General features: G+C 37.2%; 52 protein-coding genes, 2 tRNA genes and 1 rRNA gene (2 of these 55 cut by a window edge). 51 read left to right on the plus strand and 4 right to left on the minus strand.

Annotated elements, in window-relative coordinates; all coding sequences use genetic code 11:
- The 43 genes from EUBELI_RS04135 to EUBELI_RS04345 all read left to right on the plus strand — a co-directional run.
- Positions 1 to 2,541 (plus strand): 23S ribosomal RNA (locus EUBELI_RS04135); it begins 346 nt to the left of the window's first position.
- 240 nt (positions 2,542 to 2,781) lie between these two features.
- Positions 2,782 to 4,446: a hypothetical protein gene (locus tag EUBELI_RS04140; RefSeq protein WP_041688055.1), complete on the plus strand. Its 1,665-nt coding sequence runs from the start codon at positions 2,782 to 2,784 to the stop codon at positions 4,444 to 4,446.
- Positions 4,439 to 5,254: a TPM domain-containing protein gene (locus EUBELI_RS04145; protein WP_049777884.1), complete on the plus strand. Its 816-nt coding sequence runs from the start codon at positions 4,439 to 4,441 to the stop codon at positions 5,252 to 5,254. The genes EUBELI_RS04140 and EUBELI_RS04145 overlap by 8 nt, the downstream gene beginning before the upstream one ends.
- 127 nt (positions 5,255 to 5,381) lie before the next feature.
- Positions 5,382 to 6,047, plus strand: a complete 666-nt coding sequence (locus EUBELI_RS04150; RefSeq protein ID WP_041688056.1) for a response regulator transcription factor — start codon at positions 5,382 to 5,384, stop codon at positions 6,045 to 6,047.
- Entirely contained in the window at positions 6,044 to 7,102 is a 1,059-nt protein-coding gene (locus tag EUBELI_RS04155) for a sensor histidine kinase (RefSeq protein WP_012739105.1), read from the plus strand. Before EUBELI_RS04150 ends, EUBELI_RS04155 begins: the two co-directional genes overlap by 4 nt.
- Positions 7,083 to 7,793 carry a LytR/AlgR family response regulator transcription factor gene (locus tag EUBELI_RS04160; protein WP_012739106.1) on the plus strand — a complete coding sequence of 237 codons (711 nt, stop codon included), beginning with the start codon at positions 7,083 to 7,085 and terminating at the stop codon, positions 7,791 to 7,793. The genes EUBELI_RS04155 and EUBELI_RS04160 overlap by 20 nt, the downstream gene beginning before the upstream one ends.
- Before the next feature lie 9 nt (positions 7,794 to 7,802).
- Entirely contained in the window at positions 7,803 to 9,050 is a 1,248-nt protein-coding gene (locus tag EUBELI_RS04165; protein ID WP_012739107.1) for a sensor histidine kinase, read from the plus strand.
- 119 nt (positions 9,051 to 9,169) lie between these two features.
- Positions 9,170 to 9,922 carry a hypothetical protein gene (locus EUBELI_RS04170; protein ID WP_012739108.1) on the plus strand — a complete coding sequence of 251 codons (753 nt, stop codon included), beginning with the start codon at positions 9,170 to 9,172 and terminating at the stop codon, positions 9,920 to 9,922.
- 153 nt (positions 9,923 to 10,075) lie between these two features.
- The gene (locus tag EUBELI_RS04175) at positions 10,076 to 10,507 is read left to right on the plus strand and encodes a hypothetical protein (protein ID WP_012739109.1); all 432 of its coding nucleotides are present in this window, start codon (positions 10,076 to 10,078) and stop codon (positions 10,505 to 10,507) included.
- 79 nt (positions 10,508 to 10,586) lie between these two features.
- On the plus strand, positions 10,587 to 11,357 hold the full coding sequence (locus EUBELI_RS04180) for a hypothetical protein (protein WP_012739110.1): 771 nt from the start codon (positions 10,587 to 10,589) through the stop codon (positions 11,355 to 11,357).
- Positions 11,358 to 11,507: 150 nt separating this feature from the next.
- Positions 11,508 to 12,284 (plus strand): hypothetical protein, encoded by a 777-nt coding sequence (locus EUBELI_RS04185; RefSeq protein WP_012739111.1) that lies wholly within the window; start codon positions 11,508 to 11,510, stop codon positions 12,282 to 12,284.
- A 143-nt stretch (positions 12,285 to 12,427) separates the two neighbouring features.
- A complete protein-coding gene (locus EUBELI_RS04190) occupies positions 12,428 to 12,862 on the plus strand; it encodes a hypothetical protein (RefSeq protein ID WP_012739112.1) in 435 nt (144 codons plus the stop codon).
- 78 nt (positions 12,863 to 12,940) lie between these two features.
- Positions 12,941 to 13,711 (plus strand): hypothetical protein, encoded by a 771-nt coding sequence (locus EUBELI_RS04195; protein ID WP_012739113.1) that lies wholly within the window; start codon positions 12,941 to 12,943, stop codon positions 13,709 to 13,711.
- Complete coding sequence (locus EUBELI_RS04200; RefSeq protein ID WP_041688059.1) at positions 13,704 to 14,525, plus strand: ABC transporter permease; 822 nt, start codon at positions 13,704 to 13,706, stop codon at positions 14,523 to 14,525. The genes EUBELI_RS04195 and EUBELI_RS04200 overlap by 8 nt, the downstream gene beginning before the upstream one ends.
- 1 nt (position 14,526) lies before the next feature.
- Complete coding sequence (locus tag EUBELI_RS04205) at positions 14,527 to 15,075, plus strand: hypothetical protein (protein ID WP_147345942.1); 549 nt, start codon at positions 14,527 to 14,529, stop codon at positions 15,073 to 15,075.
- A gap of 1 nt (position 15,076) precedes the next feature.
- Complete coding sequence (locus EUBELI_RS04210; RefSeq protein ID WP_012739116.1) at positions 15,077 to 15,841, plus strand: hypothetical protein; 765 nt, start codon at positions 15,077 to 15,079, stop codon at positions 15,839 to 15,841.
- Entirely contained in the window at positions 15,816 to 16,649 is an 834-nt protein-coding gene (locus EUBELI_RS04215) for a hypothetical protein (RefSeq protein ID WP_012739117.1), read from the plus strand. Before EUBELI_RS04210 ends, EUBELI_RS04215 begins: the two co-directional genes overlap by 26 nt.
- Positions 16,650 to 16,652: 3 nt before the next feature.
- On the plus strand, positions 16,653 to 17,291 hold the full coding sequence (locus tag EUBELI_RS04220) for an ATP-binding cassette domain-containing protein (RefSeq protein WP_012739118.1): 639 nt from the start codon (positions 16,653 to 16,655) through the stop codon (positions 17,289 to 17,291).
- Positions 17,292 to 17,415: 124 nt separating this feature from the next.
- Positions 17,416 to 18,183: an ABC transporter ATP-binding protein gene (locus EUBELI_RS04225; RefSeq protein ID WP_012739119.1), complete on the plus strand. Its 768-nt coding sequence runs from the start codon at positions 17,416 to 17,418 to the stop codon at positions 18,181 to 18,183.
- On the plus strand, positions 18,173 to 20,236 hold the full coding sequence (locus EUBELI_RS04230; RefSeq protein ID WP_012739120.1) for an FtsX-like permease family protein: 2,064 nt from the start codon (positions 18,173 to 18,175) through the stop codon (positions 20,234 to 20,236). Before EUBELI_RS04225 ends, EUBELI_RS04230 begins: the two co-directional genes overlap by 11 nt.
- A gap of 88 nt (positions 20,237 to 20,324) precedes the next feature.
- Positions 20,325 to 21,221: a chemotaxis protein gene (locus EUBELI_RS04235; RefSeq protein WP_041688060.1), complete on the plus strand. Its 897-nt coding sequence runs from the start codon at positions 20,325 to 20,327 to the stop codon at positions 21,219 to 21,221.
- Between the two features lie 258 nt (positions 21,222 to 21,479).
- Positions 21,480 to 21,983 (plus strand): hypothetical protein, encoded by a 504-nt coding sequence (locus tag EUBELI_RS13560; RefSeq protein WP_049777885.1) that lies wholly within the window; start codon positions 21,480 to 21,482, stop codon positions 21,981 to 21,983.
- Positions 21,984 to 22,038: 55 nt separating this feature from the next.
- A complete protein-coding gene (locus EUBELI_RS04245) occupies positions 22,039 to 23,595 on the plus strand; it encodes a hypothetical protein (protein WP_041688062.1) in 1,557 nt (518 codons plus the stop codon).
- Positions 23,592 to 24,197: an imidazole glycerol phosphate synthase subunit HisH gene (hisH, locus tag EUBELI_RS04250; protein ID WP_012739124.1), complete on the plus strand. Its 606-nt coding sequence runs from the start codon at positions 23,592 to 23,594 to the stop codon at positions 24,195 to 24,197. The genes EUBELI_RS04245 and hisH overlap by 4 nt, the downstream gene beginning before the upstream one ends.
- Positions 24,198 to 24,216: 19 nt before the next feature.
- Complete coding sequence (gene hisF, locus EUBELI_RS04255) at positions 24,217 to 24,975, plus strand: imidazole glycerol phosphate synthase subunit HisF (RefSeq protein ID WP_012739125.1); 759 nt, start codon at positions 24,217 to 24,219, stop codon at positions 24,973 to 24,975.
- Positions 24,976 to 24,987: 12 nt separating this feature from the next.
- Positions 24,988 to 25,662, plus strand: a complete 675-nt coding sequence (locus tag EUBELI_RS04260) for a uracil-DNA glycosylase (protein ID WP_041688063.1) — start codon at positions 24,988 to 24,990, stop codon at positions 25,660 to 25,662.
- A 70-nt stretch (positions 25,663 to 25,732) separates the two neighbouring features.
- Entirely contained in the window at positions 25,733 to 26,209 is a 477-nt protein-coding gene (locus tag EUBELI_RS04265; protein WP_012739127.1) for a COG2426 family protein, read from the plus strand.
- A 167-nt stretch (positions 26,210 to 26,376) separates the two neighbouring features.
- A tRNA-Glu gene (locus EUBELI_RS04270) sits at positions 26,377 to 26,448 on the plus strand.
- 91 nt (positions 26,449 to 26,539) lie between these two features.
- Entirely contained in the window at positions 26,540 to 27,010 is a 471-nt protein-coding gene (gene rimP / locus EUBELI_RS04275) for a ribosome maturation factor RimP (RefSeq protein WP_012739128.1), read from the plus strand.
- 26 nt (positions 27,011 to 27,036) lie between these two features.
- Positions 27,037 to 28,182, plus strand: coding sequence for a transcription termination factor NusA (gene nusA / locus EUBELI_RS04280; protein ID WP_012739129.1), 1,146 nt, complete (start codon positions 27,037 to 27,039; stop codon positions 28,180 to 28,182).
- Between the two features lie 19 nt (positions 28,183 to 28,201).
- Positions 28,202 to 28,477, plus strand: a complete 276-nt coding sequence (gene rnpM, locus EUBELI_RS04285) for an RNase P modulator RnpM (RefSeq protein ID WP_012739130.1) — start codon at positions 28,202 to 28,204, stop codon at positions 28,475 to 28,477.
- A complete protein-coding gene (locus EUBELI_RS04290; protein ID WP_012739131.1) occupies positions 28,467 to 28,784 on the plus strand; it encodes a L7Ae/L30e/S12e/Gadd45 family ribosomal protein in 318 nt (105 codons plus the stop codon). The genes rnpM and EUBELI_RS04290 overlap by 11 nt, the downstream gene beginning before the upstream one ends.
- Positions 28,785 to 28,815: 31 nt before the next feature.
- Complete coding sequence (gene infB / locus EUBELI_RS04295; RefSeq protein WP_012739132.1) at positions 28,816 to 31,635, plus strand: translation initiation factor IF-2; 2,820 nt, start codon at positions 28,816 to 28,818, stop codon at positions 31,633 to 31,635.
- A 25-nt stretch (positions 31,636 to 31,660) separates the two neighbouring features.
- On the plus strand, positions 31,661 to 32,053 hold the full coding sequence (rbfA, locus tag EUBELI_RS04300; RefSeq protein WP_012739133.1) for a 30S ribosome-binding factor RbfA: 393 nt from the start codon (positions 31,661 to 31,663) through the stop codon (positions 32,051 to 32,053).
- 11 nt (positions 32,054 to 32,064) lie between these two features.
- Positions 32,065 to 33,021, plus strand: coding sequence for a DHH family phosphoesterase (locus EUBELI_RS04305; protein ID WP_012739134.1), 957 nt, complete (start codon positions 32,065 to 32,067; stop codon positions 33,019 to 33,021).
- Positions 33,018 to 33,929, plus strand: a complete 912-nt coding sequence (gene truB / locus EUBELI_RS04310) for a tRNA pseudouridine(55) synthase TruB (protein ID WP_012739135.1) — start codon at positions 33,018 to 33,020, stop codon at positions 33,927 to 33,929. Before EUBELI_RS04305 ends, truB begins: the two co-directional genes overlap by 4 nt.
- Before the next feature lie 16 nt (positions 33,930 to 33,945).
- A complete protein-coding gene (locus tag EUBELI_RS04315; RefSeq protein WP_012739136.1) occupies positions 33,946 to 34,872 on the plus strand; it encodes a bifunctional riboflavin kinase/FAD synthetase in 927 nt (308 codons plus the stop codon).
- Between the two features lie 121 nt (positions 34,873 to 34,993).
- The gene (rpsO, locus tag EUBELI_RS04320; RefSeq protein ID WP_012739137.1) at positions 34,994 to 35,260 is read left to right on the plus strand and encodes a 30S ribosomal protein S15; all 267 of its coding nucleotides are present in this window, start codon (positions 34,994 to 34,996) and stop codon (positions 35,258 to 35,260) included.
- A gap of 161 nt (positions 35,261 to 35,421) precedes the next feature.
- Positions 35,422 to 37,506 carry a polyribonucleotide nucleotidyltransferase gene (locus tag EUBELI_RS04325; protein ID WP_082425971.1) on the plus strand — a complete coding sequence of 695 codons (2,085 nt, stop codon included), beginning with the start codon at positions 35,422 to 35,424 and terminating at the stop codon, positions 37,504 to 37,506.
- Positions 37,507 to 37,547: 41 nt separating this feature from the next.
- Positions 37,548 to 37,967 (plus strand): HIT family protein, encoded by a 420-nt coding sequence (locus tag EUBELI_RS04330; RefSeq protein WP_012739139.1) that lies wholly within the window; start codon positions 37,548 to 37,550, stop codon positions 37,965 to 37,967.
- A gap of 165 nt (positions 37,968 to 38,132) precedes the next feature.
- Complete coding sequence (locus tag EUBELI_RS04335) at positions 38,133 to 38,876, plus strand: YebC/PmpR family DNA-binding transcriptional regulator (protein ID WP_012739140.1); 744 nt, start codon at positions 38,133 to 38,135, stop codon at positions 38,874 to 38,876.
- Positions 38,877 to 38,981: 105 nt separating this feature from the next.
- Positions 38,982 to 39,827 (plus strand): PilZ domain-containing protein, encoded by an 846-nt coding sequence (locus tag EUBELI_RS04340; protein WP_012739141.1) that lies wholly within the window; start codon positions 38,982 to 38,984, stop codon positions 39,825 to 39,827.
- A gap of 1 nt (position 39,828) precedes the next feature.
- Positions 39,829 to 40,344, plus strand: a complete 516-nt coding sequence (locus tag EUBELI_RS04345; protein WP_012739142.1) for a hypothetical protein — start codon at positions 39,829 to 39,831, stop codon at positions 40,342 to 40,344.
- A gap of 68 nt (positions 40,345 to 40,412) precedes the next feature.
- Here the strand turns inward: EUBELI_RS04345 and uxaC are convergent, their stop codons facing one another.
- On the minus strand, positions 40,413 to 41,819 hold the full coding sequence (uxaC, locus tag EUBELI_RS04350; protein WP_012739143.1) for a glucuronate isomerase: 1,407 nt from the start codon (positions 41,817 to 41,819) through the stop codon (positions 40,413 to 40,415).
- 21 nt (positions 41,820 to 41,840) lie between these two features.
- Positions 41,841 to 42,845 (minus strand): LacI family DNA-binding transcriptional regulator, encoded by a 1,005-nt coding sequence (locus EUBELI_RS04355; protein WP_041688559.1) that lies wholly within the window; start codon positions 42,843 to 42,845, stop codon positions 41,841 to 41,843.
- A 302-nt stretch (positions 42,846 to 43,147) separates the two neighbouring features.
- Between EUBELI_RS04355 and EUBELI_RS04360 the strand changes: the two genes are divergently transcribed.
- The 4 genes from EUBELI_RS04360 to EUBELI_RS04375 all read left to right on the plus strand — a co-directional run bounded on the left by EUBELI_RS04360 (position 43,148) and on the right by EUBELI_RS04375 (position 48,898).
- Entirely contained in the window at positions 43,148 to 44,650 is a 1,503-nt protein-coding gene (locus tag EUBELI_RS04360; protein WP_012739145.1) for a tagaturonate reductase, read from the plus strand.
- Between the two features lie 90 nt (positions 44,651 to 44,740).
- A complete protein-coding gene (locus tag EUBELI_RS04365; RefSeq protein ID WP_012739146.1) occupies positions 44,741 to 46,228 on the plus strand; it encodes a UxaA family hydrolase in 1,488 nt (495 codons plus the stop codon).
- Between the two features lie 236 nt (positions 46,229 to 46,464).
- On the plus strand, positions 46,465 to 47,868 hold the full coding sequence (locus tag EUBELI_RS04370; RefSeq protein ID WP_041688065.1) for a hypothetical protein: 1,404 nt from the start codon (positions 46,465 to 46,467) through the stop codon (positions 47,866 to 47,868).
- A complete protein-coding gene (locus EUBELI_RS04375; protein ID WP_012739149.1) occupies positions 47,861 to 48,898 on the plus strand; it encodes a hypothetical protein in 1,038 nt (345 codons plus the stop codon). The genes EUBELI_RS04370 and EUBELI_RS04375 overlap by 8 nt, the downstream gene beginning before the upstream one ends.
- A 166-nt stretch (positions 48,899 to 49,064) precedes the next feature.
- On the opposite strand, the gene EUBELI_RS04380 is transcribed toward EUBELI_RS04375, so the two are convergent.
- Positions 49,065 to 50,177, minus strand: a complete 1,113-nt coding sequence (locus tag EUBELI_RS04380; protein WP_012739150.1) for a sugar kinase — start codon at positions 50,175 to 50,177, stop codon at positions 49,065 to 49,067.
- Positions 50,178 to 50,432: 255 nt separating this feature from the next.
- Positions 50,433 to 50,504: transfer RNA gene (locus EUBELI_RS04385), tRNA-Gly, on the minus strand.
- Positions 50,505 to 50,817: 313 nt separating this feature from the next.
- Between EUBELI_RS04385 and EUBELI_RS13565 the strand changes: the two genes are divergently transcribed.
- The 4 genes from EUBELI_RS13565 to gltA form a co-directional block, all read left to right on the plus strand.
- The gene (locus tag EUBELI_RS13565; protein WP_012739151.1) at positions 50,818 to 54,720 is read left to right on the plus strand and encodes an Ig-like domain-containing protein; all 3,903 of its coding nucleotides are present in this window, start codon (positions 50,818 to 50,820) and stop codon (positions 54,718 to 54,720) included.
- A gap of 231 nt (positions 54,721 to 54,951) precedes the next feature.
- Positions 54,952 to 56,478, plus strand: coding sequence for a chitobiase/beta-hexosaminidase C-terminal domain-containing protein (locus EUBELI_RS13570; RefSeq protein ID WP_012739152.1), 1,527 nt, complete (start codon positions 54,952 to 54,954; stop codon positions 56,476 to 56,478).
- A 55-nt stretch (positions 56,479 to 56,533) separates the two neighbouring features.
- Complete coding sequence (locus tag EUBELI_RS04415) at positions 56,534 to 57,412, plus strand: sulfide/dihydroorotate dehydrogenase-like FAD/NAD-binding protein (protein WP_041688067.1); 879 nt, start codon at positions 56,534 to 56,536, stop codon at positions 57,410 to 57,412.
- 17 nt (positions 57,413 to 57,429) lie between these two features.
- Positions 57,430 to 57,671: the 5' end (the start) of an NADPH-dependent glutamate synthase gene (gene gltA, locus EUBELI_RS04420; protein ID WP_172675985.1), read on the plus strand. It continues 1,144 nt past the right edge of the window; 242 of the gene's 1,386 nt are visible here — the first part of the coding sequence; it begins with the start codon at positions 57,430 to 57,432; its stop codon lies beyond the right edge, outside the window.

The raw sequence follows: 57,671 nt of genomic DNA on the forward strand, positions 1-57,671 counted from the left end.
GGCGGGAAAGCGTGAAAGCCGCGTATCCGAAATCGAAAGCAGCAAGGCAGGATCCAGAGTACCACGAGACACGAGAAACCTTGTGGGAATGAGCGGAGACCACTCCGTAAGGCTAAATACTACTCAGTGACCGATAGCGCATAGTACTGTGAAGGAAAGGTGAAAAGGACCCCGGGAGGGGAGTGAAAGAGAACCTGAAACCCTGTGTTTACAAGCTGTCGAAGCACGCAAGTGCGACGGCGTACTTTTTGTAGAACGGTCCGGCGAGTTATGATGAGTGGTAAGGTTAAGGACTTAAGGTCCGGAGCCGAAGCGAAAGCGAGTGTTAAAAGCACGTGGAATCGCTTATCATAGACCCGAAACCGGGTGATCTATCCATGTCCAGGTTGAAGCTGCCGTAAGAGGTAGTGGAGGACCGAACACACATCCGTTGAAAAGGGTGGTGATGAGGTGTGGATAGGGGAGAAATTCCAATCGAACCCGGAGATAGCTGGTTCTCCTCGAAATAGCTTTAGGGCTAGCCTCTGGTTAGTCTGCCGCAGGTAGAGCACTGAATTTCCTAGGGGGCGTCAAAGCCTACCGAAGAATATCAAACTGCGAATGGCGGACAGATGATGCCAGGGAGTCAGACTGCACGAGATAAGTTGGGTGGTCAAAAGGGAAAGAGCCCAGACCTACAGCTAAGGTCCCAAAGTGTGTGTTAAGTGGAAAAGGATGTGGGATTTCGAAGACAACTAGGATGTTGGCTCAGAAGCAGCCACACATTAAAAGAGTGCGTAATAGCTCACTAGTCGAGAGGTCCTGCGCCGAAAATGTCCGGGGCTAAAACACAACACCGAAGCTTAGGAATTCACATGAATTGGTAGAGGAGCATTGAAGACGGAACGAAGCCATACCGAAAGGAATGGTGGACTGTCTTGAAGAGAGAATGCCGGAATGAGTAGCGAGATTGAAGTGAGAATCTTCAAGGCCGAATATCTAAGGTTTCCAGGGTAAAGCTGATCTGCCCTGGGTAAGTCGGGGCCTAAGGCAAGGTCGAAAGACGTAGTCGATGGATAACAGGTTGAAATTCCTGTACTGCATCAAATCAGAAATGTGGGGACACATGAGGGAAGCATGAGCCGGAAAAGGAAAGTCCGGTACAAGCGCAGCAGAGGACAGATAGGCAAATCCGTCTGTCAACTCGAGGGCGCGATGTGGAGCGAACCAAAGTAGCGAAGCATGTGGAGCTTGTGTCGAGAAAAGCCGCTATAGTGTTTGATGTACCCGTACCGTAAACCGACACAGGTGGATGAGGAGAGAATCCTAAGGCCGGCGGGAGAAGCATTGTTAAGGAACTCGGCAAAATGACCCCGTAACTTCGGGAGAAGGGGTGCTCCAGAGATGGAGCCGCAGAGAACTGGCCCAAGCAACTGTTTAGCAAAAACACAGGTCTATGCAAAACCGAAAGGTGAGGTATATGGGCTGACGCCTGCCCGGTGCTGGAAGGTTAAGAGGAGATGTTAATCGCAAGGTGAAGCATTGAATTTAAGCCCCAGTAAACGGCGGCCGTAACTATAACGGTCCTAAGGTAGCGAAATTCCTTGTCGGGTAAGTTCCGACCCGCACGAAAGGCGTAATGATTTGGGCACTGTCTCGACAATGCACCCGGTGAAATTGAAATACCAGTGAAGATGCTGGTTACCTGCGCCAGGACGGAAAGACCCCATGGAGCTTTACTCTAGCTTGATACTGGGGTTCGGTATTGCATGTACAGGATAGGTGGGAGACTGAGAAGATGTGTCGCCAGATGCATCAGAGTCGATGTTGGGATACCACCCCTGCAGTACTGGGCTTCTAACCTGCAGCCGTGACCCGGCTGGGGGACAATGTCTGGTGGGGAGTTTGACTGGGGCGGTCGCCTCCGAAAGAGTATCGGAGGCGCTCAAAGGTTCCCTCAGAATGGTTGGAAACCATTCGAAGAGCGCAAAGGCAGAAGGGAGCTTGACTGCGACACCGACGGGTGGAGCAGGTACGAAAGTAGGACTTAGTGATCCGGTGGTATGAAAGTGGGATTGCCATCGCTCAACGGATAAAAGCTACCCTGGGGATAACAGGCTTATCACTCCCAAGAGTTCACATCGACGGAGTGGTTTGGCACCTCGATGTCGGCTCATCGCATCCTGGGGCTGTAGTAGGTCCCAAGGGTTGGGCTGTTCGCCCATTAAAGCGGTACGCGAGCTGGGTTCAGAACGTCGTGAGACAGTTCGGTCCCTATCCGGCGTGGGCGTAGGATATCTGAGAGGAGCTGTCCTTAGTACGAGAGGACCGGGATGGACTGACCTCTGGTGCACCGGTTGCATTGCCAAATGCATAGCCGGGTAGCCAAGTCGGGACGGGATAAACGCTGAAGGCATCTAAGCGTGAAGCCCCCCTCAAGATGAGATATCCCATAGCATAAGCTAGTAAGACCCCTTGAAGACGACGAGGTAGATAGGCAGAAGGTGGAAGTGTGGTGACATATGGAGCTGATCTGTACTAATAGGTCGAGGGCTTAACCAAGAGAAAAGGTTAAGACGGTTTGGATAGAACAAAGAGAGTTATTCTTAAGAGTAATCGGATGAAAGAATTTTAATGTGCAGTTTTGAAAGAGCAATATGAAATATAATGTATACAGGCAGGTCGCATGACCTGCTTTTTTTGTGTGTTTTCATACTAAATGTGGGTTTGAAAAGAGTAATAATGGGTGCTACAATTAGCATAACTTTGAATTAAGTTATTACATATGAGGGGAGAGAATGAATGTATCAGTGTCCTAATTGTGGCGGACGGTTAATTTTCGATATATCGTCACAGTCGATGTTATGTGAGCATTGTAATACACATTATAATCCATATAATCTTGGAGAAGGAAATTCGGCTGAAGAAAGTAAAGAGTATGATGTTACGGTATTCAAGTGTCCGCAGTGTGGCGGTGAAATTATGAGTACAGATAACACGATTGCTGATTTCTGCAGCTTCTGTGGAGCAGCTACAGTGCTGGAAAGCAGAATTTCCAAAGAACTCCGTCCGGGATATATTATTCCGTTCAGCAAAACCAAGCAGGATTGTAAGAATCAATATAAGAAGATGATGAAGCGTGCATGGTTTGCACCTAAGGAATTAAAAGATGAAAAATATATTGATGGTTTCAGGGGAATCTATATGCCGTACTGGGCTTATCATGTATCGCAGAAAGGTCCTGTTGTATTAAGAGGAGAGAAAAGCAAAAGACGGGGAGATTACATTTATACGGACCATTTTGATATTAACGGTGATATGGACTGTCAGTATAAGGGAATATCGTTTGATGCGTCATCTTCATTTGATGATAATATAAGTGAGGCGATTGCACCGTATGATGTTAAGAATATGGCGGGATTTACGCCGGCATTTCTTAGCGGATTTTATGCTGATACGGCAGATGTAGGGTGTGATGTTTATATGAATGATGCAATTGATATGGCTGGTGAAGAGACATATGATTATGTATCCAATAATATCCCGCTCGGAGGGGTATCACTTCATGAAACAGAAAGTACTATTAAATCAAAATGTAATGCGGTAATCGAGTCTGTTGACAGGACATTGTATCCAGTATGGTTTCTGTCGTATAGGAACAGGGACAGAGTTGCATATGCAACGGTCAATGGTCAGACTGGAAAAGTATCGGCAGATTTACCGGTATCAGTTGGCAGATATTTTGCTGGGTCAGCACTTCTGGCTGTTCCGATATTCATATTACTTAATATGTTCTTTACATTAAGACCGAAGGTAACACTTAATGTTGCAGCTGTAATAGCACTGATTACAATTATATTGTATGTGTTTGAACTGGGAAAAATTAAGAGACGGGACCAGAAGCTTGATGACAGAGGCTCATGGGAAGAATCAAAGCTTTCCAGCCGCAGATATAAAGCCGGAACAGATAATGATAATCTGGCAAAACAGATGGCTGATGGCAGAAATAATGCAAGGATTAACAGAGTAAGTAAGAAAGAAAAAAATAAAATGACACCATTGTTAAAGGCTGTTGTTATATTTGCAATATGCATGGTTGGAATTCCTAATTTTATGTTTGCTTTTTCTTTATTTAGTGCAGTATTTTCAGTGGGGTCTTCTTTTTTTGTCAGTGCGGCATGCTTTGCTATAGGCGTTATTATTACGCTTAGTAATTGCAAGACATATAAAGAAGTATCAGGAGGAAAAAATGTGCCGGGGAGTGTAGGTGCACTTGTAGCATTGGCTGTTTCAACACTGATTCTGCTTATTAATCCGGTATCTGACCTTTTTTATTATGGTGCAGTTATATTTGTGCTTGCTTCGCTGATGTTTACACTTGTTGAGCTTATTAAGTACTACAATGTGCTTGCAACAAGAAGACTGCCACAGTTTGATAATTACAAGGGAGGTAATGATAATGCGTAGAAAAATAACATTTTTACTGACCTTTCTTGTAGCAGTTCTAAGTATCGCATTGGCAGGAGTCAGAGTGTATGCTGATACAGGCTATGAGGTTGAAGATTATGCTAATCAGGATTTCTGCTATGTTAATCCAGATACAGGCTATGAAGCAGTGATTGTTGATGATGCATTTATTTTATCAGTTGCTGAGAAGAGCATGCTCCTTGAGAAGATGAAATTAATTACCACTTATGGTAATGTTATGTTTAACTCTATAAGCTATAACAGCACTTCGACAGAGAGTTATATTAAGTCTCTGTACAGAGAAAAATATGGCTCTGAGAGTGGAACGATATTCGTTATTGATATGGATAACAGAAATATATGGATACATAGCAATGGTGCTATTAACAGGACAATTAATAAGGCATATGCAGAAACAATTACTGACAATGTGTATACTTATGCATCTGATGCAGACTATTATATATGTGCGATGAAGGTGTATGAGCAGGAATATACGCTGCTTCAGGGAAGAAAGATTGCACAGCCAATGAAATATATAAGTAATGCATTGCTTGCGGTTGTTATTGCAGTTGTCATTAATTATATAATTGTGCGTGTGTACTCCTCAAAGAGGAAGGCATCAACAAAGAGCCTTATGAATGGATTGTTTGAGTACAGGGCATTTAATAATTGTAATGTTGTATTTACACATCAGACAAAAACATATTCTCCACGAGAATCAAGTTCTGGCGGTTCGTCAGGCGGTGGCGGCGGAGGCGGCTCATCCGGCGGTGGTGGAGGAAGTGGCGGCGGCCACAGCTTCTAACAGGATGCGGACTCGAAACCAGCTTATATTTATAAAAAGACAGAGAAACCTTTTTGCGTTTTCTCTGTCTTTTTTTAGTAAAACAGTTTACAATACATTTATATCAAAATGTAGTGAGGAACTGATAATGAACAGAATTCTGATTGTTGAAGACGATAAAGATATAAGCAGGGAGCTTAAGGAACTGCTGGAAAATTCAGGGTATGAGGCAGAGGTTCTGTCTAATTTTAAAAATGCATGTGACAGTATTATTGCTGAAGAGCCGGATCTTGTTCTGCTTGATATCAATATTCCGTATATGAATGGGGAAATGCTTTTGCAGCAGTTAAGGAGTAAATCAGATGTGCCGGTTATTATGGTTACAAGCAGGGATTCAGAGGCTGACGAGGTGCTTTCCATGAGTTATGGGGCAGACGATTATATAACAAAGCCGTATAATCCGACAATACTTCTGTTAAGGATTAATGCGGTATTTAAGCGGCTTGGTGCGAAGTCAGATAATACAACAACTTACCGTGGAATGGAAATACTGCCACACAAGGGTGTAATTAAGTATAAGGATGACGAGATAACTCTTACTAAAAATGAAATGACAATATTCATGTATCTGTTATCACACAGGGAGCATATAGTTTCAAGAGATGAGCTTATGACTGAGCTGTGGAACAATGAGGAGTACCTTAATGACAATGCGCTTACTGTGAATATAAGCAGGTTAAGAGGCAGATTTAAAGATATTGGACTTGAAGATGTTATTGAGACAAGAAAGGGACAGGGATATATTCTTGTATGAGGTTAGGAAAATATATTAAAGACAGACTGTATTCAGTGTGCATATTTGTGGCAATGCTTATCATAAGCGTACTTATGATGGCGGCATTCAAGGTGTCTGTCCAGTTAATAATTGCAGAAATATTTATAATGATAATATGCTATATTGCAGTTGTGCTGGCAGATTATTACCACAGAAAGAAGTTCTATGACGAACTGGAGATTAACATAGCTGCACTTGAAGAAAAATATCTTATTACAGAGACACTTGTCAGGCCGGCTTTCTATGAAGGGCAGATTTTCTATGATTCTGTGAGTGACATAGACAGGTCGATGACGGAGAATGTTAAACGATACAGGCAGGGAATGGAGCAGTTCAAAGAGTATGTTGAAATGTGGATTCATGAGATAAAGCTTCCGATAGCCTCACTTACACTTATGCTTCATAATAACATGGATAAATGTGATAAAGAATTTGCGGACAGGATGAATACGCAGATTCGCAGAATCAATAACTATATTGAGCAGATTCTTTATTATGTGAGAAGCGAAAATGCAGAAAAAGACTATATAATTAACGATGCCAGACTGTCTAAGATTATAAGTAATGTAGCATTAAAGAATAAGTATGATCTGCTTGAAAATGATATCACATTTGAAGTGAGCAATGCAGACAGGATTGTTCTTACAGATGCAAAGTGGATGGAATTCATGCTTAACCAGATAGTGAATAACAGCATAAAGTACAAGGATAAGACAAAGGCAGAGTCGTATATAAAGATGTCGGCAGCAGAGGATAAAAAATGTGTTGTCCTTGAAATACTGGATAATGGAATTGGCATAAATGCGTCAGATTTGCCGAGAGTTTTTGACAAATCATTTACAGGGGAGAATGGAAGAGAGTTCTCCAAGGCAACAGGAATGGGACTTTATATTGTAAAGAAGCTTTGTGACAAGTTAGGACATGCCATAACCATTGAGTCGGTAAAGGGCGAATATACACGGGTGAAGATTACATTTTACAAGAATGATTTCTATAAGGAGATAACAGACAGCAATGAAAGTGGCAGTATGTGATGACAACAGAGAGTTCTGTGAGAAGGAACGGACGACTATAAAAGATGTATTTAAGCAGTATTTTCAGGGAGAAGATTGTCAGGTGGATATCTACAATGACGGTCAGACAATTATTAGTAATTATTCAGACAATGCTTATGATATGGTATTTCTTGATCTTGAACTGGGCGATGAGAATGGATTTGATATTGCGGAACAGATAGTATTAATGAATAATGACGCAATTATAATATTTGTTACATCTCATGAGAATCTGGTTTATGAAGCATTCAGATTCAGACCGCTTGGGTATATAGTTAAAGACAGATTTGACCGTGAATTTACAAGAATGATGGTAAAGATAGTTGATAAACTGATAAAGATGAGGCAGGTAATAGAACTGGGTGGAGAGAAATTCTATGTTGACAGGGTTGTTTCAATTGCAACGCAGAAAAGGAAGATATGTGTCAAAAGTCTTAAAGGAGAAATATTATTGGCAGATTCGTATAGTAAGCATGTTGCAGAGCTTGAAAAATATGGATTTGTGCAGTCAAGCAAGGGTGTGCTTATTAATATGAAATATATTAAGAGCATTGATGAAGATAACGATGTATTTGTGATGTATAATAATGAGCGCGTTCCTATAAGCAGGCGCAGGAAGAAAGATGTCATAGAAGAATACAGAAAATTCATGTTTGATAATAACAGGTAGGAAACAGGTATGATGGATATAATCAATATAGTGCTTACATGTGTATTCCTGTGTGTAATGAATACAGGTGTAATATTTATTATGGACAAGATAAGGAAGCTGACGGGAGATAATATAATACATGTGATTAAGATGGTTCTGTTAGTGGGTGCAGGGGCAGCAGTCTATATAATGACATATTATGGAATTAATCCATGGGTGATAATGGAACTAATGATTATCATTGCCATTCTGATTGTACAGTATATAGAACAGATAACAATTAAGGTAATACTGGAAATATCACTGATAAATTGTATCGGAATAGCCATATTATCTGCTAATCAGGCTGATATAATAGCAATATGTATAGTATATCTGGTTGTGGAATTATATATGTTTGTAGTCTATCTGTCTGCAGTAATTATAAAATACAGGGAATTGGATAATCTGGAAATGATGTTCATACAGATATGCGTAAGTTCAGTGCTGGCGGGATTATTCTTTGGAACAGGCATATATGACACATATAATTATGGGGTAGAGACCGCTGGAATATTAATTGTGACAGTTTTAACATTTGAAATAATCGGACATTGGATGCAGGACTTTTTTAACAGGACAGAGGAGATTAATAAAAGGATAGAATATGCTAACGAACAGTTTGAGGTTGAACGTGTCCAGAAAATGTATGAAGAAAGCAGAAAGTTAAGACACGACCTTAAGCAGTGCCTGACTTCTGCAATTGGTTATATGGATGACAACAATTATGATAAGGCAGAAGATTTCTTAAAGAATATTATGAGTGAGAAAATCAATTCATATGCTTATAGAAAATACTGTGATAATAGAACGCTCAACTATATTCTTAATGATAAGAATGATAAATGTGAAAAGCAGAATATAGCATTTACATGTATGGTACTTGGTCAGGTTGGACTGATTGATGATATAGATATGTGTATTCTTGCCGGAAATGTAATTGATAATGCCATTGAGGCAGCAGCAAAATGCAGTGATCCGTATGTCAATGTTGAGATAACAAGCAGAGGTGGAATATTTATGGATGTGGAAAATCCTGTTAAAGAAACATTTCTTAACAGAAAGAATCCGTTCCTGACTACTAAGCTTGATAAGAATAATCATGGAATTGGTACGAAGAGCATAAGGGATATTGTTGCCAAATATAATGGGGAAATCAGGTATGAGGAAAAGGAAGGAAAGGTAACATGTCATATATTCCTTTCGACCAAATATGTTAAGAAAGATAAAGAATAATTACCACTTGTGTCAAAAAACGACCGCTTGTGCATATGCTATTGAAAACAAGTGAATAGGGAATTACATTAAGACTGTACATTGATGGATGTACAGTCTTTTTAGTATAAGGAGAAGATATGAAGAAGAAAATAAAGAGTGCAGTAATAAGTATAGTTGTTATAGCAGTATTATTATTGGCAATTCTAATTGGTGTTAAGAATGGTACACTAGATAAGCTGACAAAAGAAATGCCGACACTTGCAACAAATCAGGCAGAGACAGAAAAGGCAACGGTAAATGCGAGAAATAATTCTACAGAAAGTAAACCTTATGATGGAATCGAGGTTGCTGAATATGGAGAAGAGTTTGTAATACGTAGAAAAATAGATGGCCGTAAGTACGACGAAAATGATAGAACTACATATAATATATATCATGTAAAAGTTAATGATTGCAAGATATCGAGACAGTGTGATTTTGATATTAACAGGTTGGATTTTGGATTGGATAATAAGAAAAAAAGTTTGGATGAAAACAATAATTTTATATCAGATTTTTATTATGCAACAGTAGAATTGGAGATAACAAAGGATATTGATGATAATGATGTGATGGATTATATGAATGTTTTTCAGACGACTTGGTCTATATTAAAATTGAATAGCGATGGAACAACACAGTCATTTAAAACTAGTGCATGTGTTGGCTCTGATGCGGAAACTAATCAAATTGGAAAAACAAATTTTAGCTTTGAAAAAGGAGAAACAAGAACATTAACATTATATTATATATTGTCGGATGAAGAAGTCGAAAATGATAAACTTGTTATAAGTTTTAGCCTTAAAAATTCACCATTTATAGGTCCATTAGCAATCGTACATGAACCATAAGCAAATTAAATAAGTTTTTTAAAACAAGATAATTACCACTTGTGCAAAAAAACGACCGCTTGTGCATGGGCTATTGAAATTGATAAATATAAAAGATACATTGAAGCAGACAGGTACTTATGTATCTGATTAAAATCTAAGGAGGATTTCTTTATGGATTTAAAGAAACTAACAGGAAAGCTGACAACAATAGTTGCAGCAGGAGCAATGGTAATGTCAATTGGTGGTGGTGTAGTGTGGGCTAATAATTGCAAAGATGAGTATGCCCATATGTCATTTGATGAATCTGCGGGGGAGTATCTGGATTATACGTCTAGTAGATTGAAAGAAGATACATCATGTGGATATATCAAAGGTATAGAATCATCGAACGGATATTCTTTTAATGCAACACTTGTTGGGGTGGATGAAACGGGATATTGTGAAGATTTTGAATTGATTGATTATGATGTTAATCCAGGAGATGAGATATGGATGTATAACTATGTCAAAGAAAATGGATATAATTATGCTGCAGTAAAGTGTGAGAGTAATACAGGGGATGATTACTCAGTTGGATTTTTATGGAGTCCAGATAGTGTCTAAAGTTTAATTAAATTATTTATTAGAAAGAAGATTGTATATCATAATATATATACAATCTTTTTTCTAAAAGGGAGCAGATATGAAGAAAAAAATAAAGAGTGCAGTAATAAGTATAGCAGTTATAGCAGTATTATTATTGTCAATTCTAATAGGGGTTAAGAATGGTACGCTAGATAAGCTGACAAAAGAAATGCCGACACTTGAAACAAAACAGGAAGAGACAAAGAAGTCAGCAGAAAATGAGTCTCAAAAAAATGAAAGCAGTAACTCTGTGAGAATAAGAAATTCTAGCAGAAGAGATATAGCAAATGTTGGTCAGCAGTTTGAATTAAGAAATAATGACGTAAAATATACATATGATGAGAATAATCGAGAAACTTATAATGTATTTTATATAACTGTTAAGAGCGTCAATATTTCTAGACAATGCGACTTTGATATTAATAGAATTGATTTCGGATTGAGTACAAAAAGAGATAGTATGGATAATAATGATAATTTTATATCGGATTACTATTATATGACGGTTGAATTGGAAGTAACCAAGGATATTAATGACAATGAAATGTTTGCAGATGATTATAATAATTTACAAACATTATGGACTAGTGTTAAGGTTAATAAGGACGGTACATATAATAAAATTAAGGATTATGAAAATGTAGGGTCAAGTTCAGACAATACTCATGGAAATGTACATTTTGAAAAGGGTGAAACTAAAACAATAACATTATACTATCTTATAACAGATGAAGAATTTGAGAATGAAACATTAGCAATAGATTTTCATTATTATGGGTCACCATGCAAAGGAACATTAGCAATCGTACATGAACCAGAAGAAAATTAAATCAGCTAATCTTTTTAGTAAATAATTACCACTTGTGTCAAAAAACGACCGCTTGTGCATATGTTCTTGAAAAGAAGTGAATAGGGAATTACATTAAGACTGTATGTTGATGAAATTCAATGTACAGTCTTTCTAGTATAAGGAGAAGATATGAACAAGAAAATAAAAAGTGCAGTAATAAGTATAGCAGTTATAGCAGTATTATTATTGGCAATTCTAATAGGGGTTAAGAATGGTACGCTAGATAAGTTGACGAAAGAAATGCCGACACTTGCAACAAGTCAGACAGAAACGGAGAAGTCAGCAGAAAACGAGTCTGAAAAAAATGAAAGCAGTAGCAACTCTGCTAGGGTAAGAAATTCTAGAAAAAGAGATATAGTAAATATAGGACAGGAGTTTGAATTAATAGATTGGGATATAAGGTATGGATATGATGAAAATAATAGAGATACATATAATGTTTTCAATGTAACCGTAAAGTCAGTAGATATATCAAGAGAATGTGATTTTGATATAAAAAGGATTGATTATGGTTTGACAAATAAAAAAGACAGCATGGATGATAATAATAATTTCATATCAGACTATTATTATGTAACTGTGAAATTAAATGTTAACAAAGATATTAATGATCATGATGTACCGCCTGATGGAGAAATAAGTATGTTCCAGACAATGTGGTATATAGGAAAGATAGATAGCAATGGAACATTACAGCGTATCAGTAATAGCGGAGCTGTTGGTTCAGATGTACCGGATAAGCATGGAAATGTATATTTTGAAAAAGGGGAAACTAAAGCAATAACATTGTATTTTCTAATAACTGATGAAGAATTTGAAAATGAAACATTAGCAATAGATTTTCATATTTATGGGTCACCGGATAAAGGAACATTAGCAATCGTACATGAACCAGAGACAAATTAGATAGGGCATTTTCATGAAATATTTACCACTTGTGTCAAAAAACGACCGCTTGTGCATGGACTATTGAAATTGATAAATATAAAAGATACATTGAAGCAGACAGGTACTTATGTATCTGATTAAAATCTAAGGAGGATTTCTTTATGGATTTAAAGAAACTAACAGGAAAGCTGACAACAATAGTTGCAGCAGGAGCAATGGTAATGTCAATTGGTGGTGGTGTAGTGTGGGCTAATAATTGCACAGATACTGAAGTTAGAATGTCATTTAATGAGGCAGAGGGAGAGTATCTACATTATACAAGTGGTAGAATGAAACAAGATACATCTTGTGGATATATAAAAGGAGAATCTTCTTCTAATGGGTATTCATTTAATGCATCACTTGTTGGTTCTGATAGATATAGTAATTATTATGAAGATTTTGATTTGATTGATTATGATGTTTTTCCAAGTGATGAGATATGGATGTACAATTATGTAAAAGAAAATGGATATAGTTATGCAGCTGTTAAATGTGAGAGTAATACAGGAAGTGAGTATTCAGTAAAATTTTTATGGAGTCCAGATAGTGTATAAAATCTGATTAAATTGTTTGTAAAAAAGAGATTGTATATCAGATAATAATATACAATCTCTTGATTAAAAAGGGAAAAAATGAAGAAGAAAATAAAAAGTGCAGTAATTAGTATAGGCATTATATCAGTATTGTTGTTGTCAATTCTAATAGGTGTTAAGAATGGAACAATAGATAAGCTGACAAAAGAAATGCCGACACTTGAAACAAAACAGGAACAGACAAATATACAAAATGAAAATCAAAACAATACAGGTAATGATTCTGCAAGAGAAGAAAACTTAAGTAAAAGAGATGTGGCGTATATAGGTCAGCAGTTTGAATTGAGGGATGATGATATAAGATATAAATATGATGAAAATAATCGGAAAACATATAATGTATTTTATATATCTGTTAGAACCGTTAATATTTCCAGAGAATGTAATTTTGATGTGAATAGAATAAGATTTGGACTAGACGATAAGAAAGATAGTATTGATGCAGATTATAATTTTATATCAGATTATTACTATGCAATGATAGAGTTAGAGGTTACTAAAGATATTAATGATAATGATATAATATTAGATAATGATAATGAATTCCATACATTATGGTATTCTGTAAAACTGAATGAAGATGGTACATATAATAAAATTGAAAATTATGAAAATGTTGGGATAAGTTCAGACAATACTCATGGAAATGTTCATCTTGAAAAGGGTGAAACAAAAACAATAACATTATACTATCTTATAACAGATGAAGAATTTGAGAATGAAATATTAGCAATAGATTTTTATATTGAGGGGTCACCATGCAAAGGAACATTAGCAATCATACATGAACCAGGAGGAGAAAATGAATAAATTAATTAAAATAGAATTGGAAAGAGCATTTAAGAATAAGATGCTTATAATATCTGTAGTAATAGGATTAGTTATTGTTGGATTTAATATATGGAACGAGATTATTCCTGCAAGAAAAACATTAGATAAACTGCTTGAGATGGGGAAATACAGCGGTATACAGCTTCCGGGACTGTATATGAAGTGGATGGGAGTAAGACCGGGGTCTTATGTATTTCTTTATTACTTTATTATGCCGTTGTTGACAGCATTGCCATATTCTATAAGCATATTGATGGATGTGAAGAAGCATTATGTTAATAATATATTTACAAGAATTGATAAAAAGAAGTATTACAAAGCAAAGCTTTTTGCCCAGTTTATAGTAGGCGGTTTTGTGGCAAGCTTTCCGCTTGTTATATCATTTGTTGTGACAGCTATGATTTTGCCGGCTTTTAAGCCTGAATCGGTTAGTTCACAGTTTAATTTTTCAAAACTGTCAGTTTTTGGAGATTTATTTTTTAAAGCACCGTTTGCAATGGCTGTTATAGTATTTTTATTTGCATTTGTGGGATTTGGACTTATTAACTGTATTGCATACATATTTGCAGACCTTGTAAATAACAGGTTTATGGTCGCACTTACACCATTCATGATGTATTTCTTTTATTATATTGTTTGTTCATCTATTGGAAGAGACGGTCCTATGGAATATCTGACAGCATCAAAACTTCGTTATTCTGAACTGAAATTTATGATAATTGATATGGTGATGTTAATAGTGCTGATAACAGTATCGTATTTTGTACGAAGCAGAAGAAAGGATGCAATCTGATATGAAGAAGAAAATATTAATAATAGCGTTAGTATGTATATTGGCGGGAGTGGCAGCGTTCTATATAGTTAAAGTCAATAAGATGTATCCACAGGGAAGTGTCACTGAATATGAGATTAATGAACAGGTTGAACTTAGCGGATATTCGGCTTGTGTTAACAGCTATAAGGTCATGTCAATTGATGATTTTATGAATGAGTATGGAATTGATAAACGAAAAGACAGAAGTGATACACAGGATGAAATATACGTTATGGTTGCGCAATGTACTTTAGATATAACGGGAGAGATGAAAGGATTTCCTTATGCAGATATCAGACTGGCATCGGGAGCTTTCTCACAGGGAATATCTAATGATTATATAAGAGATATTAACAAAGATGTTAATTTTTCTAAGTTTGAGCAGGGGACAAGCATTACTGTAGATGTACCTTTCCTTATCCACAGCATATCATTTCCTCACAGCATAAATGCTGATAAGCTGAACAAAGAAGAATGGCAGTTGTATTTCTCAGTAACTCCGGGTAAGTATGTGAGAATGGGTAAATAATATGTGGAATGAATTGAGAAGAAGATATGTTAACAGGGAAATGTTGTTCTGGCTTGCGGGAGCAGTTATTTCACAGGAAGTTCTGCTTACGGTTTTCTTAAGAACTTTACAGAGAAATGTGTCGGGAACACCGTGTGTATTAGATGTATTGACCTGTATGTCACAGAATTATGTGTTTCCGCTGATGATGATTATAGCAGCTGTCTGTAATCAGAGAATGATGAAATGCGACAGAGATCCAATGATAATTCTGAAATACAGTTCGAGAGCAGGAATATATCTGTGGCAGAGTATCTGTACGATAGTGTATTCGGCAGTGTTGTCATTAATATATGAACTGGCTGCAATTGCATATGCATCAACTAAGTTTGATGTGTTTTTTAACTGGAACAGTTATTCAAGTTATAAATTAATGAATCTGGATGTATTGCCGGCAGGTGAGGTAACAAGCATACAGGTAATGTTTGTTTACTGGATATTAATGGCTTTGATGATTGCGATAACATGTTTTATAGGAATTATATTTGAAATAATATTTTCGTCAGATGTTATATCAGGTGTGGCTGTTATTATATTTGCAGGAGTAGATATATTTATACCGCTTACCTACCATAAGCTGATTATATTCGGGGCTGCATGGTATAGTTCCGGAGAGTGCGCCAGAAAGCTTGGCATAGCTGCTTTAATTATGGCTGTTCTGATTATTGCAGGTCTTATTCTTCAAAGAAAGCGTGAGTATTATGAATATAAAAAAGAAGATGAGTAACAAAAGTATAAGAGGCGTTATATGGCATGATATTGCAAGAGGTTTCTATGCTGACAGATTCAGATATTTAATCGCTGTTCTTATGCTTGCCGGAGTGCTGATAATATTAGGAAATCATGAATTCGGAATGATGGATACGATATTCTTTATTCAGGGCGGTTATGATCCTGTTCTTATTATTAAGGAGGGAAAGATTGTATTTCCTTTTGTATGGATGCTGATTCAGTTTCTTGTTCCATTCATGATATACAGTTATTGCAATGATGACTGTGAAGGCGTAGGAATTGATTTTCTTATGAAATGCAGAAGCAGAAGGTTGTGGTGGAACAGTAAATGTCTGTGGAACTGCCTGACTGTGCTTTCTGTATATGCAATTCAGTATGCAACAGCATTTGTATATGGATTATGCAATGGAAACCTGAGTATGAAGATTAATTATGAGCTTTTTGAAAAGATTAGTAATAAATCTGTTCCGGATAATGCGGCAAACGTGTGGATTATAGTGTATATGCTTGTAATGCCGGTTGTTGTTTCTTTGGTAACAGCACTGGTTCAGATGACAATCTCCATGTTTACGAATCCGATGATTGGCATGCTCGCAGTTATGGCATGGAATGTTATGTCAGTATTTATAAACAATCCGCTTATGATAGGAAATAATTCGATGGTGGTAAGAAGCAGTGTGTATAATGCACAGAGAATACAGGTATGGCAGTCAGCTGCGGTATGCATTGTTGTGTATATTGTCGTGTATGTGGTTGGAATGATTGGATTTAATAAAAAAGATATTCTTGTGAGGGAGGATTAAAACATGTATATTAAAATAACAGATGTTAATAAAACGATTAAGAAAGCACCAATATTAAGGGATATCAATCTGGAATTTACAGGTGGAAAAGTATATGGATTAAGAGGAAAGAATGGTTCAGGAAAGACTATGCTTATGCGTGCAATATGCGGGCTTATTACTCCGGATTCGGGAATAATTGATATTAATGGAAAGATACTTGGAAAAGATATCTCATTTCCGGAAAGTATAGGCGTGTTAATTGAGAATCCTGCATTTATAGGTAATTATACAGGATTTAAGAATCTTAAGGTGCTGGCATCTATTCAGAACAGAATTGGTGATGAACAGATAAGAAAGGCACTTGAAGATATCGGACTTGATCCGGATGACAAGAGAACTTACAGAAAGTATTCTCTGGGAATGAAGCAGAAGTTAGGAATTGCGGCAGCAGTTATGGAAAATCCTGATATTATTATTCTTGACGAGCCGATTAATGCACTTGATGATGTCAGTGTTGAGAAGGTTCATGATATATTAGAAGAACAGAAGAAAAGAGGAGCGGTAATAATTATTGCATGCCACGATAAGGAAGAACTTGACCAGCTATCTGATGAGATTATAGAGATATCAGATGGCAGAATTATCAATAAAACCTGTTAGTAGTATCATTACATAGTACTGGCGTAATGTTACAAAAATGTAATGTTCCGTAATATTGAACAAACGACACCGGATTAGTTAAGTGGTAAAACATAATTAATCTATATGAAAGGAATTAATTATTATGGAAACAATACTTAAGATTGATAACATTGAAAAGTATTATGGAAACAAATCAAGTCTTACCAAAGCGATTGACAATATTTCGTTTGAGGTTGGAAAGGGAGAATTCGTTTCTATAATGGGAGCGAGCGGTTCAGGAAAGACGACGCTTCTTAACTGTATATCAACACTTGATAAGGTGACTACAGGTAAGATATATGTCGGAGACAACGAAATTACACAGTTAAAGGGCAATAAGCTTAACAAGTTCAGAAGAGAGGAGTTAGGCTTTATCTTTCAGGACTTTAATCTTCTTGATACTTTAACAGCATTTGAAAATATTGCACTGGCGCTTTCTATACAGAATGTTCCGTCAAGGGAGATTGAATTAAGAGTAAGACAGACTGCAAGAGAGCTAGGTATTGAAGATGTATTAAACAAATATCCTTATCAGATGTCAGGCGGACAGAAGCAGAGGGTAGCAAGTGCAAGAGCCATTATTACGAACCCAAAGCTTATTCTTGCTGATGAGCCGACAGGAGCGCTTGACTCAAGGTCATCAAGGATGTTACTTGAGAGCTTTAATTTTCTTAATACTGAGCTTTCGGCAACAATTCTTATGGTAACCCACGACGCATTTACTGCAAGCTACGCAGGCAGAGTGATATTTATCAAGGACGGTAAAATCTTCAATGAGATACGCAGAGGCGAATCTACAAGAAAAGAATTTTTTGATAAAATCATTGATGTTGTGACATTGTTAGGAGGCGACCTTAATAATGCTCTTTAAGATATCTTTAAAGAACATCAGGAAGAGTTTAAAGGATTATACCGTCTATTTCTTCACTCTTATTCTTGGTGTTGCAATATTTTATGTGTTTAATGCAATTGACAGCCAGAGCGTTATGCTTGATGTAAGAGCAAATGTGATGGATATTATCAAGCTGATGAATGACATTCTTTCAGGAGTAAGCGTATTCGTATCGTGCATACTTGGATTTCTGATTATATATGCAAGCCGTTTTCTTATTAAAAGACGTAATAAGGAGTTTGGCATATATCTTACACTTGGAATGAGCAAGAGAAAGATTTCAGTGATTCTTTTCTTTGAGACACTGCTTATTGGCATTGTTTCACTTGTGGCAGGGCTTGTTATTGGCACAATCCTTTCACAGTTTATGAGCGTGATTGTTGCTAATATGTTTGATGCTGATATGACTAAGTTTAAATTCATATTCTCAATGAAGGCATGCGTCAAGACTTTAATATATTTTGCAATTATGTATGTGTTAGTTATGATATTTAACACATTCAGTATCAGCAGATGTAAGCTTATTGATCTTCTCAATGCAGGTAAGAAAACTGAGAAGGTTACCATGAAGAACCCGGTTGTCTGCACAATAGTATTCGTCATAGGTGTTGGTATTCTTTCTTATGCATACTGGATGGTTACAAGGGGTGTTAAGTCAATAAATATCATTAATAAAATAGGTATTCCTATTGCACTTGGATGTGTTGCAACATTTTTAATATTCTGGTCAGTCTCAGGCTTTATGATAAGAATATTCACAAGTATTAAGAGTGTGTATTATAAAGGTGTGAACAGCTTTGTGTTAAGGCAGTTCTGCAGCAAGATTAACACTACTGTATTCTCGACAACTGTTATATGTATCATGCTTTTTATTACAATAAGCGTGCTTTCTGCAGCACTTTCAATGAAGGATTCGCTTTCAAAGGATCTGGACAGTATGTGTCCTGTTGATGTACAGCTTGCAAAATATTCATATGATGCGATGAGCGAGGCATATGCCACATCACAGAATATGAATGAAAAAGACAGGGAAATGCTGGAAGATTCCAAATTAAGTATAATAGAAACGCTTAATAACAGTGGATTTGATGCACAGAAGTATTTTAAGGATGTTGTAGAATATAATATATACAACACCGGATTGACAGTTAAAGATACAATAGGGGATATTAATACAGATGATTATCAGTTTATGGCAGATACTATTATGCCGGTAATGACTATTGGCGATTATAATTCTGTTGCAAGACTGTATGGTAATAGTACGTATGAACTTAATGACGATGAATATATTATAGTGGCAGATTATAAGAACATGGTTATGATAAGGAATCAGGCATTAAAGAAAGGAATTACATTATCTGTCAATGGAAAAGAGTATAAACCAAGATATAGTGAATGCATGGATGGTTTTGTACAGATTGGTGTTCAGAATATGAATGATGGGATTCTTGTTGTGCCTGATAATGCGGTAAAACCACAGCAGGTACGTAATATGGGACTTAGTGCTGACTATAGGGCAGACACTAAGGAAGAAAGATATTTTATTGAAACACAGTTAGACAATTTAATGAAAAATATATCATTTAAGAAGAGCTTCATTAGCTGGAATTCCAGAATTGACCTGGCTGAAAGCAGTGTCGGGCTTGGAGCGTTAGTTACATTTATTGCCTTATATTTAGGAATTATATTCCTTATAAGCAGTGCGGCAATTCTTGCTTTGAGAGAATTGTCAGACAGTGCAGACAATAAGGAACGATATGGAATGTTAAGGAAGCTTGGAGTAGATGAGAGAATGATTGATATGGCGCTTTTTAAGCAGATTGGAATATTTTTTGCGTTTCCGCTGATTCTCGCACTTATTCATTCTGTGTTTGGAATTAAGTTTATTAACATAATTCTTGCAACTATGGGAATGAGTTCAATGGCAGCGTCTATAGGGCTTACGCTCGCATTCGTTGCTGTTATTTATGGAGGATATTTCCTTATAACTTATCTGTGCAGCAGAAGCATTATAAGACCTGTAAGATAAGTTTTTCATTATTTCATTGTTTTTTTAATATGTTTCTGTTATAATGTTCACATAGAAGTTGTTCGTGAACAACATGGAGGAATTTAATATGGAAACTAATATTTTGATAGAGAGTGGAACTAATGAGTTAGAGGTTCTTGAATTCACAATAGGGAATAATCATTATGGTATTAATGTTGCCAAGATTAAAGAGATTGTGCCATATAGTCCGGTTACACCGGTTCCGAATGCACATCCTAGTGTAGAAGGAATATTCATGCCAAGAGATTTAATGATAACAGTTGTAGACCTTGCTAAGGTTATTAAAAGTGCTCCTTCAGGAGATATTTCGAAGGATATGTTTATTATAACTAATTTCAACAAATTGAATGTCGCTTTTCATGTACATACAGTTGTTGGAATCCACAGAGTATCATGGGCTGATATTATTACTCCAGATACAACAATAAGTACTGCTGACAACGGAATTGCCACAGGAATTGTTAAGATTAACGGTCAGCTTATTATTATTCTTGACTTTGAGCGTATTGTATCAGATATAAGTCCGGAGACAGGTCTTAAGACTTCTGATATTCTCAAGCTTGAAGGCAGACCAAGAAGTGAAGCACATATTGTCATAGCAGAGGATTCACCTCTTCTTATTAAGCTGATATCTGATTCACTTGTTAAATCAGGTTATGATAATCTTACATTATGTCATAATGGTCAGGAAGCATGGGATTTTATATCAGATGCCAAGGCAGGAAAAGTACCGCTTGATATAGACTGTGTTATCACTGATCTGGAGATGCCGCTTATGGATGGCCACAGACTTACAAAGCTTATTAAGTCTGATGACAAGTTAAAGAATATTCCGGTTGTTATATTCTCATCACTTATTAATGAACAGATGAGAGCAAAGGGAGAATCACTTGGTGCAGATGTCCAGTTGTCAAAGCCGGAAATCGGACTGCTTGTATCAGAAATAGATAAATTACTCAGATAATTTTCTTCATTTTACACTTCCTCTTATGGGACGCCGCCTGACATGGGGGCGTCCTTTTTTGCGCGAGCAGCGATGAGAGAAGATATGGAAAGTTCACAGTTGTGCTTGCACAAACTGTGAACTTTATATAGATTCTCGAGGAGCGCCGCGACAATGCCAGAACATAGTTCTGGCATATCGTTGCTCGCGCAAAACAGGTAGCGATGACAACCCTCTCAAAAGATGTTATAATCATATGGTTATGAAATGGAGGTACTTATGATTTATAATGATTTAATTGATGATATAAAGAGTGCTGATTATGTACTTTTTGGCTTGGGGAAAGAAATATATTCTTCTGATGATACAGAAATATATGACAATTTGAAAAAGCTGTTTGCATCTATGGAACATGTGAATTACTTTATTGTGTCTACTGATAAAGCTGGTACGATCAGGAATTGTGGACTTAATGAAAGAAGAATTGTCTGTCCGGTCAATGAAAATAATGCTGAAGAAGAGGAGAAACAGTGGGATTTCTACAATAAATGGCTGTCATCCTCACTTGCAAAGAAGCTGGTTATTGTGGAACTGGGAGAAGATTTTTCTAACCCTAATGTTATAAGATGGCCATTTGAAAGAATTGTGATGATTAATCAGAAGGCTAAGATGTATCGTGTTCACAGTACATTTTACCAGATTCCTAAGGAAATCGGGGACAGGGCATGTGCTTTTGAGATGAATGGAGCACAGTTTATAAAAGAACTTGTAAAATGTTGTTAATAAGCAATGTTTATGTTAATATTTTAATGTATTTTGATTTCAGGAGGTGAGAATTTTGTCTGATAAGGAAGAAGATTATCTGGATAAATTGCTTGATTCGATTAATGAAAAGGAGCAGGCAGATTCTCAACAGGAAAAACCTAAAAGTGAATGGCAGCAGGAGATTAAGGAGAAAGATCCGGAAGAGATAGCCCGTCAGGTAAGGGAGAAAATAGAATCAGAAAATGCTGGTGAAGAAGATACAGAGGAAAAAAAGGATGCTATGGCTGAAGAGGCGGTAGATAAGATGTTAGAGGATACACCGGTTGAAGAAGCAGCTGGAGCAACTATAACATCTGATGATGATATGGAATTGTCGGATAATGACATGAAAAGACTTATGAATATGAATCTTGATGATTTGATTGAAGATGTCAAGTCTGATACTGACAGCATTTCAATAGATGATTTGTTAAATCCTGATGAGGAACTTAAAAATGCGGAAGCAAAGGCACAGGCTCAGGCGTTGGAAGAAGCACAGACTGAAAAAGGAAAAACAGATCTTAAAGAAAATAAAGAAACTGTTAAGGTTGATGAGAGTAAAATAAAGCCAGAAAAACCCAAAAAAGATAACTTTTTTAAGAAGATAAAGAAAGTGTTTTTTGATAGTCTTGAGGATGAGAGTTCTGATGATGATAATTCAGATAATGGCAATGATGGAAATATTTCACAACAGGAAAAGGTTACAGATAAGCAGGAAACTGGTGATGGAGAACCTAAGGATGAGAATGAACAGATAATAAAAGATGTATTCGGTAATAAGAATACACTCGATGATTCAGAAGCACCTAAGAAAGGCTTTTTTGCAAGATTCAGGTATAGGCTCGCCCAGATGAAGGCAAAAAGAATAGAAGAGGAAAAAGCAGAAGAAGAGGCTGAAAGACTCGATGATGAAGAAAAACAGAAAAATAAAGAGTTAAAAAAGGCTGCAGCTATAGAAAAGAAAGAAAAGAAAAAGCAGGCGGCAGAGCAGAAGAAAGCAGCAAAGACTAAAAAAGAAAAGCAGCCTAAGCCTAAGAAAGAGAAGAAAACTAAAGAACCTCCAAAACCGGGGGATATTCTTAAAATTAAGCCAGTCTCATTAATTATGCTTGCTTTTTTTGTTGCTGGAGTTGTAGTGCTTGTCTGTGTGTTGAATTCGGCTTTATATTATAATACTAATTCTTCACAGGCTAAGACATATTATAATAATGGTGAGTATGCCAAAGCTTATTCCAAGCTTAATGGAATGAAACTTAATTCTAATGATAAGACGCTGTATGAGCAGGCATCAACTATAATGTATGTCAGAAGACAGTATGATTCTTATAATAATTATATGAGTCTTAATATGAAAACTGAAGCATTAAATGCATTGATTAAGGGAATAGACAGATATAATACATATCGTTCATCAGCACAGGAACTTGGAATTGATGATAAGTTTAAGGCAGAATATCAGAATGTAATTGATGCTTTACAGAATACATTTAAGATATCTGAAGCACAGGGAATATCACTGGCAGATATGTCAAACAGTGATTTTACTAACTATTACTTAAAAATAAAGGAATACGGAAAGGCAGTACAATGATAGCTATTATTGACTATGACGCAGGTAACTTAAAGAGTGTTGAAAAGGCTCTGGTATCATTAGGAGAGGAAGTTTTAGTCTCAAGAGATTCAAGTGAAATCTTACAGGCTGATAAGGTTATTCTTCCGGGAGTTGGTTCATTTGGTGATGCAATGAACAATCTTGATAAGTTCGGACTAGTTGATACTATTAAGAAGGTGACAGGTAATGGAACCCCATTCCTTGGAATATGTTTGGGATTACAGCTTTTATTTAAGGAAAGTGATGAGACTCCGGGGGCGGAGGGACTTGATATTCTTCCGGGAAAGATATTAAAGATTCCTGCTAAGGATGGTTTCAAGATTCCGCATATGGGATGGAATTCTCTTGATATTAAGCCTGAAGCGAGACTTTTTAAGGGACTTGAAGGTAATCCGTATGTGTATTTTGTACATTCTTATTATCTTAAGGCAGCAGATGAGGGGATTGTGGCAGCAACTACGGAGTATACTACACATATTCATGCTTCGGTTGAAAGCGGCAATGTGTTTGCATGCCAGTTCCATCCTGAAAAGAGCAGTGATGTCGGACTTAAGATATTAAAGAATTTTGCGTCATTATAATTGCTAAAAGGAGTTGCTGATGTTTACTAAAAGAATTATACCATGCCTTGACTGCAAGGATGGAAGAGTTGTCAAAGGAACTAATTTTGTTGATTTAAGAGATGCAGGGGATCCTGTAGAGGTTGCATCAATGTACGATAAATCAGGTGCAGACGAACTTGTATTTCTTGATATTACAGCTTCAAGTGATGGAAGAAACACAACTGTTGATCTTGTAAGAAGAGTGGCAGAAAGAGTGTTTATTCCGTTTACTGTAGGCGGTGGAATACGAAGCACAGATGATTTTAAGGTACTTTTAAGAGAAGGTGCTGATAAGATATCAATTAATTCGGCAGCTATTATGAATCCACAGCTTATATCTGATGCAGCTGATAAGTTTGGAAGCCAGTGTGTTGTAGTTGCAATTGACGCAAAGAGGAATAGTGATGGTCATTGGAGCATATATAAGAATGGCGGAAGAGTTGATATGCATATGGATGCTGTAGAATGGGCTATGAAGGCAGAAAAGCTCGGTGCAGGAGAGATTCTTCTTACAAGTATGGACTGTGACGGAACGAAAGCCGGATATGATATTGAGCTTACTAATACAATTGCGTCAAATGTATCAATACCTGTAATTGCTTCAGGCGGTGCAGGCAGTAAAGAACATTTTCTTGATGCATTTACTAAGGGTAAAGCAGATGCAGCACTTGCAGCTTCACTATTCCATTATAAGGAACTTGATATTATGGAGCTTAAGAAATACCTTGCAGATAATGGTATTCCTATGCGTATGTAGGAGGATATGGATATGTCAATGATAGATAATGACTGGCTTCCTGCTATTAAGGAGGAATATTCCAAGCCATATTACAAGGAATTATTTACATTTGTTAAGAATGAATACAGCAAATATGTTGTATATCCTCCGGCAGATGATATATTTAATGCGTTTCATTTTACACCGCTTAGTAAGGTTAAGGTACTGATACTTGGTCAGGATCCTTATCATAATGTACATCAGGCACATGGACTGTCTTTTTCAGTACTTCCGGGAGAGGAAGCACCGCCTTCACTTAAGAATATATATAAAGAACTGCATGATGACTGTGGATGTTATATTCCTAATAACGGATATCTTAAGAAATGGGCCGACCAGGGAGTGCTTCTGCTTAACACAGTGCTTACTGTAAGAGCACATCAGGCTAATTCACATCAGGGACACGGCTGGGAGCAGTTTACGGATGCAGTTATTAATGCTGTCAATATGCAGGACAGACCTATTGTGTATATGCTGTGGGGTTCGCCTGCACAGAGAAAGGCATCAATGCTTAATAATCCGAAACATCTTATTCTTAAAGCACCACATCCGAGTCCGTTATCTGCGTACAGAGGCTTTTTTGGCTGCAGACATTTCAGCCAGTGCAATGAATTTTTAAAGGCTAATGGGGTAGAACCGATTGACTGGCAGATTGAGAATATATAATACACTTGATTTTTTAACAAATATTATGTATTATCAATTCTGTTTATTATTAAATTAAATAGGAGATAGTATGTTAAAAAAGTATTTGTATATTTTTCTTATTTCTATGGTTCCACTTATTGAGCTTAGAGGTGCAATTCCTGTATCACAGGGATTCCAGTTACCATTGTTACAGTCATATATTGTGTGCGTAATAGGTAATATGCTTCCTGTACCGGTTATTTACCTTTTTGCAAGAAAGGTTCTTGAGTGGGGAAAGGATAAGAAATATATTGGAAAGTTCTTTACTTTCTGTATTGAAAAAGGACACAAGGGTGGAGAGAAGCTTAAGGAGAAGGCTGGAAGAGGTCTTTTTGTAGCATTATTACTTTTTGTTGGAATTCCGCTTCCGGGAACAGGTGCATGGACGGGAACACTTGCAGCAAGTTTTCTTGATATGGGATTTAAGAAGAGTGTAATAGCAGTTTTGTTAGGAGTTTTACTTGCAGGAGTGATTATGGGAATCGCAAGTGCGGGAGTATTTACAGCAATTTTTAGTTTTGCATAAGATTATTAATTAGCTTGAAATCCAGTATTTAAGCGCTTTTTTGAAGATTTTGAATGATTATTGTAAAAAATATTAAAAAAATTCAAAAAAGTGCTTGACGGATTACGATAATTGAGTTAAGATATCTTTGTTGCTGCGGTACACAACTGCAAGACAACGAAAGCTATGGCTTGTTGGTCAAGAGGCTAAGACGCCGCCCTCTCACGGCGGAATCAGGGGTTCGATTCCCCTACAAGCTACTATATGTGATACGGAAAGAGTGGGCAGAGATGTCCACTCTTTCGTTCATATATAAGAAAACTGAATACTTTTAGAAAGGGTGAGTACTGCATGGGAAAAAGAGAAAGCTATGAAGCTAAGACAACAGAACTTATACAGCCGGTTGTTGAAGCTAACGGCGTGGAACTTTTTGATGTTGACTACGTGAAAGAAGGCAGCGACTGGTATCTGCGTGTCTACATTGACAAAGAAGGCGGAGTTACTATTGATGACTGCCAGAATGTGAGCAGAGCTTTCAATGAGATACTGGACAGGGAGAATTACATTGATGACCAGTATATATTTGAGGTAAGTTCTCCGGGTCTTACAAGACCTCTTAAGAAAGAGAAGGATTATGAAAAGAGTATTGGCAGAATGATTGAGATTAAATTATTCAGTCCTGTTGATAAATCTAAGGAATATTCCGGGGTTCTTAAGGAATATGATAAAGATACGGTAACAATCAGTATTGATGATGTAACTAAAACATTTGACAGAAGTAATCTGGCTATGATCAGATGGGCATTTGTAGATGAAGTATAATATATTTTTGGAGGAAATTAAAAGCAATGAATAAGGAATTAATTATGGCACTTGATGCTCTTGAGAAGGAGAATGGAATCGATAAAGAGATTATGTTTGCAGCTATCGAGAAATCTCTTATGGATGAGTACAAGGCTGAGTTTGATAAGGCTGATAACGGTCGTGTTGAGTTAGACAGAAGAACAGGTGATTTCCACATTTATTCTGACAGAACTGTTGTTGAGGAAGTTATTGTTCCAGAGAACAGAGAGAATAAGAAAGAAAAATATGTATCAGGTACTGATATTGCATTAGAAGATGCCAGAAAGATTAAGCCTGACTGCCAGCTTGGTGATGTTATTACTGTTGAAGTAAAGTCTGAGGAGTTCTCAAGAAAGGCTGCCAAGAATGCTAAGAATACTATTGTGCAGACTATCAGAGAGCAGGAAAAGAATGCTCTTTATAATGAGTATCATTCTAAGGAGAAGGAACTTATTACAGGTATTGTGCAGAGAGTTGCTGACAATGGTGATCTTACAATTGATCTTGGAAGACTCCAGACAGTTCTTAAGGCTGATGACAAGTTCAAGGATAAGAAGTTTGTGCCAGGCGATAGAATTAAGTTATATGTTGTTGATGTAATTAACAGAGAAAAGGGTGGTCCTGTTGTAAGAGTTTCAAGAAAGTCACAGGAGCTTGTTAAGAAACTTTTTGAAGAAGAAGTTACAGAGATTAAAGATGGCGTTGTTGAAATCATGGGTATTGCAAGAGAAGCCGGCTCAAGAACTAAGATGGCAGTAAGAGCCAATGTTGCAAATGTAGATCCTGTAGGTGCATGTGTCGGTATTAACGGTGCAAGAGTTAAAGCTATTGTTAATGAACTTGGCAATGAGCAGATAGATATCATTGAGTGGGACAGCAATTCAGCACAGCTTATCGTTAACGCATTAAGCCCTGCAAAGGTTGTTTCAGCAGTAGCTGATGATGAAGAGAAGAAGGCTAAGATTGTTGTTTCTGAGCAGCAGCTTTCTTTAGCAATTGGTAAGCAGGGACAGAATGTAAGACTTGCTGCAAAGCTTACAGGATATGGAATTGATATTAAGAGCGAGGCTGAACCTGAAGAACATACAGAAGAAGAGAACTTAGAAGAAGAGTATGTTGAACCATCTGAATTAAGCCTTGATGAAGAATAATTATTAGGAGTGATGCATAGTGGCTACAGTAAAGAAGATTCCACAAAGACAGTGTATTGGCTGCGGTCAGATGAAGGATAAGAAGGACTTAATCCGTATTCTGAAGACACAGGATGAATCAATTGTTATAGATGCTACAGGCAGGAAGAATGGCAGAGGGGCTTATATATGTGCGAATGAAGACTGCCTGTCTAAAGCATTTAAGAATAAGGGACTTGAAAGGTCATTTAAGATGGCAGTAGATTCTGCTGTCTATGATGAGTTAGCAAAGGAGCTGAATAATATTGGAAAATAAACAGAAAATCCTTAATATGATTGGACTTGCGCAGAAAGCCGGAAAGGTTGCAAGCGGAGAGTTTTCAACAGAGAAGGCTGTTAAAACCGGAAAGGCATACACAGTTATTGTTGCAGATGATTCTTCAGATAATACTAAGAAAATGTTTACAAATATGTGTACTTATTACAAGGTTCCGATACATTTTTTTAGTGACAAGGTGAGTGTTGGCCACGCGATAGGAAAGGAATTCCGCGCATCACTGGCAGTCCTTGATGAAGGATTTGCAAAGACCATAGAAAAATATTTTGAACAGGGTTTAGAATAACAGCAGTGCTGTTATTTGGAAAAGAGGTTAAATGGCAAATATGAGAGTACATGAATTGGCAAAAGAATTAAATATAACATCTAAGGATATTACTGATATGCTTAGCAACAGCGAGAAGACTTATAAGCCTGTAAGCGGACTTACAGATGCAGAAATTTCAAGTGTGAGAAAGAAGTTTGCTCCTGCACCTAAGGTTGAGAATAAGCCGGCAGCACAGCCAGCAAAACAGTCACAGCCTGTAAAGAATGATAACAGGGATAACAGACAGCAGAATCAGGCTCCAAAGCAGCCACAGCAGGGAACACAGAATAAGTCTGGCAATGCTGATGATAAGAAGCATATCTCACAGGTATATTTCCCACAGAACAGTTCAAGGGATAAGAATTCCAGAAGAGATAATAATAACAGAGACGGACAGCGCGATAACAACGGCGGCTACAGAAATAATGACCGTAATAATGGCGGTTATAGAAACAACGACCGAGGCAATAACGGTTACAGAAATAATGACCGTAATAATAACGGTGGTTATGGCAACCGTGATAACAACGGCGGCTACAGGAATAACGACCGTAATAACAATGGCGGCTACGGTAACCGTGATAATAATGGCGGTTACAGAAATAACGACCGTAATAATGGCGGCTATAGAAACAATGACCGCAACAACAATGGCGGTTATGGCAACCGTGATAATAATGGCGGTTACAGAAATAATGACCGTAACAACAATGGTGGTTATGGTAATCGTGATAATAATGGCGGTTATAGAAACAATGACCGCAACAATAACGGCGGTTTCAGAAATGACAGAAACGGACAGTCTGGAAATGGCGGCTTCAGAAAGGATAATGACCAGAACCGTGGAGGATTTAACGGAGGTCAGAGAAGAAATAATGACAGAAGAGATTCTGCACCTAAGGAAGAGTTTGATTTTTCAGCTAAGCCAGATTCAAGAAGACATGATTCAAGAATAGACAGCAAGAAGAATGACAGAAAGAGAGATAATGAGGCTAAGGAAAATCTTAAGTTCGCTAACAGCAGATTTGATAAGAAGCCTATGACAAAGCCTGAGAAGAAGGAAAAGGAAGAAGAGACAATCAAGCAGCTTGTTCTTCCAGATACTCTTACTATCAAGGAACTTGCAGATAAGATGAAGGTAGCTCCTGCAGCACTTGTTAAGAAGCTGTTCTTACAGGGTAAGGTTGTTACTATTAACGAAGAGATAGATTACGATGCAGCAGAAGAGATTGCTCTTGAGTTCAACTGCATATGTGAGCATGAAGAGAAGGTTGATGTTATTGCAGAACTTCTTAAGGAAGATGAAGAACCAGAGGATAAGCTTGTTCCAAGACCACCAGTTGTCTGCGTTATGGGACACGTTGATCACGGTAAGACTTCATTGCTTGATGCAATCAGAGAAACTCATGTGACAGCTAAGGAGTCAGGCGGAATCACACAGAAGATAGGTGCTTACCAGGTAAATGTAAATGGTAATCTTATTACATTCCTTGATACTCCGGGTCATGAAGCATTTACAGCTATGAGAATGCGTGGTGCTCAGGCTACAGATATTGCTATTCTTGTTGTAGCTGCAGATGATGGTGTAATGCCACAGACAATTGAGGCTATTAACCATGCAAAGGCAGCAGGTGTTGAGATTATTGTTGCTGTCAATAAGATTGATAAGCCTAATGCTAATATCGAGAAGGTTAAGCAGGAGCTTACTGAGTATGGTCTTATTGCAGAAGACTGGGGCGGTTCTACTACATTTGTTCCAGTATCAGCACATACTAAGCAGGGTATTGATGAGCTTCTTGATATGATTCTTCTTACAGCAGAGGTTAATGAACTTAAGGCTAACCCTGACAGAAAGGCAAGAGGTATTGTTATTGAGGCTGAGCTTGATAAGGGACGTGGTCCTGTAGCATCTATCCTTGTACAGAAGGGTACTCTTCATGTGGGAGATGCTGTATCAGCAGGTTCTTGCTATGGTAAGATAAGAGCCATGATTGATGATAAGGGTAACAGAGTAAAGGTTGCCGGACCATCTACTCCGGTTGAGATTCTTGGTCTTAATGATGTTCCTAATGCAGGTGAAATCATTATGGCTGCAGATTCTGAGAAGGAAGCAAGAAGTATAGCAGAGACATTTATCAGCGAGGGAAGAAAGAAGCTTCTTGATGATACTAAGCATAAGGTATCTCTTGATGCACTCTTTGAACAGATTCAGGCTGGTAATATGAAGGAACTTAATATTATCATCAAAGCTGATGTACAGGGTTCTGTTGAGGCTGTTAAGTCAAGTCTTGTAAGACTTTCTAATGAAGAGGTTGTTGTTAAGGTAATTCATGGTGGTGTTGGTAATGTTAATGAATCCGATGTAGTACTTGCATCTGCTTCTAATGCTATCATCATTGCATTTAACGTTAAGCCTGATAATCAGGCAAGAATTGTTGCAGAGAGAGAAAAGGTAGATTTAAGACTTTACAGCGTTATCTACAATGCTATTGAAGATGTTGAGGCAGCCCTTAAGGGTATGCTTGAGCCTATCTATGAAGAAAAGATTATCGGTCATGCAAGAATCATGCAGATATTCAAGGCTTCAGGAGTTGGTAATATTGCCGGCTGTATCGTTGAAGAGGGAAGAATTACAAGAGATTCTGTTGTCCGTATAACAAGAGGAAGTGAGAAGGTTTATGAAGGACCTATCGCATCTCTTAAGCACTTCAAGGATGAGGTTAAGGAAATCAAGGCAGGTACTGAGTGTGGTATGGTATTTGAAAAGTTCAATGATATCCAGCCAGAGGATATGATTGAAGCACATATCATGGTTGAAGTGCCAAGATAGGATTTAGTTTTTATTTGGAGAATATATGCGTAAAAATAGTGTAAAGAATACCCGTATTAACGGAGAGGTATTGAAAGAATTAAGTAATATAATCAGAAGTGAGATTAAAGACCCTAGAATCAACCCTATGACTTCGGTTGTAGCGGTTGAGGTCGCTCCTGACCTTAAGACATGTAAGGCATATATAAGTGTTCTTGGTGATGAAAAGTCACAGAAGGATACGATTACAGGTCTTAAGAGTGCAGAAGGATATATAAGAAGACAGCTTGCAAGAACTGTCAATTTAAGAAATACTCCTGAAATAAGATTCATTCTTGATCAGTCAATTGAGTATGGTATTAATATGTCTAAGCTTATTGATGAAGTTACAGAACATGATAATAAGATGCACGTTGAGGTTGAAGACGAGACAGAATAAAGAGGTTAGTCATGAATATTATTGAAGAAATCGGACATGCAAAGGTTATAGGTATCACAGGACATATCCGTCCTGATGGTGACTGTGTTGGTTCAACATTAGGTTTATATAATTATATCAGGAAGAATCTTCCTGAGTGCGAGGTTACTGTTTATCTTGAAAAGCCGTCAGATGAATTTAATTATTTATCTGGTATTAATGATATTAAGCATGAGGCTGAGGATAAGCATTTTGATTTATTCGTAGTACTTGACTGCAGTTCAATGGATAGAATTGAACCATTTATGAGCTGCTTTGAAAATGCTGATAAGACTATCTGCATAGATCATCATATAAGCAATAATTCATTTGCTGATGTTAATTATGTAGAGCCACAGTCAAGTTCGGCATGTGAAGTTCTCTATACAACATTTGACGAGGATAAGGTCGATAAAAATGTTGCAGAGTGCATATACACAGGAATAATCCATGATACAGGTGTGTTTAAGTACAGCTGTACATCAAGAAGGACAATGGATATAGCTGGAAAGATGATGGAGATGGGAATTGATTATTCTGACATTATCGATAACAGCTTTTATAAGAAGAGTTATATCCAGAACCAGATTCTTGGAAGAGCTTTGCTTGAAAGTGTGTTGTTTTATGATGGCAGATGTATATTTTCAAGTGTATCTATTGAAGAAATGAATTTCTATGGGGTCACTGGCAAAGAACTTGGTGGAATTATTGAGCAGTTACGCTTAACAGACGGAGTTGAAGTGGCTATATTCCTTTATGAAACAGATAAGGACGAATACAAAGTAAGTCTTCGTTCAAAGAAAATGATTGATGTTGCAAGAATCGCCACAGCATTTGGCGGTGGAGGACATGTGAGGGCAGCAGGATTCTCTGCTAAGGGCAATGTCCACAGTATCGTTAATAAGATTGGCGAAATGATTGAGCAGCAGTATAATGAGGATAATGCATGAATGGTGTTTTAAATGTATATAAGGAGCAGGGATTTACATCTCATGATGTAGTTGCAAAGCTTCGGGGAATACTTAAAACTAAAAAAATTGGTCACACAGGCACACTTGACCCGGATGCGGTCGGGGTGCTTCCTGTGTGCATCGGTAAGGCTACAAAGCTGTGTGACCTTATAACTGATTGGGGAAAGACTTATGAGGCTGTAATGCTTCTTGGCACAACGACAGATACTCTTGATATATCAGGGAAAATTGTTGCCCAGTCAGAGGTTAATGTGAGTGAAGTGGATGTCCTTAAAGTATGTAATGAATTCATAGGTGAGTATGAGCAGATACCGCCTATGTATTCAGCTTTAAAGTATAATGGACAGAAGCTTTATGAGCTTGCAAGAAAAGGTATTGAGATTGAAAGAAAACCAAGAACTGTCCATATTAATACATTAAGGGTGAATGATATCAATCTTTCGGATAAACAGAAAACAGTTACTATTACTGTTGACTGCTCGAAGGGGACTTATATCAGGTCATTATGTGATGATATAGGTAAGAAGCTTGGGTGTGGAGCATGTATGATGAAGCTTACAAGAACGCGGGTAGGTGAATTCATGCTTGATGATACACTTACACTTAACCAGATATCGGCTCTTGTGTTAAAGGGTGAAATAGAAGACAGGATAACTGGCATAGATAAGATATTCAGTGATTATCAGGAGATAAAATTTGCAGAAGAATACAGCCGGTATCTTCACAATGGCAATAAGCTGTCAAGAGAACAGATACCTGCAGATGCTGCAATCAGTGATAATGAGAAATACAGAGTGTACGATTCTGATAAATGCTTTATCGGTGTATATGAATTTCGAGATGAAGTGCTTTATCCGGTTAAGATATTTTACGAAGACAACAAGTAAAGGGGCGTGATCATCTTTGGAATATATTCATGGAACAGATGATTTTCAATTAAATAAGGAAAGTGCAGTTACATTAGGAAAATTCGATGGAATTCATACAGGACATCAGAAGCTTATTGAGATTGTAAGGCAGAAAGCAGATGAGGAGAATCTGCTTGCGGTTTTGTTTACATTTGACAGCCTGCCACTTTCAATATGTCCACAGAAGTATCAGCATTTTATATCTACAAGCAGTGAAAGACGCAGACTGTGTGAGAATTTTGGTATAGATGTTGAGATTGAATATCCGTTTACGGAAGAATTCATGAATATGGAGCCTGAAGATTTTATATGCAGGATTCTTATTGATAAACTGCATGCAAAGTATGTTGTTGTAGGTACTGATTACCGTTTTGGAAAAGACAGGGCAGGTGATGCAGCAATGCTTGTGGAAGCAGGAGAAGAACTAGGATTTACAACTATTATTGTTGAAAAGGAAAAATATCAGGATAAGGAAATCAGCAGTACATATATAAGAGAAGAATTAAAGGTTGGCCATATGGAAACGGTAAATGTTCTTCTTAACAGACCGTTTAATGTTACAGGTGTGGTTTCGATAGGAAACCAGCTTGGACGGAAGCTTGATTTCCCTACTATTAACATATATCCGACGGAGTATAAGCTCCTGCCACCTAATGGAGTATATGCTACCCAGACGACTATTGATGGTGAAAAATTCTACGGGGTTACTAACTTAGGAACTAAGCCTACAGTAAGTGATGCACCGGAGATAAGTGTTGAGACGTTTCTTTTTGATTTTGACAAGGATGTGTATGGCAAGAAGGTTGATGTTGAATTTATACATTTTATAAGACCAGAGATGAAGTTTGAAGATGTAGAAGGGTTGAAGAGACAGATTGCGGCAGATTCGGATTTTGCAAGAAATATGTTTCTTATTGGATAATTAATACTTGCAAAGGTTTAATGCCTGTGTTACAATAACCAAGTATGAGCCGTCACCCAGCTGTAGGACACTCCGACCTGAAGCTTAGTGGCAGGAGATTAATATTTAGGAGGATTTAGACATGATATCTAAGGAAAAGAAAGCAGAAATCATTGCTACTTATGGAAGAAAGCCAGGAGACACAGGTTCTCCAGAAGTTCAGGTAGCTATCTTAACAGAAAGAATCGCTGAGTTAACAGAACATCTTAAGGTTAACCAGAAGGATCACCACTCAAGAAGAGGTCTTCTTAAGATGGTTGGTAAGAGAAGAGCTTTACTTGCATATCTTAAGGATACAGATATTGAATCTTACAGAAATCTTATTGAGCGTTTAGGCTTAAGAAAGTAATTAATCAGGGCGGAGTGTATAACTCCGCCCTATTGCATTGTTAATGGCAGAAGGGATACCCCGAGACCACTGAAATGTATATCATGGCGGTAGTTTATGGTGTATTTTTCAGTTGTTTCGGACCTTCTGTTAAATATATATTTTTTATGGAAGGAGTTCATATGTTTAAACAGTATGAAATGGAACTCGCCGGAAGAACTTTAAGAGTTGATATCGGCAGAGTGTGTGCACAGGCTAACGGTGCTGCATTAATGCATTATGGTGATACTGTTGTTCTTTCAACAGCAACAGCATCTAAAGAACCAAGAGAAGGAATTGATTTCTTCCCATTAAGCGTTGAATATGAAGAGAAGATGTATGCAGCAGGAAAGATTCCTGGTGGATTTAACAAGAGAGAAGGTAAGGCATCTGAGAATGCTATCCTTACATCAAGAGTTATCGACAGACCTATGAGACCATTATTCCCTAAGGACTATCGTAACGATGTTACTCTTAATAACATGGTTATGTCAGTTGATGAGAATTGCAGACCAGAATTACTTGCTATGATTGGTTCTGCTATTGCAACATCTATTTCTGATATTCCATTTGACGGTCCATGTGCTACAACACAGATTGGTATGATTGATGGAGAATTCATCGTTAACCCATCTCAGGCACAGTGGCAGGATGGAGATCTTCAGCTTACAGTTGCTTCAACTAAGCAGAAGGTTATTATGATTGAAGCAGGAGCTAATGAGATTCCAGAAGATAAGATGATTGAGGCTATATATAAGGCTCATGATATCAACCAGACAATCATTGCATTTATTGATAAGATTGTTGCTGAGGTTGGCAAGGAAAAGCATTCTTATGTAAGCTGTGCTGTTCCTGCAGAGATGTTTGAGGCTATGAAGCAGGTTGTATCTCCAGAAGAGATGGAAGTTGCTGTATTCACAGATGACAAGCAGACAAGAGAGAAGAATATTGATGCTGTAACTGAGAAAATGAAGGAAGCATTTGCAGATAATGAGGAATGGCTTGCAGTTCTTGGTGAAGCTGTTTACCAGTACCAGAAGAAGACTGTTCGTAAGATGATCTTAAAGGATCACAAGAGACCAGACGGAAGAGCCATTAACCAGATCAGACCACTTGCAGCTGAGGTTGATATCATTCCTAGAGTTCATGGTTCTGCAATGTTTACAAGAGGACAGACACAGATCTGTGATGTTGTTACTCTTGCACCTTTATCAGAGGCACAGAAGGTTGATGGTCTTGATGAGAATGTAACTACTAAGAGATACATACATCACTATAATTTCCCTTCATACTCTGTAGGTGAGACTAAGCCATCAAGAGGACCAGGACGTCGTGAAATCGGACATGGAGCATTAGCAGAGAAGGCACTTGTTCCTGTACTTCCATCAGAGGAAGAGTTCCCATATGCAATCCGTGCCGTTTCTGAGACATTTGAATCTAATGGTTCTACATCAATGGCTTCAACATGTGCATCTTGTATGTCACTTATGGCAGCAGGTGTTCCTATTAAGAGAATGGTAGCCGGTATTTCATGTGGTCTTGTTACAGGTGAGACAGATGATGATTATATTGTACTTACTGATATCCAGGGACTTGAAGATTTCTTTGGAGATATGGATTTCAAGGTAACAGGTACAACAGAAGGTATTACAGCTATCCAGATGGATATTAAGATTCACGGTCTTACAAGACCAATCGTTGAAGAGGCTATAAGAAGAACAAGAGAAGCAAGACTTTTCATCATGGATACATGTATGAAGCCTGCTATTGCTGAGCCTAGAAAGACTGTTGGTGAGTATGCGCCTAAGATTATCCAGACATCTATTGATCCTGCTAAGATTGGCGAAGTAGTTGGACAGCGTGGTAAGACAATCAACGCAATCATTGATGAGTGCGGTGTCAAGATTGATATTACTGATGATGGATTCGTTTCTGTATGTGGTGTTGAGCAGGCAGGAATGGATAAGGCTATGAAGTATATCAAGACTATTGTAGAAGACTTCGAAGAAGGCAAGATATATGAAGGTAAGGTTGTAAGCATTAAGGAATTCGGTGCCTTCGTAGAGTTTGCTCCTGGCAAGGAAGGAATGGTTCACATTTCTAAGATTTCTAATGAGAGAATCAACCATGTTGAAGATGTTCTTACACTTGGCGATCATGTAAAGTGCAAGTGTATGGGTAAGGATAAGATGGGAAGAATCAGCTTCTCAATTAAGGATGCAATGTAAAAGCATGAGTTATATTTGGTTATAGAAAAGAGGATACGATTATGGTAGATCAGAATTGTGCATATTGTGTAGAGGGTGACCTCGTAGCTAAGTTTGGTATTAAGATATGTGAGCTTGAGACATCTAAGGTATATCTGTTCAAGGAGCAGAGTCATCCTGGAAGATGTATCGTAGCACATAAGAAGCATGTTGGTGATATGAATGAGTTAACTGCAGAAGAGAGAGCTGCTTACTTTGAAGATGTTGCAAGAGTAGCAAGAGCTATCATGGCTGCTTTCCACCCAGATAAGGTTAACTATGGTGCATATGGTGATACAGGTCATCACCTTCATTTCCATCTCTGCCCTAAGTATAAGGACGAGTTCGAATGGGGTGGAGTATTCCTTATGAACCCAGATAAGAAGTATCTTACAGATGCTGAATATGCAGAGATGATTGAGAAGATTAAAGCTAATATGTAACTGTTCAGAGCCAGGCAGAATTTCATAAATCAGATTAGAAATGCTTGCATTTCTATATCTGGTTTTGAAATTCTATCTGGCGGATACGCCACACCTCCAAAATGCGAAGCATTTTGGAGGCTGGCTCTGAATAGTTACAACAATAATTTGAAATGAGGTATTTTTATGTCAGGACATTCAAAATTTGCGAATATCGCGCATAAGAAGGCAGCCAATGATGCAGCTAAGGGTAAGATCTTTACAAGACTTGGTAAGGAGCTTATGATAGCTGTTAAAGAAGGCGGTCCGGATGTTAATAATAACAGTAAGTTAAGACAGGTTGTTGCTAAGTGTAAAGCAGCTAATATGCCTAATGATACAATTGACAGAGCTATTAAGAAGGCTGCAAGTAATGATATGTCTAACTACGAATCAGTTACATATGAAGGATATGGTCCTAACGGAACAGCTATTATCGTAGAGGCTCTTACTGATAACAGAAACAGAGCAGCTTCTAATATTCGTAGTGCATTCACTAAGGGTGGCGGTAATGTTGGTACTCCAGGCTGTGTATCATTCATGTTTGACAACAAGGGACAGATGATTGTAGACAAGGAAGAATATACCGGAGATGCTGATGAGCTTATGATGTTAGCTCTTGATGCTGGTGCAGATGACTTCAATGAAGAAGAGGATTGTTATGAAATCCTTACTTCACCAGAGGAGTTTGATGCTGTTAACCAGGCATTAGCTGATGCCGGAGTAACATTTGCTTCAGCAGAGGTTACTATGATTCCACAGACAACAGTAGACCTTACATCTGAGGATGATATTAAGAAGATGAACAGAATCTTAGGACTCTTAGATGAAGATGATGATGTTCAGAATGTATATCATAACTGGAATGAACCAGAAGAAGATGAAGAATAATTAATCATAAAAAAGATTCTCATGCAAGTTTAGCATGAGAGTCTTTTTTTATTGCTGTAAATGTGCTATTATTATTTTATTAATTGCGTGTAATGGAGAAAAACTATGCTTTTACAGGAGATGCCAGCTGATAATAAAATAATTATAGAATTAAGTATTAAAGGGCAGAAGTTTGAATTTCCTTCTAAAGTTGTCAGTCAGGGAAATAACAGCATATTTATAGAACCTATAAGAATCAACGGTAAAGTTTTAACTTTTAATTCATCAGAGAGTGTGGCTGTTAATATAGTAATGATAAGAGAAAATAAGTCTCCAATGGTGTGGAAGGGTGTTGGTGTTGCATGTGTGCATGAAAAGTCTGGCAGCTTTTATAAAATAACAGCGAGTGGGGAAGGCTTTGAAATTAACAGAAGAGGAGCGTTCAGGCTTTTTGTTGGGATTTCAGGTGTTGCCCAGCTTGGAATTAATAGAAAGGCAGTTGATGTTATAGTTAAGGATGTCAGTGAGAATGGCTTTTCTTTTGTCAGTTCTGAAGATATGGAAAATGTTATTAATATGCCGGTAAGACTGGTTTTTAATGATTTTAATAAAAATTATAGTCTTATGGGAATAATTGTAAGGAAAGTAATTATTAATGAAACTAAGGTTCTTTATGGCTGTCAGCTCAGTGTTAATAATTCACAACTTGAACAGTATATAAACCAGAAGCAGCGTCAGATGCTTTCTATGAACAGAGATAATTCAGCATTTAAAAACAAAGAAATGCTTGAGAAAGCATTAAAAGAGCCTGAAAGAACTGATAACAAAGAGCAGCCCGAAGAGGATGACAAAAATTATAAGAGCAAGTCAATTAAGAATGACGGAACATATAAAGACAGAGCAATTAATCGGGTTGGAAAGACGGAGAGAAGAGATATATTCAGAGAAGCAGTGAGCGGAAAGAAGGTTTAATATGGAATCATCATTAAGAGAAATAGAACAAAGAGAAAAAATGAAAAAAGAAAAAAGGCATATAGAAACAATGATTAAGTATGAACGTGCAAAGATATGTCCAAAATGCGGAGAACTTATGAGATATGCATTTGGAGAGGTTTTTAAGTGTGATCATTGTGGCCAGGAAGAACTTACATCATTTGGTAAGGTAAGAAAGTACATTGAAGAAAATGGACCTTCAAATGCATCTAATATTTCACGAGGAACCGGAGTCCCTGTATCAATTATCAATAAGTATTTAAGAGAAGGAAGAATTGAGATTCCTGATGGCTCAGATAGTTATATAAAATGTGAGGACTGTGGTGCGGATATCAGATATGGAAGATATTGCCCGGCATGTGCAGCAAAGCATAATAAAGACCAGAATGTTGGTATATTTAATTCAGAGGCAGGAGAAGTGCCAAAGCATAAGAGAGATGCATATGGTAAGATGCATACTCTTGATGTAATGGAAAAGACAAGGAATAAAAAGTAATAAGAGATATAATAAAAAGCCGTTACCACAAATATTGTGGCAGCGGCTTTTATCTTTTCGGGTACTAATTAAAGATCAAATCCAAAGTATCTTACAGCGTTGTTGTATGAGATACCTTCAACAATCTTCTTTAATGCCTTCTCATCTGCTGGATATTCACCATTCTCTACCCATCCACCGATAAGCTCGCACATGATTCTTCTGAAGTACTCATGTCTTGTGTATGAGAGGAAGCTTCTTGAATCTGTAAGCATTCCGATGAAGTTACCAAGAAGACTTAAGTTAGCAAGGCTTGTCATCTGGTTAGTCATACCAACCTTATGATCGTTGAACCACCAAGCTGAACCCTGCTGAATCTTGCCAACAGCCTTAGAATCCTGGAAGCATCCGATAACTGTTCCGATAGCAGCGTTAACTGAAGGGTTAAGTGAGTAAATGATTGTCTTAGGAAGCTCATCTGTAGCATTAAGTGCGTTAAGGAACTGAGCCATCTCAGCAGAGCAGTCATATGTGTTAATGCAGTCAAATCCAGTATCTGGACCTAACTGGTCATAACGGAATCTGTTGTTATCACGTATTGTACCATAATGTATCTGCATTACCCAGTTACGCTTGTTGTATTCTTTACCTACAGATACCATGAATGCTGTCTTGAACTTGTTCATCTCTTCTGTAGTGATAGCAGAACCTGAGAATCTCTTAGCAAAGATTGCTTCGATTTCTTCTTCTGTGTATGGCTTGTACATTACATACTCAAGAGCGTGATCAGATACTGAGCATCCCATAGAAGCAAAGAAATCCATACGGTTTTTAAGAGCATCTATTAATGAAGCAAATGAATTAACTTTAATTCCGCTTACATTAGATAATGTCTCAAGATAATCAAGATATTCAGGCTTTTCAATGTTCATAGCCTTGTCAGGTCTCCATGCAGGAAGTACCTGTACGTCAAATGTCTTATCATCCTTAAGAACCTGATGCCACTCAAGTGAGTCAACAGGATCATCTGTTGTACAGATTAATGTAACATTTGACTGCTTGATAAGGTTACGAACTGACATAGAATCTTCCTGAAGCTTTGCATTACAGAGATTCCATACTTCCTCAGCTGTGTCGCCGTTGAGAATACCGTTGTATCCGAAGTATCTCTGAAGTTCAAGGTGGCTCCAGTGATAAAGTGGGTTACCAATAGCCATCTCAAGAGTCTCAGCCCATTTCTGGAACTTCTCGCGGTCAGAAGCATCACCTGTGATGTACTTCTCATCAACACCGTTAGTTCTCATCTGACGCCACTTGTAATGATCGCCACCAAGCCATACCTGTGTGATGTTCTCAAACTTTCTGTCTTCAGCGATTTCTCTAGGGTTGATATGGCAGTGATAGTCAAGTATTGGCATCTTAGCTGCATAATCGTGGAATAAATGCTGAGCTGTTGGAGTTGAAAGTAAAAAGTCTTTGTCCATGAACTGTTTCATGATTCATAATCCTCCTGTGAATTAAAATATTGTTGTGTTGCGTTTTATTATATCAGCGGCGATGATACTGTGATTATCAGCATCTTCACCGGATAAAACCTTCATAAGCACGCTTACCGCGCATGAGGATAGTTCCTCAACCTTGCTGTCAATAGAGGTAAGCTCAGGTTCTGTACATAATGAAAGAACAGAGTTATTATATCCAATAACCTCTAAATCCTCAGGAATTCTGGTTCCGTGGGTATGTGCAAACTTGACAGCACCGGCAGCGATAGAGTCATCAGATGTCATAACGGCATCAAACTTCATACCTTTATCATACAGATATGTAAGATAATCTCTGGCATGAGATATGTTCTTGCCACACAGATGATGGAATTCATCCGGGAGAGTAATACCGGCTTCATTAATTGCTTTAAGATAGCCGCGGTACTTATTCATGCCACTGTATGAAGTACTAGTATATAAGTAAACTATATTACGATGTGAATTATTTATCAAGAGTTTTGTTGCATTGTATACAGCTTCTTCATCATTGCACATTACTGAATAAATGTTGTCAGCGTCCAGATAGCCGTTGACCAGAACTATAGGAACATCTTTAGCTGCATTAATAATGTAGTCGTTGTTATGTTCACTGGTATTTTCTACAAACTGTGAACCGGCAAGAATAATTCCGTCAACTCTTTTACTTAAAAGAAGTTCGAGATAATTCTTCTTATTATTGTAATCTTTACCGGTGCAGCAAAGAATAGAATCGTAGTTGTATTTACGAAGCTCCTGTTCAAGGTAGTAAACAGCGTTGGCAAGGTATATATCAGATGAATCTATGCACATAATGCCAATTGTCTTCATAGTATTAAGACCTAATCCTCTTGCAAATACATTAGGAGTGTAGTCTAATTCTTTCATTGCATTAATAACCTTGTCTCTTGTCTTCTCGGAAACTTTGGCGTTGCCGTTAAGTACTCTTGAGACAGTTGCTATGGACACACCAGCTTTTTTAGAAACATCATATATATTAATATTCATGTGCGACCTCATCTCTTGACGATTGTAAATGTAACGCTTAACTGAAATTGATAAAAAATAAATAAATGTAAGCGCTTACATATTGATAAATGAATTATACAATGGTATTATTATAAAAACAAGTGTAATGTAAGAATTTTTTAAAAAGCAGAAAAATGTATTGACTTAGAGCATTTTTAAGTATATTTTATTTATGAAAGCGCTTACATGCACTTATTTACATACCATTTACTGGTTAATAATTAGGGACCGTTATCGTAAAACGGATTATTCCCAATGAAAAAAGGAGATTTAAGATGCAGAGATTAAACAAGAGTATTACACATGCAGTTGACAGACCTGTTAAGGTTATGCAGTTCGGTGAGGGTAACTTCCTTAGAGCATTCGTTGATTATATCTTCGATGTAACTAATGAGAAGACAGATTTCAACGGTGGTGTTGTTATCGTTAAGCCTATCGAGTTCGGTACACTTGAGAGATTCCATGATCAGGAATGCCAGTACACACTTCAGTTAAGAGGTTTTGTTGATGGAGAGCCTAAGGAAATCACACGTCAGATTACATCAGTAGTAGATGCAGTTGCAGCTATTGAGGATTATGACAAGTACATTGAGTATGGTACAAGCGAGACTCTTAGATTCATCGTTTCTAATACAACAGAGGCTGGTATCGTATTTGACGAGACAGATAACGATCCTAATGCACGTCCTCCTAAGACATACCCAGGAAAGCTTACACAGCTCCTTTACAAGAGATATCAGAAGTTCAACGGAGCAGCTGATAAGGGACTTATCTTACTTCCATGTGAGCTTATCGCTGATAATGGTATTGAATTAAAGAAGTGCATCATGAAGTTTATCGAGCTTTGGGGACTTGAAGATGGATTCAAGGATTGGGTTAACAATTACTGCTCATTCTGCCCAACACTCGTAGATAGAATTGTTCCAGGATATCCAAGAGAAGACGCAGCTAAGCTTTGCGAGGAATGGGGATATGAGGATCAGCTTATCGACAGAGCTGAAGTATTCGGTCTCTGGGTTGTAGAGAGTGATTCTAACCTTCCACTTGAGCAGCTTGAGAAGGAACTTCCATTTAAGGAAGCTGGACTTAATGTAGTATTTACTAATGATCATCACCCATACAAGGAAAGAAAGGTTAGAATCCTTAACGGATCTCATACATCATTTGTATTAGCTTCATTCCTTGCTGGTAACGATAATGTAGAGAATTCTATGAAGGATCCTGTAATCAGAAAGTACATGGAAGAGACACTTTACAACGAAGTTATTCCTACACTTTCACTTTCTAAGGAAGATTGCGAAGAGTTCGCTAAGGCTGTTATCGACAGATTCCTTAACCCATTCGTAGATCATAGATTATTAAGCATTTCACTTAACTCAGTATCTAAGTGGGAAGCTAGATGTTTACCTTCATTCTTAGGATATGTTAAGAAGTTTAACAAGCTTCCTAAGTACCTTACATTCTCTATCGCAGCACTTATGAGCTTCTATACATCACAGACAGAAGCTGAGTTCAACGGCGGTATTGTATTAAAGGGTAACAGAAACGGTGAAGAGTACAATATTACAGATGATAAGGCTGTTCTTGATTTCTTCAGAGATAATTCAGGAAAGTCTGCTAAGGAATTCACACATGCTTACTTAAGCAATACTAAGTTCTTCGGTGGCGAGGATCTTTCTAAGGTTCTTAACCTTGAAGAAGTTATTACTGAGTACATCACAGATATCAGAGAAAGAGGTATGAGAGCAGTTGTTAATGATTTAGCTCTTGACGACTAATTAACAGGCCCTTTGAGTGATTACAGAGCGGATGTTTTTATATTCATCCGCTCTTATTTAATATAATAATTAGAATTACAAGGAGAATATATGCAGGATTTTATTAAGATTAATAAAGATGATAATGTTGCTGTAGCATTAAAGCCTATTGCTAAAGGCACAACTCTTAATGTTGCAGGAATTGATGTGACAACTGTAGAAGATATTCCACAGGGACACAAGTTTGTAATTAAGGCTATCAAGAATGGTGATCCGGTTATCAAATATGGTTTCAGAATTGGATTTGCACAGGCTGATATTCCGGTTGGAGCATGGGTTCATACTCATAACTTAAAGACTGGTCTTGGCGAATTACTTGAATATACTTATGAACCAGAGGGACATAAGGATGTTGAGCCTACTGAGCCAGCTTATTTCGATGGATATATGAGAGAGAACGGCAAGGTTGGTGTCCGTAACGAAGTATGGATTGTTCCTACAGTTGGATGCGTTAACTCAATTGCAAGAGCAATTGAAGCAACAGCAAGAGCTAACAAGCCAGAAGGAGTAGATGAAGTAGTTGCATTTACTCATCCATATGGATGTTCACAGACAACAGAAGATCAGGAGAATACAAGAAAGATTCTTGCTGATTTAATTAATCATCCTAATGCAGGTGCAGTTCTTGTACTTGGTCTTGGATGTGAGAACAGCCGTATTGAAGTTCTTAAGGATTATATCGGAGAGGTTAATCCAGACAGAGTTAAGTTCCTTCAGGTTCAGGATGTTGAGAACGAGCAGGAAGAAGCAGAGAAGCTTATGAACGAGCTTATGGCTTATGCTGCTACATTTAAGCGTGAAAAGGTTAATGCAAAGGAACTTATCATTGGTATGAAGTGTGGTGGTTCTGATGGATTATCAGGTATCACAGCTAATCCAACAGTTGGTCTTTTCTCAGATATGCTTGTATCTAAGGGTGGTACAACTATCCTTACAGAAGTTCCAGAGATGTTCGGTGCTGAGACAATTCTTATGAACAGATGTGCTAACAAGGAACTCTTCGAGAAGACAGTTCACCTTATTAATGACTTTAAGGAATACTTCATTAAGAATGGTCAGGAGATTTACGAGAATCCATCTCCAGGAAACAAGGATGGTGGTATCACAACTCTTGAGGACAAGTCTTTAGGATGTACACAGAAGTCAGGAAGCTCATTAGTAAAGGGTGTTCTTGCATATGCAGAGCCAGTTAATACTAAGGGGCTTAATCTTCTCAGCGCACCTGGTAACGACCTTGTTGCTGCAACAGCTTGTGCAGCTTCAGGTGCACAGATGGTTCTTTTCACAACTGGACGTGGAACACCATTTGCATCACCGGTTCCTACAGTTAAGATTGCAACTAATTCAAGACTTGCAGGAAATAAGGGCAACTGGATTGACTTCAATGCAGGAAGAATTGTTACAGATGATCTTCCACTTGAAGATGCAGCTAAGGAACTTTTCCAGCTTGTATTAGATGTTGCTTCTGGTAAGAAGGTTAAGGCTGAGATAGCAGGATTCCATGATCTTGCAATCTTTAAGCAGGGTGTAACTTTATAATTGCTTGCTATAATGATATTTTTCTAAGATGTCGGTTATAGTTTTATAGAAGAATTTTAATAATTGGGGGTTTATAAAAGCCTGCCAAATGTATCATAAAGATGCTTTTGGCAGGCTTTTTTGTAAATCTTTTTTTGCAATGTGGCACTTGACAAAAAAATATCGGGGGGGGGGTAGAATAAAAAGGGAATTCATTAAACATGAAATTCTTAAATTACATTTAAAGGAGAAAAAATATGAGGATGATTAAGAAATTGATGGGCTGCATAGAAGCAATTGCAGCGACAGCAATAGTTGTAACAACATTGTTTAGTGGTGTAACTGGGGGATTAAGTGTTAATGCAGCAGAGGTGACAGATAAGCCAGCTTATTATTTTGAAGATGACGATACCATGAATAAAAATGGTGTCAAATATGTTATGGATAAGGAAGATTCGGCTGCGTTTAAAGAGTATTTTGGATATTTTGATGATGATGACAGCCGACAGATGAATATTTTTCATGAGGATACCACAGTTAGGATTGATGCAGATAAGTCGGCATATTCGATTGATGATATTCTTAATGTTTATGTTGATGCTTATCAATTAAGCAGAGACGAGTCTGGTAAGCTTGTTTTCAGTATGAAGGGAAGAAGTGCACGCGGAGAACGGAATGTATTTATGCTTTCAAAAATGGGATTTGATCCACAAAATATGTTAATTAAATGGGAAAAAACAGGGGATAAAAAAGGCATATATGTATTTGATAAAATGACTTTTTCTGGTGCATATAATAGTAAAAGTCCAGATGGGAAATTTCAGACTGAGAGTTTAAAAGAGTCGAGTTATACAGAAAAAGAGACAGTTGATATTGATTTTCTTAAAGTAACCATTAAATATAAGGATTCAGAGGATAAAGAATGTTATGTCGGTGCAATTATGATGCCTGACTATATGACAGACAAGACAGTTCTTCATTTAACTAAAGCTTCAGATGAGAAGTCTGATGATGTGACAGATAATACATATACATTTGATGCAGCAGACAAGGACACACAGGTGGTTGATAGTGAAATGTTTGCAAGCATCTTAAAGGAAAATGAGACTAAGGATGTTGTAATTAAATCTAATAATAATGTTACATTTACATTTGCAAAGGGAACAATGAAGAGTGTTGAAGGAAAGAATGAGTATGATTTCTCAACAATAATTAATGAGACTTATGCAGATACAATGCCATCATATGTAACAAAAGATAATTTTGTGGCACAGGTGAAGTTTAATTATTCAGGACAACTGCCAGCAACAGCAAGTATCCGCATACCAGTTGGAACAAATTATGCAGGGACTACACTTTATTACTCACTTATGAATGATGATGGTACATTTGCAGGAACACAGGCAGTTGTGGTAGATGAAGAAGGCTATATGACAGTAAAGCAGGTTCATTGCTCAGAGTATGTCATAACTAAAGAAGCTCCTTCACTCAAAGATACAGAAGTTACATCACCTGTTGAAGATACAGAAGTTTCTTCAGCAGAGACTGTAGAAACACCTCAGACTTCTGATGGATATAAAGTATATGTATATGCGTCATGTATTATAATGATACTGGCTGGAGTTGTTATATGCAGAGAGGTTAAAAGAACTAATGCTTAAGAACAAAAAAGTATGTATTAGTGTCATAAGTGCCTTTATAATTATTATAGTAGTTGTTATAGCAATAGTTGTAAATAATACACTGATTAATAAGGATAGACATAATGATAAAGATGTGGTGAGCAATAGCCCGAGCCAGAGCGTTGCGGCAATATCTGATAATAAGAAAATTACCGAAACATTGCCGGATGAAAATGCTTCATCTGAAGAAACAAATTTTACAGAAATGTCAGAAACATCAGAAATGTCGGATGAGTCTGAAACCGTTGAATTGGAGACTGATAATAATCAGAATGAAGATGCAGGTGGTAACAGTGTAAACAATGATAATTACACATATGTTTCAGAAGCTACAAATAATAGTTACTATAATAACAATAATTCCAGCAACAAGGAAACAACACAGAATCATATAGTGTATAATGATGATGGTACACTTAACATAAGAGAAAGTTATTGGGAAAATTATAAAGGCTTTCATGAGTTTCGTGATGCAATAAGTACAAGTCCGGAGTTTTCACAATTGTTAAATAAAGCAGCCCAATTAGGTATTCCTGTCAGCAAGTGGTCATTAACTTTTGCAAATTACAGGGATGTTTACCCAGGCAATCCAAAAGATATATGGTACTTTATTTATTATGAGAAAATGGATTATTTCTATAGATTTGAATATGATGGAAATAATTTCTACTTTACTAAACAGGGATTTATGAATCATGGCAGAGTGGGCGGTTATGTCCCAGAAGAATTTGAAAATAATATTGTATACAGAGAAGATGGAACATTAAATCTTCAGGAAAGTTACTGGCATTATGAAGATAGCGATGATTTATACCGAAGCATAACGAGTACACCTGAGTTTAAACAGGCCATAAATGGATACAGAAGTGTTACAATTCGCTATTCAAATACTGATGGAAAGATTACAGCAAAACTGCAGCAGTGGATAGTAGGTTATCCGGATGGAAGTGAATATCATTTTCTGTTTGATGGAACAAAATATTGCAGAATGCCTATTTGGAGTGACTGATATATCTGTGGTAAATGAAAATAATTAAATAAAAACAGGCAGTATTGGAATTCTGAAATTGAAATTTCAATGCTGTCTGTTTTTATTGCAAATGTACAAAAGAAAAAGGGCGGTGCTGTATGGCACCGCCCATCTTGGATGAATCTTAAATTAATGAATCAGATGATTATCTCTGAACTCTTGCGCCAGCACCACCAACGATACCTTCAACTTCCTTAAGAGAAGCCATTGTTGTATCACCAGGAGTTGTCATAGCTAATGCACCGTGAGCTGCACCATAGTTAACAGCCTTCTCAGCATCTTCAAATGTCATAAGACCATATACAAGACCTGAAGCGAATGAATCACCGCCACCAACTCTATCCATGATCTCAAGACCATCATACTGAGCAGCCTTGTAGATTTCTCCATCAGCCCAGCAGATTGCTGACCAGTCATTAACTGTAGCTGTCTTAACCTGACGAAGTGTTGTAGCAACAGCCTTGAAGTTAGGGTATGTAGCAGCAGCTTCGTTGATCATCTTCTTGTAACCATCAAGGTTAAGAGTCTTAAGGTTCTCATCGTTACCTTCGATTTCGAAACCAAGGCAAGCTGTGAAGTCTTCTTCGTTACCAATCATAACGTCAACATACTTAGCAACTTCCTTATTAACTTCCTGAGCCTTAGCTAAACCACCGATAGCTTCCCACATAGATGGTCTGTAGTTAAGATCGTAAGATACGATTGTACCGTACTTCTTAGCTGCCTTACAAGCTGCAATAACAGTCTCGCAAGCCTGCTCAGAAAGAGCAGCATAGATACCGCCTGTATGTAACCAACGAACACCTAAACCACCATCGCTCTTGTTCTTGAAGATGTAATCGAAATCGAAATCTTCTGGAGTAGCCTGTGAAATAGCTGTGTTAGCTCTATCAGAGCATCCCTTAGCACCACGGATACCAAATCCTCTCTCTGTGAAGTTGAGACCATTTCTGCAAAGACGACCGATACCATCTGTCTTCTTCCAGCAGATAAGTGATGTATCAACGCCACCCTGTTCGATGAAATCCTTCATAAGAAGACCTACTTCGTTATCAGCAAATGATGTGATAACAGCAGTTCTCATACCGAAGCACTTGTGAAGTCCACGGATAACATTGTATTCTCCGCCGCCTTCCCATGCTCTAAAGCTTCTTGCTGTACGGATTCTTCCTTCACCTGGATCAAGACGAAGCATAACTTCACCTAATGATACAGCGTCAAATGTACACTCTTCAGCTGGTCTTAAATTTAATTTCATTTTTTAGATACCTCCAAAATATTTTATTGCTACAATATTTTACCATAATAATCCGATTAATTCCATCATTTTTGCCTAAACTTTTATATGTTTTGAAAGGAATATGATAAATTACAACTTTATTTGACAAAAGAATATAGTGATTTTTATAATTGAATTGAATATTGTTATTGCAAATAAGGTTTGTCTTCAAAGAAAATTAAGGACAAGCAAAAAGGAAGCCAGATAAATACTGACTTCCTTACAAAATAAAAGAGCGCGAGACGGGGATCGAACCCGCGACCCCCTCCTTGGCAAGGAGGTGCTCCACCACTGAGCCACTCGCGCATATGTAATGTTCCTTGAATGGAATTTCTCGCGAACACAAGTGACATAATACACATAAAAAATGAATCTGTCAAGCAAAAAATTTAAAAATGTAACTGAAATTAAGAAATTATTTAATTGAATAAGGATAAAACCCAGGTGTACAATTTGTATATTTCCAAAAAAAAATAGAAAATATTGTATATTGTATTGAAAAAATCCACTACTGGTTGTAAAATTTATAAAGAATGTTTCGATATAATATAATAGATATTAGTTTGTACATTTTAAAGACAACTTTATTTTAATGGAATATTAAAAGTGAGGGATATATATGAAGAATATAAGGAAAATAAAGCAGATTACAATGCGTCTGAAATTACAATGGAAGATTGCCATAGCGGTACTTATTGCAGGAGTTGCGTGTGGAGGTGTATTTATTTTTGCTAATGCTGATTCAAGTGTTTCACTTAGTCTGACACCTGCACGGTCGAGTGTTGCGCAGGGACAGACATCAACGGTGATTCATGCTAATCTTTCAGGAACAGATGATGAGTATTATGATGCCAGTAATCCATCAAATAATGGAATAGCAAGTCCTGTCAGACTTGAGTGGTCAATATCTGATGAGGATTATGATGTCGTAAAGTTTTTGAATCCAAGCTCAGGTGGAGATACATACTTACAGAATATATCTGGTACAACTAATCCTACTGTATACGGTAACAGAGCTGGTGCGGCAACAATAACTGCTGCATATCATTCTAAAAAATTTTCAGAGTCAGGCGCGGTTGTATATGATAATGTTCTTGCAACATCGACTGCAGCAGTATATGTTCCTATCAATGTTAATGTTGTAAGGGAAAGAGGAAACCAGACACTTCAGGAAGCTGACTTGATGAAAGAGGGAGATCTTATTACAATCACAGCAAATACATGTGAGAGTAATAAGCTTTTTATCGAAACATCTAATGATTCAAGTGGAGAGGTTAAATCTGATGGTGTTGTTGAAATGTATTATCGCGATTCATCAAAGGTTGTGCTTAAAGTGATAGGAGGCGGTTCAACAACTATTACAGCAAGAACATCAGATGGAAGTGGAATTAATGCGCTTACATATACATTTACAGTAAGATCTGAAGTTAAGTTTAAAGAAAATATTACTAATGCACAAGGACATTTTATAACACATTTACAGAGTAATCCTTCAGCTAAATACATGGTTTTATCTGATAAAGATTATGAAACATTTTCATATGAAGAACTACCATCAAATGTTGTATATCCTGAAAAGTCAAATGTTGTATACAGAACAGCAGATACCAATATTGTAACAGTAGCTGCCGGTACAGTTTGTGGTGTTCATGCAGGGGTGACTACTGTAAGTGCAGGACTTACAACATTAGATGTGGGTGGTAATGAGTCATGGTTCACTAAAGATGCAGTGAATATTGTAGTTCCATTTAAGAAAATGGGAAATGAAGTAAGCAATATGAATGTTGGAGACCAGTTACAGTTATCAACATCTGCCATTGCGTCAGAAGTTACATGGTCAACATCTGATAATACAGTTCTTCAGGTGGATTCATCAACAGGTCTTGTTAAGGCTGTTGGGGCAGGAACAGCAACTATATATGCAACAAGAGTGCAGGATGAATTATATACAGTTTATGGACTTCCTTATCAGCTTGTTTATAAAATAACAGTAATTGATGGATTTGGATTAAGTACAGTTTCTACTACTGTTAATATAGGAAGTACTATTGATATAACAGCACTGGTGACTAATAATCCAACAAAGGAACAGATAACATATACAGTTACTAATCAGCCTGATGCAGCTGGAGTTGTTCCTACATATGATTTAATTGAAGTATCACAGTCTGATGATGGAAGAATATTTACTGTTAAAGGAGTAGCTGCCGGTATAGTTCATCTTAAGGTATCGCAGAATATTAACGGTGTTATTAAATCGGAAACATGTGTTATATATGTAACAACTCCTGTAGGAGAAGTGACTATTAATCCATCGTCACTTACAATTGACAGAGGAAGTACAGGAACAGTCCAGTTATTGTTTAATCCATCAGGACCTACTAATTCGAATGTTTTGTGGTCATCTTCAGATACAAGTGTTGCAACAGTAGAGGGTGACAGCTTTACAGCAACTATTAAGGGTGTTTCTGGTGGAACTACTACAATTACAGTAATAACAGAAGATGGTCTTAAAGTTGCTACATGTGACGTATATGTAAGGGAGCCGGTTACAGGAGTTGTTCTTAATGCAACAACTGTAGAATCAGCAATGGCAATCGGACAGTATCAGCTTGTTGCTACTGTATTGCCATCTGGTAATGGCGTTAACAGGAATGTTACATGGTCATCATCTAATGAATCTGTCTGCAAGGTTGATGAAAATGGACTTGTAACATATGTTGCACCAGGATATTGTACAGTTGTCTGCAAGACAGAGGATGGTGCTTTTCTTGCTACATGTAATTTTATTATAAGTATTCCAGTTGAGACAATCAAACTTGATTATACAGATGAGATAATGTCAAAGGGAGACAGATTAAGAATAACAGCAGAAGTTCTTCCTCTTACAGCGACTAACAGAACAGTAAGCTGGGAATCGTCTAATACAAATGTTTGTATTGTAGATTCTAATGGACTTGTGGAAGCTGTTGGAACAGGTAGTGCAACAATTCTTTGCAAGTCTTTAGATGGTGGTGTAACTGCCATGTGTAATATATATGTTAAACAGCCTGTTACATCTATCGTCCTTAATACAACAGATATTACAGTAAGAAAAGGACAGGTATTCTGGCTTAATGCAACATGTCTGCCAGAGAATGCTGATAATAAGATAGTTTCATGGGAAAGCCGTGATAAAGAAGTCTGTACAGTGGAAAGTGATGGAAAGGTAACTGCTACAGGAGCAGGTACGACATCTATAATATGTACGAATGTAGATACAGGACTTACAGCATATTGTGTTGTTACAGTTACACAGCCGGTTACAGGCATTAAACTTAATTCTGATTATCAGGAGTTATGGGTTGGAGCAAAATATGCTATTATTCCATCTATAGAACCAATAGATGCTGAGAATAAGAATGTTACATATTTTTCAAGTGATACATCAGTTGCAACGGTAGATGAATATGGTGTTGTAACAGCATTAAAGGGAGGCAGTTGTGTTATTGAGGTTACAACAGAGGAATGTCACCTAACAGCAGCATGTACGATTGTAGTAAAAGAATATGTTTCAAGCATTACGCTTAGTGAAACAGATAAATTTATGAATGTTGGTGCAACAGGAAAACTTATTGCAACGGTTGGTACAGAAACAGCAACTAACAGGAATGTTATATGGTCATCTTCAGACAACAGTATATGTTATGTTGATTCAGAGGGTAATCTGAGTGCAGAATCAGTGGGCAATGCTGTTATATCAGCAACTGCAGCAGATGGTAGCGGTGTTACAGCAACATGTATTGTTAAAGTTGTTAATCCTGTAACTGGAATTGAAATAGTACCAAGTACAGTAAGATTACTTGTTGGAGATTCAAAGAAAGTTACAGCAAATGTTTATCCTGAGAATGCAACAATTAAAGATGTCACATGGACTTCATCAAATGAGTCAATTGCTACAGTTGATGAGGATGGTGAGATATTTGCGTTGAGTACAGGAAAGGTTAAGATAACAGCAACATCACAGGATGGTAATAATATAAAAGGCATATGCTGGGTTTATGTTACGCCGGTAGTTAATATATCTTCTTTAAGAATTAATTCAAAAGATATATATATGCTTACAGGCAGATCAAGAAAATTATCAGTAATAGTAAGACCTACTGTTAATACTGATTCTTATCAATGGTATTCATCTGATACAGGTATAGTTACTGTAGATGACAATGGTGTTATTACAACAGTTGGTCCAGGAACAGCAGATGTTTTTGTTATAAGTGATGGTGCAGGTGTAGAATCAACATGTACAGTTCATTCGCTTGCAATTAGCAGATCAAATATTACTCTTGAGCAGTATGACAGATATACTCTTGATGTCATTGGAACGACAAGCAAAATAACATGGCGAAGCAGTAATCCGAGAGTGTGTACAGTTTCATCATCTGGTGAGGTTATAGGAAGAAAGGCTGGAACGGCGACAATAACTGCAGTTGTAAATGATAAGACTTTTAGCTGTGTTGTAAGGGTAACAAGCATTAGATAATTAAATAAAGACATGAAAAAAGGAGATGCGGTCAAACATCTCCTTTTTAAAATATGAGGGGGAGATAGAAAGAATTCTCTTTGCTATCTGATATATAATATATACATTAAATGTGAGCAAAGTGTGTATATTTGGTTAAACAAAAATAAAAATCATAAAAATCTATTTTATTGATTAAAATGTCTTAATATGTTAATATCAAAATGTTATTTAATTGTATGGAGGTCTACAATGTCAGACGATTTTAATAAAGACACAAGTTTAGAAGATGAAATTGCAAAGTCATTACAAAAAATGGCTGAAGAAGAAACTACAGTTGCCAAAGCATTTGTAGGAACTGAAAATGGTGTTGTTGAAAAAAAACAGAATGTTAATGATATAGATTATGGGAAGACACAGGTTGTTCCAACAATTCCTAAGGAATTGTTAAAAGATGATGAATATGAAGAAAATCCGTTATTAGAGGATGATGATTATTCAGAAACAGAAGAGGACAAAATACCAGAAGCTGATGGAAATATTTCAGCAAAGAAGAAAAACGATAAAAAGAAAAAAATAATAATTGTTTCAGTTGCAGCAACAGTGGCTGTTATAGCAATTATTACAATTATTATTGTTGTATCTGCATCTAAGAAGAAAAAACAGTCATATGATTATTATTATAATCAGGGAATGAAGTTATATGAAGAAGGTAATTATGGAGATGCAGCGGGGATGCTCAGCAAGGCATCCAAAGATGCTAAAGGAAAGAAAAATCTTGATCTTAAATACACACTGTTTAAATGTTATGAGAGTTCAGGCAATGAGAATGATGCAGTTGATGTGTTAAAGGACATTCTTTCTTATGATGAAAATTATAAAGATGCTGTTAAATCATTGGCACAGATATATTATAAGAAAGAGGATGGCGATAATTTAACTAAACTTATAAGAAAATATGAAGATGGTTCCTGTAAAGATGTTGTTAAAGAATATATTGTAAATGAGCCTGTACCATCAAAGGCAGCTGGTTCATATGATGATAATATTGAACTTAAATTTACATGTGATACAGGGGCAGTTGTTTATTACACAACTGATGGTTCAGAGCCAGGTAAAAAGAGTGATTTATATGATGGTTCTGCGATAGAAATACAGAATGGAACAACCAAAATAAAAGCTGTTGCGATTAATTCTATAGGTGTGAGCAGTAATGTTGTCGAATTAGAATATGTTATTGAGTATGGAGCACCGGCAGCACCAGATGTTACACCTGTATCCGGTAAGTATTCAGAAGGCGAAAAAGTAGTGATTAATAATATACCAGATAAATGCAAGGCGTATTATACAATAGATGGTTCAACACCTACAGCAGCATCAACAGAGTATACAGGGGAGTTCACAATGCCATCAGGTAATACAGTTGTATCATTTATTATAGTTAATGAACACAATCAGAGCAGTCCAGTTGTAAAACGTAATTATAATGTTGAGGTTAAGAATAAATATACATTCAGTCAGGCAGAAAGCCAGCTTAAGAATACACTGATAGCAAAAAAAGTGTTAAAATCAGAAAATATTGCAGCAGATGGTTCAAAAGCTAATTTTGTATATGAAACTAAGGCGACAGTTTCTGATAAGGAAATGTATATTATCAGGTATGATGTAATAAAGGGTGGTTCTACAACAACTGCAGGCTTATATGGCGTTGATACATCAAGCGGTAAGGTGTATACTGTTACAGGTACAGAAGGCAGTTATTCTGCCAAAGAATACTAAAGGTTGATTGTGCGTAATGCACTTCATAATATTACTTTTTGAAAGGAGAATTGTAATGTATAAAATTCTTAAGGCTGAGAAGTTAGCAGAGAAGATCTTCCTTATGGATGTTGAAGCTCCTAGAGTTGCTAAACATTGTGAACCTGGCCAGTTCGTTATTGTAAAGATGGATGATTTGGGCGAAAGAATTCCACTTACTATTTGTGATTATGACAGAGAAGCAGGAACTATAACAATAGTTGTTCAGATAGTTGGAGCGTCTACTGAGAAGATGTCACATCTTAAAGCAGGAGATGCATTTGAAGATTTTGTTGGACCTCTTGGATGTCCATCAGAGCTTATCAGCAAGGATATTGAACAACTCAAAAAGATGAATATTGTATTCATTGCAGGAGGTCTTGGAACAGCACCTGTATATCCACAGGTTAAATGGATGCATGAGCATGGTGTAGATGTTGATGTTATCGTTGGTGCTAAGAATAAGGAACTTATAATCTTAGAGGAAGAGATGAAGGCCGTTGCTGGTAATCTTTACATAACAACTGATGATGGAAGCTATGTAAGAAAAGGTATGGGTACAGATGTGCTTAAGGATCTTGTTGCAGAAGGAAAACATTATGATTTATGTGTAGCAATCGGACCTATGATTATGATGAAATTCGTCTGTCTTCTTACTAAGGAACTTGGAATTCCTACAATTGTCAGCATGAATCCGATTATGGTTGATGGAACTGGTATGTGTGGTGCATGTCGTCTTAAGGTTGGCGATGAGATTAAGTTTGCATGTGTTGACGGACCTGAGTTTGACGGTCATCTTGTAGACTTTGACCAGGCTATGAAGAGAAGTGCTATGTACAGAACTGAAGAGGGAAGAGCAATGCTCAAGCTTCAGGAAGGCGATACACATCACGGCGGTTGTGGACAGTGTAATTAGAAAGGATGGGTTTCAAAATGGACGTAATGAAGAAAGTGCCAGTCAGAGAGCAGGCTCCTGACGTAAGAAATAAGAATTTTGATGAAGTATGTCTTGGATATAACAAGGAAGAAGCTATGGAAGAGGCAACAAGATGCCTTAACTGTAAGAATGCAAGATGTGTTCAGGGCTGTCCTGTATCTATCGATATCCCAGCATTTATTCATCAGGTAAAAGAAGGAAATATTGAGGAAGCATATAAGATTATTGGTAAGTCAAG

The organism is [Eubacterium] eligens ATCC 27750, assembly GCF_000146185.1.
GTDB lineage: Bacteria > Bacillota > Clostridia > Lachnospirales > Lachnospiraceae > Lachnospira > Lachnospira eligens.

Excerpts from the sequence above, each read along its gene's own strand:
- EUBELI_RS04140 (WP_041688055.1), top strand. The coding sequence starts at position 2,782 with ATGTATCAGTGTCCTAATTGTGGCGGACGGTTAATTTTCGATATATCG.
- EUBELI_RS04145 (WP_049777884.1), top strand. The coding sequence starts at position 4,439 with ATGCGTAGAAAAATAACATTTTTACTGACCTTTCTTGTAGCAGTTCTA.
- EUBELI_RS04150 (WP_041688056.1), top strand. The coding sequence starts at position 5,382 with ATGAACAGAATTCTGATTGTTGAAGACGATAAAGATATAAGCAGGGAG.
- EUBELI_RS04155 (WP_012739105.1), top strand. The coding sequence starts at position 6,044 with ATGAGGTTAGGAAAATATATTAAAGACAGACTGTATTCAGTGTGCATA.
- EUBELI_RS04160 (WP_012739106.1), top strand. The coding sequence starts at position 7,083 with ATGAAAGTGGCAGTATGTGATGACAACAGAGAGTTCTGTGAGAAGGAA.
- EUBELI_RS04165 (WP_012739107.1), top strand. The coding sequence starts at position 7,803 with ATGATGGATATAATCAATATAGTGCTTACATGTGTATTCCTGTGTGTA.
- EUBELI_RS04170 (WP_012739108.1), top strand. The coding sequence starts at position 9,170 with ATGAAGAAGAAAATAAAGAGTGCAGTAATAAGTATAGTTGTTATAGCA.
- EUBELI_RS04175 (WP_012739109.1), top strand. The coding sequence starts at position 10,076 with ATGGATTTAAAGAAACTAACAGGAAAGCTGACAACAATAGTTGCAGCA.
- EUBELI_RS04180 (WP_012739110.1), top strand. The coding sequence starts at position 10,587 with ATGAAGAAAAAAATAAAGAGTGCAGTAATAAGTATAGCAGTTATAGCA.
- EUBELI_RS04185 (WP_012739111.1), top strand. The coding sequence starts at position 11,508 with ATGAACAAGAAAATAAAAAGTGCAGTAATAAGTATAGCAGTTATAGCA.
- EUBELI_RS04190 (WP_012739112.1), top strand. The coding sequence starts at position 12,428 with ATGGATTTAAAGAAACTAACAGGAAAGCTGACAACAATAGTTGCAGCA.
- EUBELI_RS04195 (WP_012739113.1), top strand. The coding sequence starts at position 12,941 with ATGAAGAAGAAAATAAAAAGTGCAGTAATTAGTATAGGCATTATATCA.
- EUBELI_RS04200 (WP_041688059.1), top strand. The coding sequence starts at position 13,704 with ATGAATAAATTAATTAAAATAGAATTGGAAAGAGCATTTAAGAATAAG.
- EUBELI_RS04205 (WP_147345942.1), top strand. The coding sequence starts at position 14,527 with ATGAAGAAGAAAATATTAATAATAGCGTTAGTATGTATATTGGCGGGA.
- EUBELI_RS04210 (WP_012739116.1), top strand. The coding sequence starts at position 15,077 with ATGTGGAATGAATTGAGAAGAAGATATGTTAACAGGGAAATGTTGTTC.
- EUBELI_RS04215 (WP_012739117.1), top strand. The coding sequence starts at position 15,816 with ATGAATATAAAAAAGAAGATGAGTAACAAAAGTATAAGAGGCGTTATA.
- EUBELI_RS04220 (WP_012739118.1), top strand. The coding sequence starts at position 16,653 with ATGTATATTAAAATAACAGATGTTAATAAAACGATTAAGAAAGCACCA.
- EUBELI_RS04225 (WP_012739119.1), top strand. The coding sequence starts at position 17,416 with ATGGAAACAATACTTAAGATTGATAACATTGAAAAGTATTATGGAAAC.
- EUBELI_RS04230 (WP_012739120.1), top strand. The coding sequence starts at position 18,173 with ATGCTCTTTAAGATATCTTTAAAGAACATCAGGAAGAGTTTAAAGGAT.
- EUBELI_RS04235 (WP_041688060.1), top strand. The coding sequence starts at position 20,325 with ATGGAAACTAATATTTTGATAGAGAGTGGAACTAATGAGTTAGAGGTT.
- EUBELI_RS13560 (WP_049777885.1), top strand. The coding sequence starts at position 21,480 with ATGATTTATAATGATTTAATTGATGATATAAAGAGTGCTGATTATGTA.
- hisH (WP_012739124.1), top strand. The coding sequence starts at position 23,592 with ATGATAGCTATTATTGACTATGACGCAGGTAACTTAAAGAGTGTTGAA.
- hisF (WP_012739125.1), top strand. The coding sequence starts at position 24,217 with ATGTTTACTAAAAGAATTATACCATGCCTTGACTGCAAGGATGGAAGA.
- EUBELI_RS04260 (WP_041688063.1), top strand. The coding sequence starts at position 24,988 with ATGTCAATGATAGATAATGACTGGCTTCCTGCTATTAAGGAGGAATAT.
- EUBELI_RS04265 (WP_012739127.1), top strand. The coding sequence starts at position 25,733 with ATGTTAAAAAAGTATTTGTATATTTTTCTTATTTCTATGGTTCCACTT.
- rimP (WP_012739128.1), top strand. The coding sequence starts at position 26,540 with ATGGGAAAAAGAGAAAGCTATGAAGCTAAGACAACAGAACTTATACAG.
- nusA (WP_012739129.1), top strand. The coding sequence starts at position 27,037 with ATGAATAAGGAATTAATTATGGCACTTGATGCTCTTGAGAAGGAGAAT.
- infB (WP_012739132.1), top strand. The coding sequence starts at position 28,816 with ATGGCAAATATGAGAGTACATGAATTGGCAAAAGAATTAAATATAACA.
- rbfA (WP_012739133.1), top strand. The coding sequence starts at position 31,661 with ATGCGTAAAAATAGTGTAAAGAATACCCGTATTAACGGAGAGGTATTG.
- EUBELI_RS04305 (WP_012739134.1), top strand. The coding sequence starts at position 32,065 with ATGAATATTATTGAAGAAATCGGACATGCAAAGGTTATAGGTATCACA.
- truB (WP_012739135.1), top strand. The coding sequence starts at position 33,018 with ATGAATGGTGTTTTAAATGTATATAAGGAGCAGGGATTTACATCTCAT.
- rpsO (WP_012739137.1), top strand. The coding sequence starts at position 34,994 with ATGATATCTAAGGAAAAGAAAGCAGAAATCATTGCTACTTATGGAAGA.
- EUBELI_RS04325 (WP_082425971.1), top strand. The coding sequence starts at position 35,422 with ATGTTTAAACAGTATGAAATGGAACTCGCCGGAAGAACTTTAAGAGTT.
- EUBELI_RS04330 (WP_012739139.1), top strand. The coding sequence starts at position 37,548 with ATGGTAGATCAGAATTGTGCATATTGTGTAGAGGGTGACCTCGTAGCT.
- EUBELI_RS04335 (WP_012739140.1), top strand. The coding sequence starts at position 38,133 with ATGTCAGGACATTCAAAATTTGCGAATATCGCGCATAAGAAGGCAGCC.
- EUBELI_RS04340 (WP_012739141.1), top strand. The coding sequence starts at position 38,982 with ATGCTTTTACAGGAGATGCCAGCTGATAATAAAATAATTATAGAATTA.
- EUBELI_RS04345 (WP_012739142.1), top strand. The coding sequence starts at position 39,829 with ATGGAATCATCATTAAGAGAAATAGAACAAAGAGAAAAAATGAAAAAA.
- uxaC (WP_012739143.1), bottom strand. The coding sequence starts at position 41,819 with ATGAAACAGTTCATGGACAAAGACTTTTTACTTTCAACTCCAACAGCT.
- EUBELI_RS04360 (WP_012739145.1), top strand. The coding sequence starts at position 43,148 with ATGCAGAGATTAAACAAGAGTATTACACATGCAGTTGACAGACCTGTT.
- EUBELI_RS04365 (WP_012739146.1), top strand. The coding sequence starts at position 44,741 with ATGCAGGATTTTATTAAGATTAATAAAGATGATAATGTTGCTGTAGCA.
- EUBELI_RS04370 (WP_041688065.1), top strand. The coding sequence starts at position 46,465 with ATGAGGATGATTAAGAAATTGATGGGCTGCATAGAAGCAATTGCAGCG.
- EUBELI_RS04375 (WP_012739149.1), top strand. The coding sequence starts at position 47,861 with ATGCTTAAGAACAAAAAAGTATGTATTAGTGTCATAAGTGCCTTTATA.
- EUBELI_RS04380 (WP_012739150.1), bottom strand. The coding sequence starts at position 50,177 with ATGAAATTAAATTTAAGACCAGCTGAAGAGTGTACATTTGACGCTGTA.
- EUBELI_RS13565 (WP_012739151.1), top strand. The coding sequence starts at position 50,818 with ATGAAGAATATAAGGAAAATAAAGCAGATTACAATGCGTCTGAAATTA.
- EUBELI_RS13570 (WP_012739152.1), top strand. The coding sequence starts at position 54,952 with ATGTCAGACGATTTTAATAAAGACACAAGTTTAGAAGATGAAATTGCA.
- EUBELI_RS04415 (WP_041688067.1), top strand. The coding sequence starts at position 56,534 with ATGTATAAAATTCTTAAGGCTGAGAAGTTAGCAGAGAAGATCTTCCTT.